The sequence below is a fragment of the Tabrizicola sp. TH137 genome (genome assembly GCF_002855575.1).
In the GTDB taxonomy this organism is placed as follows: Bacteria; Pseudomonadota; Alphaproteobacteria; order Rhodobacterales; family Rhodobacteraceae; genus Paragemmobacter.
This window is the reverse complement of sequence record NZ_PKRQ01000006.1, coordinates 165,729-221,491: the sequence shown is the minus strand read 5'-3', so window position 1 is coordinate 221,491 and position 55,763 is coordinate 165,729. Positions and strand designations below refer to the sequence as shown.

The window sequence follows — 55,763 nt, the reverse complement described above, 5'->3', positions numbered from 1 at the left end:
GCCTGTTGCCGATGGCGGGGGAATATACGGGGCAGGTGATGCTGGACGGGATCACCGCCTTTCTCAAGGAGGCCGCCCCCCAGATGCTGCCTGCGCTGGTGCGCGCGCCCAATGAGGACAAGCCGCAGATCCCTGACCTTTCGAAGACGGTGCCGATCCGGCCGCCGGGGTTCTGCACGGGCTGCCCGGAGCGGCCCATCTTCGCCGCGATGAAGCTGGTGCAGAAGGAAACCGGAAAGCTTCAGATCAGCGCCGATATCGGCTGCCATCTCTTTGCCGCGCTGCCCCCGTTCGAAATCGGCGGTGCGACCATGGGCTATGGTCTTGGCCCTGCCGCCAATGCCGCCTTTGATGGCGGGGGGGAACGGCGGCCTGTCAGCATCATCGGGGATGGCGGGTTCTGGCATAACGGGCTGTCTTCCAGCTTTACAAACATGGCCTTCAACAAGTCCGATGGCGTGGCGGTGATCGTGGACAACTACTATTCCGCGGCCACGGGGGGGCAGGACATCATGTCCTCGCGCGCCGACAACCCCACGAAGGCGACGAAGCATCCCATCACCAAGGCGTTGAAGGGCATCGGCATCGACTGGGTCCGTCAGGTGGACCGCACCTATGACGTGGGCCGCATGCGCGATGTGCTGCGCGAGGCGCTGACCACCGATGCGCCGGGGCCGAAGGTCATCGTCGCCTCGTCTGAATGCATGCTGAACAGGCAGCGGCGGGAAAAGCCCCTGACGCAGAAGGCGATCAAGGACGGGCGGCGCGTGGAAGCCCCCCGCTTTGGCGTGGATGAGGATGTCTGCACCGGCGATCATGCCTGCATCCGCCTGTCGGGCTGCCCGTCGCTGTCCTTGAAGAAGCTGGACGATCCCCTGCGCGACGATCCGGTGGCGAGCATCGACCAGAGCTGCGTCGGCTGCGGCAATTGCGGCGAGGTGGCGGATGCGGCCGTGCTTTGCCCGTCCTTCTACCGCGCCGATGTGGTGCACAATCCCGCACCCGCCGAGGTGAAGCGCGCGCGCCTGCGCGACCGCGTGATCGGCTGGCTGCAATCCCGCCGCGCCGCGCGGCGTCTGACATTCGAGGGGGCCGCATGACGGTGCAGGAAACGCTGGGCAACAGGGCCGGGACACATCCCGTCGATCCCCGGCTGTCGGGGATCATCAAGCTGGCGATCCTTGCGGTGGGCGGGCAGGGCGGCGGCGTGCTGACCGGCTGGATCGAGGATCTGGCCCGCGCCAATGGCTATGCGGCGCAGGCGACATCGGTCGCGGGTGTGGCGCAGCGCACGGGGGCGACGGTCTATTACGTCGAAATGGCCCCGCATCGCGCGGGCGAAGCGGTGCCGGTCTTTTCGCTGATGCCCGCAGCGGGCGATGTGGACATCATGGTGACGGCCGAGATGATGGAGGCGGGTCGCGCCATCCTGCGCGGCTTTGTCACCCCGGACCGGACGGTGCTGATCACCTCTACCCATCGCGCGCTGGCGGTGTCGGAAAAGATGGTGCCGGGCGATGGAATCGCCTCGTCCGAAGAGGTGCTGGCGGCGGCGGAGGTCGCGGCGCGGCGGGTGATCGCGGCGGATTTCGACGCCTTGGCGGTGGCGAAAGGGTCGGTGATTTCGGCCTCGCTCTTCGGCGCGCTGGCCGGCTCGGGGGCGCTGCCCTTTGCGCGCGAGGCTTTCGAGGCGGCGATCAGGGCGGGCGGCAAGGGGGTGGAAGGCTCGCTCCGCGCTTTCGCGGCGGCCTATGAGGTGGCGGCCAATCCTGTGGCAGAAGCGCCCCCGGTCCCGGCGGCGAAGCCTGTGCCGAAGGCGCAGGGTCCGGCACGGCTTGTTGCGGAATGGGACAGGCTGGCGGCGCGTGTCGCCGCCCTGCCCGGCCCCGTCGCCGAAATGGCCCTGCCTGGGCTGCGCAAGGTGGTGGAGTTCCAGGACCTTCGCTATGGGGCGGAATACCTTGACCGTCTGGCGGGCGTGATGGCGCGGGATGTGGCGGCGCGGGGCTGGACCCTGTCGCGCGAGGCGGCGAAGTACATCGCCAATGCCATGGCCTATGATGACATCATCCGCGTGGCCGACCTGAAGACGCGGGCGCAGCGCTTTGACCGCATCCGCAGGGAAATGCGGGTTAAGGACGGCACCCTGATGCATCTGACCGAGTTCTTCCATCCCCGCGCCGAAGAGATCGCCGGGATGCTGCCGGCGCGACTGGGCGCGCGGATCGCGGCCGATCCGGCCTGGATGGCGCGGCTGGATCGCTGGTTCAACAAGGGGCGGCGGCTCAGGACCGACAGGCTGCCCGCCTTCCTGACCCTGCATCTGCTGGGAGGGATGAAGGGCTGGCGGCGGCGCACCCTGCGCCATGCGCAGGAACAGGCGCATCTGGACCGCTGGCTGGAGACGGCGCTGGCCGAAGCGGGGCGGAATTACGATCTGGCGGTGGAGCTGATCCGCTGCCGCCGCCTGATCAAGGGCTATTCCGATACCCATGCGCGGGGCCATTCGAAGTTCGACCGCGTGCTGGCGGCGACATCCCGCATCGCCAGCCGCGACGACGCTGCCGATTGGTGCCGTCGTCTGCGCGAAGCGGCGCTGAAGGATGAGGAGGGCACGGCGCTGGAGGGCGCGATCCGGACGATCGACAGCTTCGCCTGACGGCCCCTTTCTTGGGGCGGAAGCCCCCTCGTCAGGTCAGGGCGCGGTAGCCGCCGTTCCAATAGATCAGCGCGCCCGCATCGGGCGTGGTGCGGATGGCGCGAACCCGGCCGATCAGGATGGAATGGGTGGCGCGGTCGATCATCTCTTCCACCGTGCAGTCAAAGGCGGCGGGCGCGCCCTTGAGAAGCCTCGCGCCGGTGATGGCGGTTTCCCATTCCGCCCCGTCATAGCGGGCCGCCCCCTTCACCCCGCCAAAGCCCGAAAACCGCTCCGCCACCGCCTGATGCGCGGCCCCCAGCGAGGACCAGCCGAAGCGGCCATAGCGAACCAGAAGCGGATGGCTGGAGGCGGTGCGGTTCACGCAGGCCAGCAGCAGCGGCGGATCAGCCGAAAGCGAGATGGCCGAGGTCACGACAAGACCCGAGGCTTCCGCGCCATCCCCCACGGTCAGGATGCTGCAATTGCCCACGAAGGCGCGCATCGCATCGCGGAAGTCTTTTCCCGTCGGTTCCTCGGCCATCATCCCGCCCCTTACCTGATCCCTGCCGCTGCCAGCTTTGGCAGGACGGTATCGCGGAAATAGGGGAATTCCTCGACATAATCGACGAAGGAGAGGGTGGTTCCCGCAAAGCCCGCCGCGTGCAGCTTCAGGATGCCTTCGGCCACCTGATCCGGAGTCCCGATGAGGGGAAACCCGCCATGACCCAGCGCGAAGAGATGCTTGATTTGCGCCAGCAGGTCATGCGGAAAGCTGTGGGCATGGGCGAATTGCAGGCGCACCAGATTGTCCACCGCGTCGGTATCGGCATTCTGGACGGCGGTGTACTCTGCATAGGCCTTCGCCTCCGCCTCCGTCGGGCGACAGATGACATGGGCAAAGGTCAACACGTTCACCTCGCGCCCCTTGGCGCGGGCCTGCGCCTTGAGGTCCGCGATCTCGGCCTTGGACCGGTCAAGGTCGATGGCGGGGGTGAACAGGAAATTCGCGTTGTCGGTGGCGAATTCGCGGCCCTGCGGGCTGCCGGCCGCGTTGATGATCGGGACCGTCCCGCGCAGCGGTTTCGGGTCGCCCTTCACCCGCTTTGCCTTGAAATAGGTGCCGTCCCAGTCGAAATGTTCGTCCGATGTCCAGAGCTTGCGGATCAGGTCGAACCATTCCTGGGCATAGCCGTAGCGGGTTTCGTGATCGTCCGGCAGGGTCAGGCCCAATGCCTCGTATTCCGGCTTGTTCCAGCCCGCCACGATGTTCAGCCCGGCGCGGCCATGGCTGATATGGTCGATGGTGGCCATCTGCTTGGCCACCACCACGGTATGATTGGCGGCGGTGTGGATCGTGGCGAAGACGGCGATGTTCTTCGTGGCCGCCAGAAGGCCCGCCGCCCAGGTCATCGTCTCCAGCACGCCGCCGTGGAAATCCGTCTCGCCGCCGTAACCGATCCAGCGCGCGATGGGCAGCATGAAGTCGATGCCCGCCTCATCCAGCATTTTGGCCAGTTTCAGGTTGTTGTCCCATGAGTTGTTCCACCGTTCGGGCGCTTTCGTCGGGGTCATCCCGGATGAGCAGTTGGTGGAGAAGGTGCCAAGGCGAAAGCGATCGCCCGAGAGCATCGGGTGTTGCGGCATGTCGGATGTCCCTGTTGAAGTTTTGGTGGTATTTTATGTTTGAAAGTCTATCGTAAAATCCAATTGCGTCAACGGTCCGCTGCGGTGATGGTCAAGGCCGGAAGGGGACAAAGGCGATGGCGCGGAAAAATGTTCAAACTCAAAATGATGGCGTGACACGCGGGCTCGACTGGCATTGGCATCTGGCCGAGGGGCCGGTGGAGGTGGACACGACCGAGCTTGAATTCGCCCTGATGCGGACCTTCGAGGGATTCGGTCGCTGGCAGTCGGAATGTCTGGCTTCGGTCTGCGATCTGGCGGCGACGGGGCCGGAGAATGCGCTGTTGCACATCATCCGGATGAACGACCGTCCCAAGACGATCAAGGATCTCGCGCGGCTGACCAACCGCGACGATGTGCCGAACATCCAGTATTCCCTGCGCAAGCTGATCGGTGCGGGGCTGGTGCTGCGCAAGGGGGCCGGGCGGTCGGGTGTGACCTATGAGGTGACGGAGGAAGGCCGCCGCGTGACGGATGATTACGGTGCGGTCCGGCGGCGGCTGCTGATTCAGGCGGTGGTGAATGTGCCGGGGTTCAGCGACCGCTTGGCCGAGGCGACGCGGACGCTGAACCTTCTCTCGGGCATCTATGAAGAGATTTCCCGCGTCGCGGCGACGCATCGGCGGGGATAGCGTCGGGACGGCTGTGCCGCGATCCGTGCCGCAAACTGTGCAGCAAACTGTGGCCACGCAGCGCAGGCTGCCGCGGTCTGGCGCAGCGCGGCAGGCGGCGCGCGGACGGCCCTTTCGGCCTCAGGCCATCGCCGGCTTGCCAAGGGCGGGTTGCGGCTTGTCCAGCCTGCGGTGCAGGGACTTGGCCACGCGGGCATAGTTGCCCGGTTTCACCGGCATCTGCCATTCCATGAACCGCTGCATCGCCCCGATGCCAAGCCCCATGTCCTCCAGCAATTCGTCGATCTGGTGCATGGAGAAGGGGATGATGTTGGTGCCGCGCGCATGTTTGCCTTCGGTGCGCGCCTCCATCCAGCGCAGGCGGCGGTCGGTGACGTCAAGCTGTGCGCTTTCCGAGGGCAGGGTCAGCGCCCCGCCCAGCAGCGCCGCGATCCAGAGCGCGCCCATCTCGGCCGAGAGGGGCGAGAAGAAGGAGGAGTTGTAGCCGTTGAAGGCCAGGTTCCGGACGCCGGTCGGGAGGATGCAGCGATAGAGGCGGAAATTGCCCCGGTCATCCAGAAGACGGGCCTGAAGGGCGGGGTCGAGGAAGGGCACCTCCTGCCGCCAGCCCGTGCCGCAGATCACGATATCGGCGGGGATCTTCTCGCCCGTCTTCAGCAGGGCGAAGCGCCGCCCCCCCTCGACCAGCAATTGCGCGATGGCCGTGTCGCGCTTGATCGCGATGCGCCCCTGATCCACCAGCCCGAAGAAGCCGTCGGTGACGAGGCTGACGGTGGACCGCGCGATGCGCTCGAAAGACCCGCGCGGCAGGGCGTTCAGCTTCTTGAGCTTCAACTGTTTCGTGATGACCGACTGGACGGAGCCCAGCATGGAGTTGCGGACGGGCTTGCCTGCGCCATGCAGGAATTTCTCGAACCCCTTGAGATGGATATAGGGGAAGAGCCCTTCGCCCATGCGGGTGAGGAACAGGTATTTGTAGTTCAGCACGCCTGCCAGCTTTTTCGGCATCTTCCAGATCAGTTCCCGCGCGACCACGGTCATCGACGCCGCCGCATCGACCAGACCTACCGCCACGTCGCAGGAGGATTTGCCATAGCCGATCACCACCACATGCTTGCCGCGCGCGGCGTCGGCATCAAGGAATTCCGAGGAATGGCAGAGCGTGCCGCCTGCGGCCCGGAACTCGGCCGCGCCGGGAAAATCGGGGATGGCGGGGGCCGAGAAGATGCCGTTGCAGATGGTCAGGAAGTCAAAGCCTTCGCTGCTTGCTTCGCCCTCGGGCGGCTGGAAGGTCACGGTCCAGCGCCCGTCAGGCCCCTGTGCGGCATGGGTGACGGGGGTGGACAGGCGGATCAGCGGCTTCAGCCCGAACTGATCGGCATAGGCGTTGAGATAGGCCTGCACCTGTTGGCCCGAGGGCCATTCGGGATAGTGCTTCGGCATCGGAAAATCGGACAGGCAATAGGTGTCCTTGCCGTTCTGGGTAGAGACGCCCGGATAAAGGCGCGTCGTGGACCAGACCCCGCCCACGTCATGGACCTTTTCGAAGACGGTCACGTCATGGCCGAAGTCGCGCAGATGGCGCGCGGTGGTCAGGCCGGCAAAGCCGGCCCCGATGATGGCAATCTTCATGTGCATTCCCCGTTGGAGTGAGGCGGGGGCCTTCTGCGCGCCCCGCGCCGGAAAGATCAGGACATCAGCAGCGGGATGGCCGGTTCGGCCCTTTCGGGCCCCATCGCCGTATAGCCGCCATCGACGCGGATATCGGTTCCGGTGATGAAGGAGGCCTCGTCCGAGCACAGGAAAAGGACGGCCGAGGCCACCTCTTCCGGATTCGCCACGCGGCCCAGCAGGTGGAAGGGCGCGGCGACGGCATCGGTCTTGGCGCGGTTGCCGCCGGTCAGTTGATCCATGATGTTCGACCATGTCCAGCCGGGGCTGACCGCGTTCACGCGGATGCCCTTGGGTGCCAGGTCCATCGCCTGATTGCGGGTCAGTTGCAGGATCGCGGCCTTGGACACCGGATAGAGCCAGCGCCCCGTCTGCGCCACGCGCGACGAGATGGAGCCGAAATTGACGATGGCGCCGCGATTGCGGGCAAGCTCCTCTTCCGCCGCCTGCATGAGCATGACCGAGCCCACGATATTGACGTTCAGGCTTTCCAGCCATTCGGCGCGGGTGGAGGCGGCGCCATTGTCCAGATAGGAACAGGCCACATTCACGAGGAAGTCGATGCGGCCGAACTTTGCCTTGGTGGCCGCGACGAGGGCGGCAATCTGGGCATCGTCGCGCAGGTCGCAGGGGTGAAAGGCCACGGCGTCGCCGAATCCCTCGCCCGGCACGATGTCGGCGACCATGACCTTTGCCCCGGCTGCGACGAAAGCATCGACCACCGCGCGCCCGATCTTCGTGCAGCCGCCCGGAACGATGGCAACCTTGCCGGCAAGTCCGCGCATCCCAACCCCTCCTGTTTTCTTTGAATTTGAAGGAATTGTGACCATCGCCGCGCCGCGTTCTATCCGCCGGGCGCGCCCATTATCCGAAAAACGAAAAAAACGTTCAGGGGCCGGGCCGAATTGCCGCAGCCCGTGCTAGGCTGACCGGGCAACAAGCGAAGGCAAGGCGATGGCGCGGCCCCTGCTGAAGGATCATGCCCTGTTCCGGTCCTGCGACCTTGATGAGGCGCGCGAACGGGTGGCGGCGGTGTTCTGTCCGCACCGGCTTGAAACGCTGGGGGCGCGCAGTCTTTTCGATGCCTGCCATCACCATCTGCCGGGGCAGAAGCTTTCGCTCAACTACATCGAATACGGGGCGAAGACGCTGATTGCGCCGGGGGAACTGGGCGGGTTCTACCTGCTCCAGATCCCGCTGGAAGGCGGGGCCGAGATCACCAATGGGCGCGAGACCTATCTTTCCACCCCCGACCGCGCGGCGATCCTGAACCCGCATCTGCCCACCCGCATGACCTGGGAGGAAGGCACGCGGCAGGTGCTGGTGCAGGTGTCGCGCCGGGCGATGCAGGATCATCTGGCCGGCCTGCTGGGCGGGCCGTCCGACCGACCGCTGACCTTTGACGGCCCACTGGACCTGTCGGCGGGGCCGGGGGCGGCGCTGCGGCGGCTGGTGATGTGGCTTGTGGCCGAGGCGGATGCGGGCAGCCCCCCCATCGGGCCGGGGCTGATGGCGCGGCAGATCGAAAGCACCGTCCTGTCGGGCCTGCTGGAGGCGCGGCATGACCATGCGGCGCAACTGGCCCGGGTCCGCGCTGCGCCGCGGCCGCGCCATCTGCGGTTGGCCGAAGGCTATATCGAGGCGCATCTCGATCAGCCGATCACCATCGAGGAAGTGGCGCAGGCGGCCGGCATCTCGCCGCGCGGGTTGCAGATGGCCTTCCGCGAACACCGGGGCACCTCGCCTCTGGGTTTCTGGCGCGAGGCGCGGCTGGCCCGCGCCCATGCGGACCTTCTCTCCGCCCCGCCCGGAACGCGGGTGACGGATATCGCCCTGCGCTGGGGATTCACCCATTTCGGGCGGTTTTCCGAGCTTTACCGGGCGCGCTATGGGCTTTGCCCGCGCGATGCGCTGCGCCGGTAGGATGGGCAATATTGCCCATCCTACGGGGCAAGCAGTTCCAGTGCCACGCCTTGCCCCACGCCCACGCAGAGCGTGACGAGGGCCGCGCTGCCCCCCGTTTCCGCCAGCCGCCGCGCCGCCGTCCCGGCGATCCGCGCGCCGGACATGCCCAGGGGATGGCCCATGCTGATCCCGCCGCCATGGGCGTTCACCTGCGGGGCGTCCTCCGCGATGCCCCAGGACCTGAGGCAGGCCAGGACCTGCGCGGCGAAGGCTTCATTCACCTCCAACAGGCTGTAATCGCGGGGGTTTCGTCCCGTGCGAAGGGTGAGCCGTTCGGCGGCGGCGACGGGGCCGAGGCCCATCACGCGCGGGGCGACCCCGGCCGAGGCTGCCGCGCCGATCCGGGCGAGGGGGGTGAGGCCGTGCCGCCTGACCCCTGCCGCCGAGGCAAGGATCAGGGCCGCCGCCCCGTCATTGATCCCCGCCGCATTGCCCGCCGTGACGGTTCCGCCGCTGCGGAAGGGGGCGGGGAGGGCGGCGAGTTTTTCAAGGGTCGTGGCGCGGGGGTGTTCGTCGGTGGCGACCACCGTGTCGCCCTTGCGCGATCGGATCGTGACGGGAAGGATGTCGGGCGCGTGCCAGTCTGCGCTGTAGCGCGATTGCGACCGGAAGGCGAAGGCATCCTGATCCTGCCTCGGGATGGCATGGTCTGCCGCCACGTTCTCGGCCGTTTCGGGCATCGAGTCGGTGCCATAGGCGCGGGCGATGCGGTCGTTGATGAAGCGCCAACCTATTGTCGTGTCGTGGATTTCCGCCTGGCGGGAAAAGGCGGCCTCGGCCTTGCCCAGGACGAAGGGGGCGCGGGTCATGCTTTCCACCCCGCCCGCGATCACCACATCGGCCCCGTCGCGAATGGCCCGCGCGCCTGCGATCACGGCGTCGAGGCCCGAGGCGCAGAGGCGGTTCACCGTCAGGGCCGGCACGGTTTCGGGCAGGCGGGAGAGCAGCACGGCCATGCGGGCGACGTTGCGGTTGTCTTCTCCGGCCTGGTTGGCGCAGCCGAAGATGACCTCGTCCACCGCCAGCCCGGGATGCAGGTCGAGCAGGCCGTCGATCACATGGGCGGCCATGTCGTCAGGGCGGATCATGGCCAGGGCGCCGCCATGGCGGCCGATCGGGGTGCGGCGGTGGGCGCAGAGGAAGACGTCGGTCATGGGGCCAGTCCGGGGGCGGGAAGGTAGCGGGATTTCAGATGGGGCGGGGCGTTTTCTTCAAGTCTGGCAAGGGTTTGCAGGACCGTTCCGCGCCCGTGGCGGGCCAGCGCCTCGAACGGGCCGCGCGGGAAGTTCAGGCCCAGCTTCAGCGCGGTGTCGATGCCTTCTGCCGTCGTTCCGCCTTCGGACAAAAGCCAGGCCGCCTCGTTGGCCAGCGTCGCCTCGATGCGCAGGGCGATGGTTGCGGCATCGGCGGGCGGGGGTGGCGGATTGTCTGGAAATACAAAGCCTTTCAGTGACTTACGGCCAATATGCCCGCTTTCCACCTGCCGTTTCAGCGCCGTGAAGACGTGATAGCGCGGGTGATGTCCCATCGCTGCGGCCAGCCCTTCGGTCGCGGCAAGGTTGATGTCGGCCCCGATCAGGTCGATCAGCGCGAAAGGCCCAAGCCGATAGCCCGCCGCCATCATCGCGGCGTCGATCTCGCCCGGATCGCGGCCTTCTTCCAGCATGGCCAGCGCCTCGCCGTAATAGGGGCGGGCGCAGCGGTTGACGATGAAACCGGGGCGGTCGGCGCATTGGATGACGGTCTTTCCGGCGCTTTCCGTCAGGCTGCGGGCGATGGTCACGGCATCGGTTGCGGTTCCGGCATGGGGGATCAGTTCCACCAGACGCATTACCGGGGCGGGGTTGAAGAAGTGTAAACCGACCACCCGATCCGGGCGGTGCAGCCCCTGCGCGATGGCCCCGACCGACAGCGAAGAGGTGTTGGTCGCCAGAACGGCACCCGGTGCAAGATACTGTTCCAGCAGGGAAAAGACCGATTGCTTGACGGCGAGGCGTTCCACCACCGCCTCGATCACCAGATCGGCGGGGGCGATATCCTCGACCCGTTCGGTGACCACAAGCCTTTGCAGGATCGCGGTTTTTTCATCCTCTGTCAGACTGCCTTTCGCAACACGGGCAGAGAGGGTGTCCGACAGGCGGGCCGGGGCGGTGGCGCGGGTTTCCGGGTTGGCATCGGTGGCGCGGACAGGGTGGCCCGCCATGGCAAAGACCTGCGCGATGCCCAGGCCCATGGCGCCCAAGCCGATGATTCCGATGGTCATTTTCCCAGAAACTCCGGTTTCTCGCGGCTGCGGAAGGCGCGGATGCCGATGGATTTATCGGCGCTGTCGAGCAGGTTTTCGAAGGCGGCGCGTTCCTCGGCCAGGGCAAGCGCGCGCTCTTCCCCTGCGATGAGGGCGGATTTTGCGGCCATCAGGGCCAGCGGCGCGCGTGCCGCAATCCGTGCCGCAAGTTGTGCCGCAAACTGTGGGCACGCATCGGGCGCATCCTCAACGATCCGGTAAGAGGCGATGCCCCAGTCATGGGCCGTCGCGGCGTCGATCACCTCGCCGGTGAGGACCATGCGCATCGCCCGCGCCCGGCCCGCCAGCGCCATCAGTCGCTGCCCTCCGCCCGCGCCGGGGATAAGGCCGAGATTGGTTTCCGGCAGGCCGAGACGGGCCGTGGGGCCAAGCACCATCAGATCGGCCATCAGCGCCAGTTCGAAGCCGCCGCCAAGGGCGAATCCCTCGACCGCCGCGATGAGCGGCTTGGGGAAGGCGCGGATCGCGGCCCAATGCGCCTTGCGCGGGTCGGCGGCGCCTTCGGTGGCGGTCTTGTGTTCGATCTCGCCGATATCGGCCCCGGCGGCGAAATTGCCCTCTGCCCCCGCAAGAACCACGGCGCGGATCGCCGGATCGGCGGCAAATTCCGTCAGCGCCCCGGCCACCGCCCCGAGAAGGGCGGTGTTCAGCGCATTCTTCTGCGCCGGGCGGTTGAGGGTGAGCCGCGCCCACCCGTCCATGCGGTCGATCAGCAGTTCCATGACGGCATCTTCGCGGCTTGCCGAAAAATTTCAAGCCCGAAAATTTTGAACTTGAAATGAATGCCTCTTGGTGCCAGCTTCGGATCAGGGCGCATTCCGCGCCGCAACTGGGATTTGGGTCGATGAAGATTCTCTGCCTCGGCGGCGGTCCTGCCGGACTTTACTTTGCCATCTCGATGAAGCTGCGCGATCCGTCGCATCAGGTGACGGTGCTGGAACGCAACCGGGCCAATGATACCTTCGGCTGGGGCGTGGTGCTGTCGGATGATGCGCTGGGGCGGATGCAGAAGAATGACCCTGTTTCCACGCAGGCGATCCGTGACCATTTCGCCTATTGGGACGATATCGCCGTGGTGCATGACGGCGTGCGGACGGTTTCCGGGGGGCATGGTTTCGCGGGCATCGGGCGCAAGCAGATGCTGATCCTGTTGCAGGCGCGGGCGCGGGAACTGGGTGTCGATCTGCAATTCGAGACGGAATTCCGGACGGCGGAGGAATACCGCAAGGACTATGACCTCGTCGTCGCCTCGGATGGCATCAATTCGGCCGTGCGCAAGGAATATGCCGAGGTGTTCCAGCCCGATATCGACATGCGCCTGTGCAAGTTCGTCTGGCTGGGGACGCATCAGAAATTCGACGATGCCTTCACCTTCATCTTCGAGAAGACGGAGCATGGCTGGGTCTGGGCTCATGCCTATCAGTTCGATGACAAGACCGCGACCTTCATCGTCGAGATGGCGCAGGAGACCTGGGACAGATGGGGTTTTGCCGACCTGTCCAAGGAGGAGACGGTGGAGACCTGCCGCCGGATCTTCGAGCGGCATCTGGGCGGTCACGCGCTGATTTCCAACGCGGCGCATCTGCGCGGGTCGGCGGTGTGGATGAACTTCCCCCGCGTGATCTGCGGGACCTGGTATCACGAGAATGTGGTGCTGATGGGCGATGCGGCGGCGACGGGGCATTTCTCCATCGGGTCCGGCACGCGGCTGGCCTTCGACAGCGCCATCGCCCTGGCGGAATTCCTGCATTCCGAAGCGGATATGCAGGCGGCCTTCCAGCGTTATCAGGACGAGCGGCGGGTGGAGGTGCTGCGCCTGCAATCGGCGGCGCGGAACAGCCTGGAATGGTTCGAGCAGGTGGAGCGCTATCTGGACCTGCCGCCGGAACAGTTCGCCTATTCGCTGCTGACGCGCAGTCAGCGGATTTCGCATGAGAACCTGCGCCTGCGCGATCCGGCATGGCTGGGCCGGGCGGAGGACTGGTTCCAGGAACAGGCGGGCGGGCAGAAGGGGCGCAAGCCCATGTTCGCGCCCTTCCGGCTGCGCGACATGGCGTTGCGGAACCGTGTCGTGGTGTCGCCCATGGCGCAGTACAAGGCGGTGGAGGGATGCCCGACCGACTGGCATCTGGTGCATTACGGCGAACGCGCCAAGGGCGGGGCGGGGCTGGTCTATACGGAAATGACCTGCACCAGCGCGCAGGGGCGGATCACGCCGGGCTGTCCGGGGCTTTATGCGCCGGAGCATGAGGCGGCCTGGAAGCGGATCGTGGATTTCGTCCATGCCGAGACGGAGGCGAAGATCTGCTGCCAGATCGGCCATGCGGGGCGGAAGGCCTCTACCCAGGTCGGCTGGGAAGAGGGGGATGCGCCCCTGCCTGCGGGGAATTGGGAAATCATCGCGCCGTCGCCGGTGCCGTGGTCGGCCCGGAACGCGGTCCCGCGCGAGATGACGCGGGCCGATATGGAGGCGGTGACGGCGGAATTCGTCGCGGCCACCGAAATGGCGAAGCGGGCAGGGTTCGACATGATCGAACTGCATGCGGCGCATGGCTATCTGCTGTCCTCCTTCATCAGCCCGAAATCGAACCGGCGGGCGGATGCCTATGGCGGCAGTCTGGAGAACCGGATGCGCTGGCCGCTGGAGGTGTTGCGGGCGATGCGCGCGGCCTGGGGCGAGGAGAAGCCGCTGGCGGTGCGTATCTCTGCAACGGATTGGGTCGGTGACGAAGGCGTGACGCCGGATGAGGCGGTGCAGATCGCGCGGATGTTCGCGGGTGCGGGGGCGGATATCATCGACGTTTCGGCGGGGCAGACCTCGGTGGAGGCGCGGCCTGTCTATGGGCGGATGTTCCAGACGCCCTTCAGCGACCGTATCCGCAACGAGGCGGGGATCGCCACGATGGCGGTGGGCAACATCACCGAACCCGATCATGTGAATTCCATCCTGCTGGCCGGGCGGGCCGATCTTGTCTGCCTTGCGCGGCTGCATCTGGCCAATCCCTATTGGACCCTTCACGCCGCCGTCGCCATGGGCGATGCTGCGACCGACTGGCCGCTGCCCTATCTGGCAGGGCGCGACCAGATGCGGCGTTTGCAGCAGAAGGCGGTCGAGGTGATCCGGGCATGAGCGTAGCGGGGCGGCGGGTTCTGGTCACGGGCGGCGGGTCGGGCGCGGGGGCGGACCTTGCGCTGGGCTTCGCCCGTGCGGGGGCGGCCGAGGTTGTCATCTGCGGGCGGCGGGTCGAGGCGCTGGCCGCGGTCGCGGCGCAGCATGGGGCGATCCGGGCGCTGCCCTGCGACGTGACGGAGGAAGGGTCGGTCCAGGCGCTGTTTGCCGCTGCGGGCAGGGTGGATGTGGTGATTGCCAATGCCGGGGCGGCGGATAGTGCGGTTCTGGCGAAGACGAGCCTCGCGCAGTGGAATGCGATGATCGCGGTGAACCTGACGGGGGTCTTCCTGACCTTCCGCGAAGGGCTGCGGCAGTTCGACGGCTGGGGGCGGTTGATCGCCATCGCCTCGACGGCGGGCGTGAAGGGCTATGCCAAGGTGGCGCCCTATGCGGCGGCGAAGCACGGGGTGATGGGGCTGGTGCGGTCGGTCGCGCTGGAAGTGGCAAGAGGGCCGGTGACGGCAAATGCGATCTGTCCGGGGTTTCTGGATACCGAGATGACGGAGCAGTCGATCCGGGTGATATCGGAGAAGACGGGAAAGACCCCCGAACAGGCGCGGGCGGCGCTGGAGGGGATGTCGCCGCAGGGGCGGCTTTACCGGCCCGACGAGGTGACATCGGCGGCGCTCTGGCTTTGTTCCGACGGGGCGGCGGGGGTGAACGGGCAGGGCATCGTGATTTCCGGGGGTGAGGTGTGAGCGATTCCCTGTCCAAGCGGCGCCTGAAGATGTGGATCCGGCTGCTGGGCGTGACCCGCGCGGCGGAGAGCGAGCTGCGCGAATTCCTGCGGGTGCGGCACGAGACGACCCTGCCGCGTTTCGACGTCATGGCCGCGCTCTATCGGCGCCGGGATTGCGTGACGATGAGCGAGCTTTCCCGGATGCTGCTGGTGTCGAATGGCAATGCGACGACGGTGGTGGACCGGTTGGAGAAAGACGGGCTGGTGCGGCGGATGCCGTCGGAAACCGACCGGCGCACGGTCTTTGTCGCGCTGACGCCCGAGGGGCTGGCGCAGTTCGAAGTGCTGGCGGCAGGGCATGAGGCGGAAGTGGCGCGGATGTTCGGGGGGCTTTCGGAGGCCGATCTGGACGCGCTGACCGATATCCTGAAGCGGATGGGAGAGGCGTGATGGGGGCCATGGCCGGGCTGCAACCGCAGCATTTCCTGTGGGAGGTGACGGACCGCGTGGCGGTGATCCGGCTGAACCGCCCGGAGCGGAAGAACCCGCTGACCTTCGACTCCTATGCCGAATTGCGCGACACCTTCCGTGCGCTGCCCTATGCCAGCGATGTGGATGTGGTGGTGATCGCCTCGAACGGGGGCAATTTCTGTTCGGGCGGGGATGTGCATGACATCATCGGCCCGCTGGTCGGGATGGAGATGAAGGAGCTTCTCGCCTTCACCCGGATGACCGGCGATCTGGTCAAGGCCATGATCGGCTGCGGCAAGCCTGTCATCGCCGCGGTGGATGGCATCTGCGTGGGGGCGGGGGCGATCATGGCGATGGCCGCCGACCTGCGGCTGGCGACACCGGGGGCGAAATGCGCCTTCCTGTTCACCCGCGTCGGGCTGGCGGGTTGCGACATGGGGGCCTGCGCGATGCTGCCGCGGATCATCGGGCAGGGGCGGGCGGCGGAACTGCTCTATACCGGCCGGGTGATGCGGGCCGAGGAGGGGGAACGCTGGGGATTCTGGAACGCGCTGCATGCCCCGGAAGCCTTGGACGCGGCGGCGATGGACCTTGCGCGTGCCTTGGCGGCCGGGCCGACCTTCGCGCATGGGATGACGAAGACCCAGCTCAATCAGGAATGGAACATGGGGCTCGATCAGGCCATCGAGGCCGAGGCGCAGGCGCAGGCGATCTGCATGCAGACCCGCGATTTCGAACGGGCCTATCACGCCTTTGTTGCCAAGGAGACCCCGCTGTTTCGCGGGGATTGAGGCGTTGCAGGGGGCGTTCCGCCCCCTCGTCGCTTCGCTCCTCACCCCCTGAGAGTATTTTTGCCAAGATGAAGACGAGATGAGCGATCAAAGCTTTCTGGACTGGCCCTTTTTCGAGGCGCGGCATCGCGATCTGGCGGCGGCGCTGGAGGCGTGGTGTGCCGCGCATCTGCCGGTGGCGCATGGTGATGTGGATGCCGCCTGCCGTGCGCTGGTGCGGATGCTGGGGCAGGGCGGTTGGCTGACGCATTCCGGCGCGGGCGAGGGGGAGCGGCTGGATGTCCGCACGCTCTGCCTGATCCGCGAGACGCTGGCGCGGCATGACGGGCTGGCGGATTTCGCCTTTGCCATGCAGGGGCTGGGCATGGGGGCGGTCAGCCTGTTCGGGACGGCGGAACAGAAGCGGTGGCTGGAGCGGACGCGGGCGGGGGAGGCCATCGCCGCCTTTGCCCTGACGGAACCGGGATCGGGGTCCGACGTGGCGGCGACGGCCACGACGGCAAGCCGGGTGCAGGGCGGCTGGCTGATCGAGGGCGAGAAGACCTGGATTTCCAATGGCGGGATTGCCGATCTCTATGTCCTTTTCGCCCGCACGGGCGAGGCGCCGGGGGCGAAGGGCCTGTCGGCCTTCCTGATGCCCGCCGATGTGGCGGGGCTGGAGGTGGTGGAGCGGCTGGAGGTGATCGCGCCGCATCCGCTGGCCAGCCTGCGGATGCGGGGCGTTGTGCTGCCGGAAGAGGCGCTGATCGGCCGTCCCGGCGAGGGGTTCAAGCTGGCCATGTCGGTGCTGGACGTGTTCCGGTCCACCGTCGGGGCGGCGGCGCTGGGCTTTGCGCGGCGGGCGCTGGACGAGGCGCTGGCGCGGGTGAAGGCGCGGCGGATACAGGGCGAGCCGCTGGCGGGGTTGCAGATGGTGCAGGGCCATCTGGCCGACATGGCGCTGAAGATCGACGCGGCGGCGCTGTTGGTCTATCGGGCGGCCTGGACCAAGGACAATGGCGCGGCGCGGGTGACGCGCGAGGCGGCGATGGCGAAGCTTTACGCCACCGAGGCCGCGCAGGAGGTGATCGACATGGCGGTGCAGTTGCATGGCGGCGACGGCGTGCGGCACGGGTCGGTGGTGGAAAGCCTCTATCGTGAAATCCGCGCGTTGCGGATCTATGAGGGGGCGTCGGATGTGCAGCGGGTGGTGATCGCCCGCAGCATCCTGGGCTGACGGCACAACAGGGGAGAGGGACATGACCAAGACACTGGACGGCGGCATCACGAAGGACGGCAGCGCCTATCACGGGCGCGAACTCAACATCCTCGGGCAGCGCTATTTCCCGAAGGCAAGCTGCGAGGCGACCTTTGCCTTCGAGACCAACAGCGAGCCGGGGCAATATGTGCCGGTGCATGTGCATCCGACGCAGGATGAATTCATCCTCGTGCAGGAAGGTCAGCTGGAGCTGAAGCTGGACGGGGTCTGGCATACGGCGCGGGCGGGCGATCTGGTGCGGATGCCGCGCGGGGTGCCGCATGGCTATTTCAACAAGTCCGACAAGCCCTGCCGGGCGCTGTTCTGGGTATCGCCGGCGGGCAAGCTCGAGGCGCTGTTCGACCAGTTGCACGACATGACGGATATCCCCGCCATCATCGCCGCCTCGGCCGCGCATGACGTGGATTTCCTGCCGCCCGAAGCCAACGACTGAGCGGCGCAGGAGACAGGGGCCCATGTATCAGCGCGCGATCCGCGTCGAGTTCAACCATTGCGATCCGGCGGGGATCGTCTTCTATCCCCGCTATTTCGAGATGACGAATTCGGTCATGGAGAATTTCTTCCGCGAGATCGTGGGCTATTCCTATGCCGCCATGATGGCGGATGGCATCGGCGTGCCGACGGCGCGGGTGGAGACGGATTTCCACGCGCCGTCGCGGCTGGGCGAGGTGCTGGACTGGGGGCTGGTGGTGGAAAAGCTGGGCGGCAGTTCCGCCGGGTTCCGGCTGGAGGCGCGCTGTGGCGGCGCGCTGCGCCTTGTCGCGCGGCTGGTGCTGGTCTGGCTGTCGCCGGAGGGGCGGCCCGCGCGCTGGCCCGAACGCATTCGCGCGGTGCTGGCCGCGCATGAGGAGAAGACCGCATGACCGACAGCACGCTGCAATTCCTGCACCCGTCGCATTGGAAACCCGCCATCGGCTATTCCAACGGGGTGGCCGCCACCGGGCGGATGGTGTTCACCGGGGGGATCATCGGCTGGAATGCCGATCAGGTCTTCGAGACGGATGATTTCGTGGGGCAGGCGGAGCAGGCGCTGCGGTCCATCGTCGAGGTGCTGGCCTGCGCCGGGGCGGGGCCGGAGCATCTGGTGCGGCTGACCTGGTATGTGACGGACAAGCGGGAATACCTCGCCTCGCTGAAGGACCTGGGGCGGGCCTACAAGGCGGTGATCGGGCGGCATTACCCGGCCATGGCCCTGGTGCAGGTGGTGGCGCTGGTCGAGGACCGCGCCAAGGTGGAGATCGAGGCGACGGCGGTGATCCCAGCCTGATGCCGGGCGGGCCGGGCATCCGGCTTGACGGGTCGGGGAGGCTGTGCCTTTCTTCGCGCCGGTAACGAGTGACGGAGTAGCACAGTGACAAGCAATTTGCCCGCCTATGGACCCTTGCCGACAAGCGGGGGAACGGTCGGCTTCATCGGCATCCGGGCGCAGGGCCGCGAGGGGGCCCGCGAGAACACCGGAAACTTCCTGCACGGTTATGCCGCCCGGCATATTCTGGGGTCCTATTCCGATGCCGTGACAGGGGACCTTGGCGAGGCGGATGTCGAACGCATCCGCGCGAGCTTTACCCATCTTGCAGTCGTGGTAGCGACCACCATCGCGGTCAATCGCGAAGGCGGGTCCAAGCATGATCACCTGGCCTCGATCATCCAGCGGCTTGGCCTGCCCGTCGTTGTCTTCGGCCTGGGAGCGCAGGCCTCGCTGCGCCAGACGGTGAAGGAGGCAGTCGTCGCCCCGTCCACGCTGCATCTGCTGCGGGTTCTGTCGGACCATTCGCCCAGCATCGCGGTGCGCGGCGAATTCACGGCCGACCTCTGCCAGCATCTTGGCATCCGCAATGTCGAGGTGATCGGCTGCCAGTCCTGCTTTCTGAGCTGCCGGCCAGACTTCCGTTTTCCGGCCCTGTCCGGCGTCCCGGAACTGGCGCGCAGCATCGTCAATTTCACCAGGCCATCGCAAGAACTGCCCCTGTTGCAGGCCTCCCTGGCGGCCGGGGCCACGGTCATCGGCCAGTCCTCGCATTTCGAATATGAGCTGAAGCGCCACCCCCCGGTCGAAAGCACGGAGGACCTGCCCGAGGAGACCTGCGCCCTGATATCTGCCGGGATGCAGGGGTTGTTGCGAAAGGGGCATCTGTCGCTGCCCGCCTATCAGGACTGGATCAAGGCGCGCTTTCACCAGTTCTACCGGATGGAGGACTGGTTTGCCTTTCTTTCGCAGGGTTTCGATTTCACCATCGGCACGCGCTTTCATGGCAACATGACATCGGTCCAGGCGGGGATACCGGCGCTTTGGGTCGTGCATGACATGCGCACGCGCGAATTCTGCGATCTGATGGGTCTGCCCAATGTGCGCCTGCCCGAGGTGCAGGCAGGCAAGCCGCTGGCGCAACTGGTGGAGGAAAACTTCGACACCTCCGCCTTCCATCGGCGTTATCCCGAAAACTATGCCCGCTTTCACGCCTATCTGACGCGGCACGGCGTGGCGCATCGGCTGGCGCCCCCGGTCACTGTGGCGGCGGAATGACGGCCGCGCGGCGGCCGCCCCATCCCTGCCGGGGGCGCCGCCGTGCTATTCCGAAACCCATTCGGGATGGCCGATCTCGGCAAGGGTCTTGCGGATAGCGTCCCGGTCCGCTTCGGCGAAGCGCGACAGGATCTCGTTGCTGTGCAGCCGCTGTTTCTGCGGTGGAAGGGCCTGTTCGGCCACGCCCAGAAAAGCCAGGACCCGGCTGAAACCCGTCTCGATGACGTCGCGATAGGTCAGGTCCAGCACCGGGCCACGCGCCCTTGCGCGATACCCGGCGAACAGGGCGCGATGCGCGTCGAAATAGCCGAGAAAGGCCTTGCGGTTGAAATCGACGAGGGTGTTCAGCTTGCCGGGACGCGCCCTTTCGCTGTTGATGTTGTAGATGCCCGTCGCCTTCACCAGCCGACTGGAGGAAAAGCGGGCCAGCACGTTCTCGCGTTCATAGATGATCTTCAACGTGGCTTCGTCCGCCAGCAGCCGGTCGCAGACGGCGTCCTGCTGCGACCGCCACATCTTGAAGCCGGCAGCGGCGACGCCGGGCCGAGTCAGCGCCCAGTCGAGATAGCCGATCGGATCACGGTCGCGCAGGGCCACCGCCTCTTCGACCGAAAGGTCGCCCTCCTGCCGCTTGATATGCGAGGCGGGCGTCGGATGGAACAACTCGCCATGGCAGAGGATTTCGGGATGGACGTTCAGCGTTTCCGACAGAAGCGAGGTGCCGGAGCGCGATCCGCTGAGGATGACAAAGCGCCGGGGGGCTTGGACAAGGGTCACTCGATACTCCACACAGGACAAAAGGTCGGGCCGCACAAGGCCCCTGTCCGGAAGTGCTAGTCCGGCCCGGCGGGGCAGGTCAAGCCCGACCGGGCGGGGCAGACCGGGAACAGCGCAGAACCCCGGCGGGATGCGGGGGTGCCTCGGGTGGTGCGATCAGGGGAGGTGGCAGCCCGTAGGGGAGTCGAACCCCTCTTCCCAGGTTGAAAACCTGGTGTCCTAACCGATAGACGAACGGGCCACGATCAGTGCGGCGGTGTCTAATGGCGGGGCCGGGCGGGTGCAAGAGGGAAAATGAAGCTGCCGCGACGCAAGCCGGGCGGTTCAGGCCCGCGCGGCGTCTTCAAGGCGCAACTGGACCTTCGTGCTGCCATTCCAGGTGTTGAGTTCCAGCCGCCCCGCCAGATGGAACCGCTGATGCCCCGCCTCCATCAGCGCAGGGCCGAGCGGGCCGTCGAAGGCGCCGAAGGCCATCGCCTCGAGCGTCGGCCCCGCGCCATCGCCGAAGCTCAGGCGCAGATGGGTTTCGCCCACACGGCGGGCGCGGACGGACATCGCCGCAAAGGCGAAGCGTGGCGCGGGGGCGGAGGCGCCGAAGGGCCCCGCCTCTTCCAGCCGTTCCACCAGCGCGCGGTCGGCGGCGGACGGCATCAGCAGCCCGTCCAGCTTCAGGTCCGCCGGTCCCGTGGCCCCCGCGCCCTGCCGGGCGAGCAGGTCGGACAGCCGCGCCATCGCCGCCTCCAGCTTGCCTTCCTCGACGGTCAGGCCCGCCGCCATGCGATGCCCGCCGCCTTTGACCAGCAGCCCTTCGGCGGCCAGCCGGTGGACCGAGGCCCCCAGATCGACGCCACTGACAGAGCGCCCCGATCCCTTGCCCATGCCGCCCTCCAGCCCGATCACCACGGCGGGGCGGTTGGTCGCCTCTTTCAACCGGCTGGCGACGATGCCCACCACACCGGGATGCCAGCCTTCGCCCGCCGCCCAGACGAGCGGGCCGTCAAGACCCCGCGCCTCGGCCTGGGCCAGGGCGGCGTCGCGGACGCGCATCTCGATCTCGCGCCGCTCGCTGTTCAATTCGTCCAGCTGGGCGGCCAGCGCCTGCGCCTCGGCCTCGTTCTCGCAGCACAGAAGCCGCGCGCCCAGATCGGCCGCGCCGATCCGCCCGCCCGCATTGACCCGCGGGCCGAGAAGGAAACCCAGGGCATAGCTGTTCGGCGCCTGATCCATCCGCGCCACATCGGCCAGGGCGCGCAGGCCGATCCGTTCGCGCCGCGCCATCACCTTCAGCCCCTGCCGCACCAGCGCGCGGTTCACGCCGATCAGCGGCGCGACATCGGCCACCGTGGCCAGCGCCACCAGATCCAGCATCGCCATCAGGTCCGGCCCTTGCACGCCCTGCCCACGGAGCTGGCGGTTCGCCTCCACCAGCATGAGGAAGACGACGGAGGCCGCGCAAAGATGGCCGAGGGCGCCGTCCTCGTCCTGCCGGTTGGGGTTCACCACGGCCAGCGCAGGCGGCAGCGTCTCGGCCCCCAGATGGTGGTCGAGCACGACGACATCCGCCCCCCTGCTGACGGCGGCGGCGATCGGGTCATGCGACAGCGTCCCGCAATCGACGCAGAGGATCAGGCGGTGGCGGTCGGCAAGGGCCTCCATGGCGGGGACGTTGGGGCCATAGCCTTCGTCGATCCGGTCAGGGATATAGAGCGTGGCCTGATGCCCCATGGCCCGCAGCCAGGTGATGAGAAGCGCGGCAGAACTGCCGCCATCCACGTCATAATCGGCAAAGACGGCGATGGGTTCGTGGGCCGCAACCGCCCGCAGCACCCGGGCGGCGGCGGGGCCCATGTCGCGCAGGGAGAGCGGATCGGGCAGCAGGTCGCGCAGGGCAGGGGCGAGGAAGGCCGCCGCCGCCTCTGGCGCGACGCCGCGGCGCACCAGCGTATGGCAGAGCGCCAGCGGCAGCCGCGTCTGCTGTGCCATCGCCTCGGCCAGACGGTCTTCCTCGGCGGTCGGGCCGACCCAGCGGCGGCCGGTCAGCGAGGCATCGACATTCAGGAAGGCGCGCAGGGTCATGGCTCAGGGAGTGCCGCAAAGCCCGCTTTGGTGCAAGAGCCGATGCCGGGAAGATGCGGAGGGCCGCATCCGCGCCGGCGTGCCCTATTTCAGCGGGCTGCGATAGAGCACGCGGCGCACCGAGCCGGTCTTCGACCGCATCAGGATCGTCTCGGTCGTCACCATCTTCGGCTCGCGCTTGATCCCGGCAAGGAGCGAGCCGTTGGTCACCCCCGTCGCCGCGAAGATCACATCGCCCCGCACCAGATCGTCGCGGGTATAGACGCGGTCGAAATTGGTGATCCCGGCCTTGCGGGCGCGGGCGCGTTCATCCTCGTTGCGGAAGAGCAGCTTGCCGAAGAACTGCCCGCCCATGCATTTCAGCGCGGCGGCGGCCAGCACGCCCTCGGGCGCGCCGCCCGATCCCATATACATGTCGATCCCCGTCACCTCGGGTTCGGCGCAATGCATGACACCCGCCACATCGCCATCGGTGATCAGCCGGATCGCCGCGCCGGTGGAGCGGATCTCCTTGATCATCTCCTCGTGCCGGGGCCGTTCCAGCACGCAGACGGTGATATCCTCCGTCGAGCAGCCCTTGGCGGCGGCCAGCGCCGAGACGCGCTCTGCCGGGCTCATGCTCATGGTCACGGTGCCGGGACGGAAGCCCGGTCCGATGGCGAGCTTGTCCATATAGACATCGGGGGCATGCAGCAGCGTGCCGCGCGGCGCCATGGCGATGACGGTCAGCGCATTGGGCATGTCCTTGGCCGTCAGCGTGGTGCCTTCCAGCGGATCGAGCGCGATGTCCACGGCGGGGCCGTTGCCGGTGCCCACCTCTTCGCCGATATAGAGCATCGGGGCCTCGTCCCGCTCCCCCTCGCCGATCACCACCACACCGGCGATGTCGAGAAGGTTGAGCTGGTCGCGCATGGCATTGACGGCGGCCTGATCGGCGGCCTTTTCGTCGCCCCGCCCGATCAGCGCCGCCGAGGCCAGCGCCGCCGCCTCGGAGACGCGGGCAAGGCCCAGCGAGAGGAGGCGATCCTCGAATTCCTGCTTGTCGGCCATCTGTCCCTCTTCCCTGCCGTTTCCGCCCGCATATCGCCGGGCGGCGGGCGCGGCAAGCGTGATGGCGCTAACGGCCCCTGCGGCGGTTGCGTGGAGGCCGTGGACGAAAATTCTTCGACGAAGAATTTTCGCACCCCCGCCCTCCGGGCGGGGCGCAAATTTTTCGTCGAAAAATTTGCTTCTGCGAAAACTTTTCGGATGAAAAGTTTTCGGCCCCGGTCAGACCTCTTCGATGCGGATGGCCACGGGTGCGCCGACCAGCACCCCGGTTTCCGGGATGCGCGACAGGGCCCAGCCGATATCGGCGGGCGCGGCCTTGTGGGTGACGATCAGGACCGTGGCCTTGTCATCCTGCTCGCCGGGCTGGTTGATCTGGCGCATCTGGTCGATGGAGATGCCCGCCTCGCCGATGCAGGTGGCGACCTTGGCCAGCGCGCCGGGTTTGTCGAGCAGGGTCATCCGGATGTAATAGGGGGCCGGGGTGGCGGATTTCGCCGCAACCGGATCGACCAGGGTGGCGGCCGGACGCCCGAAGGTCGGGAGTCGGAAGCCGCGGGCGAGGTCGATCACATCGGCCATCACCGCGCTTGCCGTCGGGCCTTCGCCCGCGCCGGGGCCGCGCAGCACGATCTGGCCCACGCTGTCGCCTTCCAGCACCACCATATTGGTCCCGCCCTGCAACTGGCCGAGCGGGCTTTCGGCGGGGACGAGGCAGGGGGTCATGCGCTGTTCCAGCCCCCGGCCCGTCATCTGGGCCACGCCGAGAAGCTTGATGTGATAGCCCATGTCGTCGGCCATGCGGATGTCCTCGATGGACACATTGCCGATGCCTTCGAGTTCCACCTTGTCGAAGCTGACCTTCGTGCCGAAGGCGATGGCGGCAAGGAGGGAAAGCTTGTGGCCCGCATCGATGCCGCCCACATCGAGATTGGGGTCGGCCTCCAGATAGCCGAGTTGCCGCGCCTCTTCGAAGACCGTTTCATAGGGCAGGCCGGCGTTCTGCATCCGGGTGAGGATATAGTTGCAGGTGCCGTTCATCACGCCCATCACCCGGCGCATCTGGTTTGCCGCCAGCCCTTCGGTCAGGGCCTTGATGACCGGAATGCCGCCGGCCACGGCGGCCTCGAAGCGGATCGCGCGGCCTGTCGCCTCGGCCGCTTCGGCCAGCGCCTGCCCGTGATGGGCAAGAAGGGCCTTGTTGGCGGTGACCACGTCCTTGCCTGCGGCGAGGGCCGCTTCGGTCGCGGCCTTGGCAGGGCCGTCATGGCCCCCCATCACCTCGACGAAGACATCCACATCGTCGCGGCGGGCCAGCGCGACGGGATCGGTTTCCCAGGCATAGCCCGACAGGTCGGCGTCGCGGGTCTTGGCCCGGTCGCGGGCCGAGACGGCGGTGATCGTCACCGGGCGGCCCGCGCGGGCGGCGATCAGATCGGCATGGCGCTGCACGATCTTCACCACGCCGATGCCGACGGTTCCCAGACCGGCAAGACCGAGGCGAAGGGGCGCGGGCATGGGAGACTCCATCATCAGGGCGACCCCGCCCTGTTATCCCGTCGGCGCGGGCGGTGCAACGCAGGCCTAGCCGCCGCTGCCGCTGCCAGCCACTTCTGCGGCCGGCAGTCCGGCCCGGTCGCGCAGGGCGGCGGCGCGGGCCTCCAGGGCGGCCGTCGCCTCGGCGTCGAGATGCGGGCTGCCTTCGGCAAGGATCTCTTCCACTGGCAGAAGCGGGGGTGCCGGTCCGACCTCTCCGGTCTCGATGAATCCGGGCTGGCTGCATCCCGCGATCAGGATCAGAGCCGACAGGGCAGGCAAGAGGCGGAACATGCGGGCATCCCGGAACGGTGTCGGCGGCATCCTAGCCGCGCCCGGCGCGGAAGGAAACGCCGCTTCGCGCCGCGTCAATGCGCCGGGCGGATGAAGGTGCCGTTCTTCAGCTCGGCCATGGCCTGCCGGATTTCGGCATCGGTGTTCATCACGATGGGCCCGTGCCAGGCCACCGGTTCCTGGATCGGCGCGCCCGAGATGAGGAGGAAGCGGATGCCGTCCGGCCCTGCCGTTACCGTCACCTCGTCGCCCGTGCCGAACTGGATCAGCGTGCGGTCGCCCGACATGTCGCGGATGTTCACCTCCTGCCCGCGCACTTCCTTTTCCAGCAACACACCCTTGGGCGGGGCGGCATCGCGGAAATTCCCCCGGCCCTCGAAGACATAGGCGAAGGCGCGGCGGTAGGTATCGACCTTGAAGGTCTTCTTCCGGTTCGGCGGCACATAGATATCGAGATATTGCGGATCGGCGGCGATGCCGTCCACCGGGCCGGTCTTGCCCCAGAAGCTGCCGACGATGACCTTCACCACCGTCCCGTCATCATCCATGATCTCGGGGATGTCCTTGCCCTTCACGTCCTGATAGCGCGGCGCGGTCATCTTCAGGCTGGAGGGCAGGTTCGCCCAGAGCTGAAAGCCATGCATCTGCCCCCTGGCATTTCCGCGCGGCATTTCCTGATGCAGGATGCCCGACCCGGCGGTCATCCATTGCACATCGCCGCCCTTGAGCAGGCCGTGATTGCCGAGGCTGTCGCCATGTTCCACGGCGCCCGCCAGCACATAGGTGATCGTCTCGATCCCCCGATGCGGGTGCCAGGGAAAGCCGCGCAGGTAATCGCGCGGGTCTTCGTTGCGGAAATCGTCGAACAGGAGGAACGGGTCCATCCGCTTGGGGTCGCCAAAGCCGAAGGCGCGGTGCAGATGCACCCCCGCCCCTTCATAGGTGGGCTGGGCGCGGTTTTCCTGGATCACGGGGCGGATGGACATGGGGCCTGCTCCTGGCTGCGGACAGGCGGAAAGCTAGGACCGCGGGGCCGCCGGGGCAAGGCGGGGCCGTGCAGGGTGATCGTGCCACCCTGCACAGCCCGCGAAGGCGCGTGTCAGCAGATCGTTCCCTGAAGGCAGAGCGTGGGCAGGAAGCGGGGGCGCATCGCCACGATCTCTTCCAGCGAGTCCACCTCCAGCAGGTCCGTCACCGGGGCATAGGGCACAACCGCCTCGAAGATCACCATGTTGGACCCGATGGCCATCATCGGAATGTCCGGCTCTACCAGCGACAGGGTCGCCTCGGTGATGGGCTCCATGACGTTGCCGGGGGAATAGGACCACAGAACGTCGATCCCCTGGGCGCCGGCCGGGCCATCCGACACGCGGCGCACGCTTGTCACGCGGATGCGCGCCTCGGCCTGGATCAGGAATTCCAGCGTATCCTCCAGCCCGTCGATGAAGGCGGGGGTGGCCGGGATCATTTCGCGCGACAGCATGTCGGCCACGGCATAGGTCCCCTTCTGCACCATGTTCTGGGTGCGATAGACATCCCAGAAGGCGAAGAAGCCGAACAGGCCCATGGCCAGCATCGGCAGGACGAAGGCGGCCTCGACGGTGACAGAGCCGGCGCTGCGGTCGCGGAAGCGGCGAAGAAGGCTGCGGATCATTCGGGTCATCGCGTCCCTCCCTCAGCTCGGTTCGTTCACATAGACGGAGGCGACCGAGATCGCGTAGCCGCCATGGGCGTCATAGGTGATCGGCACCGCGAAGGTGGAGCCGGCGAAAAGCGCATCCGTGGTGACGCAGACGCGGATCAGCATCAGGTCGTTCTGCTGGCCCGGCGTGACTTCGACAACCGGCTGGATGATCTCGTTGGCGCGGGTCACGCAGGGCGCATCCGCGTCGGGCATCAGGAAGGTGGCGCGGTTGATTTCGCGGATATCCACCACCGTATTCTCGAAGCAATCCTCGATCATGAAGGTGCGGTCGCAGATTTCCCGGCGCAGCATCAGGGCATCGGGATTTTCGTACTGGCCCAGCCGCAGCGACCGGATCACGATGTCCGAGGCGCGGTCGATGCTTGTCCAGCGCAGCATCATCAACCCGCTTTCGAGTGCAGCGGCGAAGATGGTGAAGCAGAGCGGCATGAGGATGACGAATTCGATCGTCGCGTTGCCGCGTTCGTCACGCCGGAAGCGTTTGAGAAGTCGGGACAACCGCATGTCAGTTCACCAGACGGAGTTGCGTGATGTTGGTGGCGATGGCCTGGAAGGCCGCGTTCAGCGCCGTGTTGTTGGTCGAGTGGAAGAAGTGCCCATCCGACGAGGCGCAGTTGCGCAGGGCCTCCACCCCGCGGGTCGGGGCCGAGAAGGCCACGGCATAGATCAGCACGCCTTCCTGTTTGGTGAGACTGCAGATGTTTGCCAGTTCGACATCCATCTCGGGCGTGGAGGCGCTGTCGCCGCGCTGGGTGCGGAAGTTGTTCCACCACTGGCTGTAAGTGGTCGTCCGGGTCGTCGAGTTGGTGCCGAGGGCACGGGCATAGAAGTGCCAGGCGACATAGGACACCCGCATCTCCTGCCAGACCTGCTGCCAGGTCATCTGCGTGCCCTGCGTCGAGGTCGTGCCCCCCCACGAGGTTGCGCGCCACTGACCCTGAAGCCCGTTGTTGGAGTTGTTGTCGGGGTCGCGATGCGGAACCCAGAATTCGTTGGTCCCCGCCGAAGCCGGACGGCCGGTCTGGTGGCGGATGGAGTAGTTGCCATCCGTGCCCTTGAAGATGGGCGACAGGCCGGTGCGATAGCTGTCGTTGATGCGCACGTCGCCGAAGTTCTCACCATCCGAAAGCAGCAGGATGATCTTCAGCGCGTCGCGCTTGGAATAGTCGAAGGGACGGTCGCGGAATTCCACGGGAACCACGTTCGCGTCCACGAATTCGTTCACCACGGACCGCGCTTCGGGGTCGAGCAGGGCGCCGCCCCATTTCATGCCCGCGTTGATCGAGGTCGCGCCGATGGCCGTGAGGTTGTTGATATAGGTGTGCAGTGCGGTGATGTTGTCATCGGGCATCCGCACGATGTTGGTGGTCGAGGGCGGGCACCAGACGTTGGATGCGTTCGGCGCGCGGCTGGTCGAGGAATAGGTCGTCGGCCAGTCCGACATGCTGTTGCCGTACTCGAAGGCCATGGTGGAGAAGGCATCGGCCCAGCCCGTCGCCTGCATCTGAAGATCGCGGTCGATGCCGGTGTTGTTATAGACGCTGGACGGCATGTCCACGCAGTTGACATTCGCCGTCGCGGTCAGGCCGGGCACGTTGGCGATGTTGTACTTCGCCGCAAGGGCCGGGCCGAGGTTGACCTGCCCGTTATAAGGCACCATCGCGATGGAAATCTTGTTGTTGTTGTTCGCCAGCACGGTGGAGACGAAGTTCCGCGCGGCGGTCTTCAGGCCGGACAGGCGGTTGTTGTTGTTCATCGAACCCGACACGTCGAGGACCATCGCGATCTCGATATTCGTCGCGCGCTGTTCGGCCACCGACCGGCCGTGAATGTCGATCTCATGCACGCCCGAGGCGCCCATGAAGAAGGTATCCAGCTCGTAATCGCCGATGGCCTCCACCGACCGCTGGCCGGTGCCGTTGGTGACGTTCACATCCGTCAGTTGCGGCAGCAGACCGACGCGATCCACGCAATCGCGGACCACCGTTTCGGGATCCAGCGTCTGGCGCAGCGCGGCGGCGTTCAGCGCGCAGCGGTCCAGCGTCTGCGCGAGGGCAGTGCGCTTGTTCTCGGCGCGCATGATGTCAACCGCCATCCCGCCCATGAGGAAGAAGGTGGCGAAGAGAAACAACCCGAACACAAGGAGCGATCCATCCTCGCGCTTGACGAAGCGCCGGAACGGATGGCCGGAAAGCCGGGGGGCGAACTTAGGCATGACGGTCTGTCCCATTCCAAAGAGATCGCAGCCCGGTATCCCGGTCTGCAACAGTGTGACGCCCCCGACCGCAGAAGCTGCACAGGCTTGCGGTCATGGGCAAGGAAATGCGCGAAAGAAGGGTGAATTGGCCTTTGCCCGGGAAACGGTCGGCAAAGTTTCGCCATAATTGTGAAAGGCTGGCAGACAGTGCTTTTGCCACCTTGGCGACGGCGAAAGCGAATGATTCGCGCACCCCTTCCTCGGGGCGCAACCCATCCGTTCGACTGTAGGCTATGGCATTCGTCATCATCTTCACCCGTCTGGCCGTGCGGCCGGTGCCGGAACAGGCTCCGGCTTGGGAAATGTTTAATTGATGGCTGGGGCAGCAATGGGGCGGCTTTGGGCAGGGGAATGCGTCGCGCGCGGTGACAAAAGGGCGGAAATCGGGCCGGTTTCAACAAATGGCAACACTTGCCGTTCTAGTCTTTCACGCATCTCCCGTGCCGCGTGCTAGGCTTTCGCCGGCCCGCCGCAGCGGGCGAACCCGCAGGAGCCATGAAGGGAGGAACCCATGATCCGCGCCGGTGAACCCAGTTTCCGCGACTCTGTCGATCTCATGTTCAACCGCGCCGTGCGGCTGATGGACCTGTCGCCGGGGCTGGAAAACAAGATCCGCGTCTGCAACTCCACCTATACCGTCCGCTTTGGCGTGCGGCTGCGGGGGAAGATCGAAACCTTCACGGGCTATCGGTCCGTCCATTCCGAACATATGGAACCGGTGAAGGGCGGCATCCGCTATGCGCTGTCTGTCAGCCAGGACGAGGTGGAGGCGCTGGCCGCGCTGATGACCTATAAATGCGCGCTGGTCGAAACGCCCTTCGGCGGATCGAAGGGCGGCCTTTGCATCGACCCGCGCCAGTGGGACGAGCATGAGCTGGAACAGATCACCCGCCGCTTCGCCTATGAACTGATCAAGCGCGACCTGATCCATCCGGCGCAGAACGTGCCGGCCCCCGACATGGGGACGGGCGAACGGGAAATGGCCTGGATCGCCGACCAATACGCCCGGATGAACACCACCGACATCAACGCCAAGGCCTGCGTGACCGGCAAGCCGCCCCATGCCGGCGGCATTCAGGGCCGGGTGGAGGCGACGGGGCGCGGGGTGCAATTCGCCCTGCGCGAATTCTTTCGCCACCCCGAGGATGTGGCCGCCGCCGGCCTCTCCGGCGCGCTGGAGGGCAAGCGCGCCGTGGTGCAGGGCCTTGGCAATGTGGGCTATCACGCGGCCAAGTTCCTGTCGGAAGAGGATGGGGTCATCATCACCGCGATCATCGAACGCGACGGCGCGCTGATATCGGATGCGGGGCTGGAGGTGGAGGCGGTGCGCCAGCACCTGACCGCAACCGGCGGGCTGAAGGGATTTGCCGGGGCCGAATATGTTGCCGACGGCGCGAAGGTTCTGGAAAAGGCCTGCGACATCCTCATCCCCGCCGCGATGGAGGGCGTGATCCATCAGGGCAATGCCGCACGGATCAACGCGCCCCTGATCATCGAGGCGGCCAATGGCCCCATCACCTTCGGCGCGGATGAGATCCTGCGCCAGAAGGGCGCGGTCATCATCCCCGACATGTATGCCAATGCGGGCGGCGTGACGGTCAGCTATTTCGAATGGGTCAAGAACCTGTCCCATATCCGCTTTGGCCGGATGCAGCGCCGGGCAGAAGAGGCGCGGTCGCGCCTGATGGTGGAGGAGCTGGAACGGCTGAGCGCCGACAAGGGCCTGGGCTGGACGCTGTCGCCCGATTTCAAGGAGAAATTCCTGACCGGATCGGACGAGTTGGCGCTGGTGCGCTCGGGCCTCGATGACACGATGCGCAGCGCCTATGCCGCGATGCGCGAGGTCTGGCACGGGCGCGGCGATGTCGATGACCTGCGCACGGCGGCCTATATCGTGTCCATCGGACGGGTGGCGCAGACCTATCGGTCCAAGGGGCTGTGACCCCGGTGGTGGGCGAACCCGCGCCGGGAAAGGCGCGGAACCGCCCACCCTACGCGGTGGCGGCGATCCGAAAAGCGACATGTTCCTGTCGCGGGCGGCAATGGCTTTGCGGGGCGGGGGTTGCATCCTCCGCCCCGCGGCGCTTTGCTGGGCGCGCTTCGCGAACGGGACAGGTGGGATGCGCTACTCCGGGCTAAAGGTCATCACCGAAGGGCTTTTCGGCAACAAGGGCTGGAAACCCGCCTGGCGCGACCCGGCGCCCAAGGCGGAATATGACGCCATCATCATCGGGGGCGGCGGGCATGGGCTGTCCACCGCCTATTATCTGGCCAAGAACCACGGGATGACGAACATCGCCGTGCTGGAAAAGGGCTATCTGGGGTCCGGCAATATCGGGCGGAACACGACGATCGTGCGGGCCAACTACTTCCTGCCGGGGAATTCGGAGTTCTATTCCCATTCCATGAAGCTCTGGGAAGGGCTGGAGATCGATCTGAACTACAACGTGATGCATTCGCAGCGCGGCCTCATCAACCTGTTCCATTCCGACGGCCAGCGCGATGCCTTCGTCCGGCGCGGCAATTCGATGATCAATCAGGGCGATGACGCGATCCTTCTGGACCGCGAGGGGGTGCGCGAGATGCTGCCCTATCTCGATTTCGAACAGACGCGCTTCCCCATCTATGGCGGCCTCTACCACCCGCGCGGCGGCACGGCGCGGCACGATGCCGTGGCCTGGGGCTATGCGCGCGGGGCCGATCAGCGCGGCGTGGACCTGATCCAGAATTGCGAAGTGACGGGGATCGACATCGAGAATGGCAAGGTTGTGGGCGTGCAGACGACGCGCGGCGCGATCAAGGCCAGGAAGGTGGGGATCGTGGTCGCCGGCCGGTCATCCCAGGTCGCCGCCATGGCCGGGATGCGCCTGCCCATCGAAAGCCATATCCTTCAGGCCTTCGTGACCGAAGGGCTGAAACCCGTGATCGACCATGTCGTCAGCTTCGGCATGGGGCATTTCTATATCAGCCAGTCCGACAAGGGCGGTCTGGTCTTCGGCGGTGACCTTGATTTCTATGCCTCCTATGCCAGCCGCGGGAACCTGCCGATGGTGGAACATGTGATGGAGGCGGGCATGACGCTCATGCCCATGATCGGGCGGGCCAAGGTGCTGCGGTCCTGGGGCGGGATCATGGACATGTCGCCCGACGGATCGCCCATCATCGACAAGACCCATGTCGACGGGCTGTTCATTGATTGCGGCTGGAATTACGGGGGTTTCAAGGCAGTGCCCGCCTCGGGCTTCTGCATGGCGCATCTGATGGCGACCGGGGAAAGCCATCCCGTCGCCGCGCGTTTCAAGCTCAACCGCTTTGCCACGGGCCATATCCTCGACGAGGAAGGCACGGGCAGCCAGCATAACCTGCATTGACCATGACCGATCCGCAGCCTTTGCGCCCTGCATCCCCCTGCGCCTCCGGCGGGAGTATTTTTGCCAAGATGAAGCCCAGCCCCTTCAGCTTGGCCCAAATCCTCCGGGGTGAGGCCGCAGGCCGAGGGGCAGCGCCCCTATGCGCCGCCCATCCCCCTTACCATCAGGGAAAGACCCGCCCATGCGCCTGACCTGCCCGCTCTGCGGCGAACGCGACCGCCGCGAATTCTATTACTACGGGTCCGAGGATTACCTGAACCGCCCCGCGCCCGAGGCGCCGCCGCAGGCCTGGGACGATTACCTGCACAACCGCGACAACCCCGCCGGGGTGGTGCGCGACCTCTGGTATCACGACATGGGCTGTTCAAGCTGGCTTGTCGTCACCCGCAACACCGTGACGCATGAGATTCTGGCCGTCGAGGCTGTGGCCGACCGGAAAGGCGGTGCCGCATGAGGCTGGCCGGAAAGGGGCTGATCGACCGCAGCCAGCCCGTCACCTTCACCTTCGACGGCACGACCTATCAGGGGTTCCGGGGCGATACGCTGGCCTCGGCCCTTCTGGCCAATGACGTCCGCCTTGTCGGGCGCAGCTTCAAGTATCACCGCCCGCGCGGCATCCTGACTGCCGGGTCGGAAGAGCCGAACGCGATGGTGGAGATCGTCGAGGGCAACCAGCAGACGCCAAATGTCCGCGCGACGGTGCAAGAGGTGTTCGACGGGCTGGCGGCGCGCAGCCAGAACCGCTTCCCCTCGCTGAAGTTCGACCTTCTGGGGATCAACGACCGGCTGTCGCCCTTCCTGTCGGCAGGCTTCTATTACAAGACCTTCATGTGGCCGCGCCCGCTTTGGGAAAAGCTCTATGAGCCGCTCATCCGCCGCGCGGCAGGCTTGGGCAGCCTGTCGGGCCGGCATGACGAGGCGCAATATGAAAAGGCCTGGGCCTTCTGCGATGTGCTGGTGATCGGGTCGGGGCCTGCGGGGCTGTTGGCGGCATGGACCGCCGCGCAGGCCGGGGCCGATGTGATCCTGGCCGAGGAAGAGGCGCGGATGGGCGGGCGGCTGGTGTCTGACAACATCCGCGTCGATGGCCAGCCGGGGGCGGATTGGGTGGAGGGGTTGCTGGCCGATCTGAAGGCCATGCCCAATGTCCGCCTGATGACCCGCACCACCGTCACCGGGGCCTATGATGACGGCACCTTTGGCGCGCTGGAGCGGGTGGGCCTGCACCGCGCCCCCGCGCCGCATCTGCCGCGCGAATGTTTCTGGCGGATCGTGGCCGGGCAGTCCGTGCTGGCGGCAGGGGCCTTGGAACGCCCCATCGCCTTCCCCGACAATGACCGGCCGGGGATCATGCTCGCCTCGGCGCTGCGCACCTATCTGCACCGCTATGGCGTGGTGCCGGGCAAGCGGGTGGCGCTGATCGCCAATAACGACGCCGCCCGCGCCACGGCGCGCGACCTGATGGCGGCGGGGGTGAAGGTGGTGGCGATCCTCGACACCCGGCCTGACGCCAGCGTGGTGGAGGATTGCCCCGTCTATGTGAATGCCCAGATCACCGGCACGGCGGGCCGCCTTGGCCTGACCTCCGTCACCTTCCGCCATGCGGGCGGGACGGCGACGCTGGAGGTGGACACGCTGGCGGTGTCGGGCGGCTGGAACCCGACCGTCCACCTGACCTGCCACATGAACGGCCGCCCCCTGTGGCGCGAGGATATCGCCGCCTTCGTCCCCGCGCCGGATGCCGTGCCGCGCCTGACACCTGCCGGGGCCTGCAACGGCACCTTCTCCACCGCCGGTTCCTTCCGCGAAGGGCAGGAGGCCGCGCAGAAGGCGCTGGCCGCGCTGGGCAAAGTCGCGCCCGACATGCCTCTGCCGCAGGCCGAAGACGCGCCCTATGCCATCACCCCCTTCTGGGAAACGCCGGGGGTGGAGGGGCGGCAATGGCTCGACTTCGCCAATGACGTGACGACGAAGGATGTGAAGCTGTCGGCGCAGGAAAACTTCCGGTCGGTGGAGCATATGAAGCGCTACACGACCCAGGGCATGGCCCCCGATCAGGGCAAGAATTCCAACGTGGCCGCGCTGGCCGTGCTGGCCGATGCCACCGGGCGGGGCATTCCGCAGACCGGAACGACGACCTTCCGCCCGCCTTACGTGCCCACCTCGATTGCCGCGATGGGGGCGGGGGGGCGCGGTGCGGGCTTCGCCCCGCAGCGCTTCCTGACATCGGATCAGGCCAGCCGCGACCGGGGCGCGCCGATGATCGAAGCGGGGCTCTGGTATCGCCCCAGCTATTTCCCCAAACCCGGCGAAACGACCTGGCTGGAAGCCTGCAACCGCGAAACGCGGATGGTGCGCGACAGCGTCGGCGTGGCCGATGTGTCGACGCTGGGCAAGATCGACCTTCAGGGCAAGGATGCCGCGCGTTTCCTCGACCTCGTCTATACCAACACCTTCTCCACCCTGCCGGTGGGGCGCGTGCGCTATGGCCTGATGCTGCGCGAGGACGGGCATGTGCTGGATGACGGCACCTCGGCCCGGCTGGGAGAGCATCACTTCCTGATGACCACCACCACCGCCGCCGCGGGTCTGGTGATGCGGCATCTCGATTTCGTGCATCAGGCCTTCTGCGCGGGCTGGGATGTCCGTTTCACCTCGGTCACCGAGGCCTGGGCGCAATTCGCCGTGGCAGGCCCCAAGGCGCGCGATCTGCTGGCGACGCTGCTGGGCGACATGCCCGATCTGCCCTTCATGGGTGTTGCGGATGTCACCCTGGGCCGCGTGAAGGCGCGGCTCTTCCGCATCTCGTTCAGCGGCGAACAAGGATACGAGATCGCGGTTCCCACCCGCTATGGCGAGGCGCTGTTCCGCGATCTGGTGGCCCGGGCCGAGACGATGGGTGGCGGCCCCTACGGGATGGAGGCGCTCAACGTCCTGCGCATCGAGAAGGGCTTCATCACCCATGCCGAGATTCACGGACGGACCACCGCCTTCGACATCGGCATGGAAAAGATGGTGAGCGCGAAGAAGGACTGCATCGGCAAGGCCGCCGCCGCCCGCCCCGGCATGCTGGGGCCGGAGCGCGATCAGCTTGTGGGTCTGAAGGCCACGGCGGCGATGGGGGCAGGGGCGCATCTCTTCACCCCCGGCGACCGCGTGCATCGCGAGACGGATCAGGGCTATGTCACCTCCGTCTGCTATTCGCCCACCTTCGACGCCCATCTGGCGCTGGCCTTCCTGCGGAACGGCCGCGCCCGGCATGGCGAGAAGATCCGGGTGGTGGATCATCTGCGCAAGATCGACATCGTGGCGGAAGTCACCGATCCCGTCTTCCACGACAAGGAAGGAGTGAAGCTCCGTGCCTGACCTCATCGCCAAATCGCCCCTTGCGGGCATCGCGCCCCTGACCCGTGGGGGCACCACGCTGGCCGAAGGGCAGGCGGGCGCGATCACCTCCATCGCCCCCTATCCGGGGCGGACACCCCAGGTCGGCGCGCTCCTCGCGCCGCTGGGGCTGTCCTTTCCCGAACCGAACCGGGTGGTCAGCCAGGGCGCGGCCCGGATCCTCTGGGCCGGGCGCGAGATGGCCTTCCTGATCGGGGCCGAAGCCCCTGCGGCCCTGGCCGACCATGCGGCGATGACGGATCAGAGCGATGGCTGGGCGCTTCTCACCCTTGCAGGCCCGATGGCCGAGGCGGCGCTGATGCGCCCCGTGCCGCTCGACCTGCGCCTGTCGGCCTTCCCTGTGGGCCGCACCACCCGCGCGCCGCTCAATCACATGCAGGCGATCCTGACGCGGACCGGCGCGCAGGAGTTCGAGGTGATGGTCTTCCGGTCGATGGCGCGCACCGCCTGGGCCGAACTGGCCGAGGCGCTGGAGGTGCTGGAGGCGCGGGCCAAGGCCTCCTGACCGCGCGCCCTGCCGCACCCCCGGGGGCGCCGCCCCCGGACCCCCGGAGTATTTTCCGCCAAGATGAAGACCAGCCCCTTCATCTTGGCCTGAAATACTCTCGGGGGTGAGGCGCGGCACGCGCCGAGGGGGCGGACAGCCCCCTGAACGGGCCCCGCACCCGGCGCAGCCGGGGGTGGGGAGAAAAGGCTTCGGCGCGCAGGCGCCGTCCGCGTGGTGACTGGACAGCCGCCGCCCCGCGCCCGATATAGGACCCATGTCCCTGCCGCCCGGATTCCTTGACGAACTCCGAACCCGTGTGTCCCTCAGCCAGGTGGTGGGGCGCAAGGTCACATGGGACATGCGCAAGTCCAACATGGCCAAGGGCGACTGGTGGGCGCCCTGTCCCTTCCATCAGGAGAAATCCGCCTCCTTCCATGTCGATGACCGGAAGGGGTTCTACTATTGCTTCGGCTGCCATGCGAAGGGCGATGCCGTCACCTTCGTCAAGGAAAACGACAATGTCTCCTTCATGGAGGCGGTCGAGATCCTTGCGCGCGAGGCCGGGATGCAGATGCCCGCGCGTGATCCGAAGGCCGCGGAGAAGGCCGACCGCCGGACGCAGCTTGCGGCGGTGATGGAAGAGGCGGTGAAATGGTTCCGCCTGCAACTCAAGACCTCTGCCGCCGCCGAGGCGCGGGCCTATCTGGAAAAGCGCCGCATGTCGCCTGCCGCGCAGGACCGGTGGGAGATCGGCTTCGCCCCCGATCAGAGGCAGGGCCTCTTCCAGGCCCTGACCCAGAAGGGCATCGCACCCGATCTGATCGTCGATGCGGGCCTCTGCGCCAAACCGGATGAGGATGGCACGTCGCGCGGGGGCGGCGCCCCCTATGACCGTTTTCGCGGGCGCATCATCTTTCCCATCCGCGATGCACGGGGGCGGGCGATTTCCCTGGGTGGCCGCGCGATGGACCCGAATGCGCGGGCGAAATACCTCAACGGCCCCGAGACGGAGCTGTTCGACAAGGGTCGCAACCTTTTCAACCACGGCCCGGCGCGCGAGGCGGCGGGGAAGGGCCTGCCGCTGATCGTGGCCGAAGGCTATATGGATGTGATCGCGCTGTCCGAGGCCGGGTTCCGCGCCACGGTCGCCCCTCTTGGCACCGCTGTCACCGAAGACCAACTCCGCCTTCTCTGGCGCATCAGCGATGAGCCCATCATCGCGCTGGATGGCGACACGGCGGGGTTCCGCGCCGCGTTGCGGGTGATCGACCTTGCGCTTCCGCTTCTGGAGGCGGGAAAGGGCCTGCGCTTCGCCCTCTTGCCGCAGGGGATGGACCCGGACGACCTGATCAAGGCGCAGGGCGCGCCCGCGATGCAGAAGGTGCTGGATGCGGCGCAGCCCATGGTCAACCTGCTCTGGCGGCGGGAAACCGAGGGCAAGGTCTTTGACAGCCCCGAACGCAAGGCCGCGCTGGACAAGACGCTGCGCGCCGCGCTGAAGAAGATCGCCGACCCGTCGATCCGCGCCCATTACGGCGAGGATATCAAGCGGCTGCGGCTGGAGCTTTTCGGCCAGAACGCCCAGCCCTTCCGCCCCTATGCGCCGCGCGGGCAGGGCAGGGGCACAGCGCGCTTTCCCTTCCAGCCGGTCGCGCCTCTGCCCACGACGCGCGCCTCCCTCCTCGGTTCGGCGACGACGCCTGTGGAGGAACGGCTGCGCGAGGCGGTGATCCTCGCCACCCTGGTCGCCCATCCCGGCCTGATCCGCCGTTTCGAATCCGCGCTGGAGCGGCTGGATTGCACGGGCGAGGATCACATGCTGATCCGCGACCTCCTTCTCGCCCATGCCGATGCGCCCGATCCCCGCGCCGAAATCGCGGCGGCCGCCCCCGCGCCGCTTGACGCGCTGCTCTCTCATCCCCATGTCCGGAATGCGCCCGCACTCCTGAACCTGTCCGATTCCGAAAAGGCGGAATTCGCCGTCGCGCAGGATCTGTTCATCCTTCAGGCCGAACGCGGCATGCGGCGCGAGATCGAGGAGGCCACGCAGGATATCGAAGGCGTGGCCGATGAGGGGCTGACATGGCGGATCGCCAAGGCCAACGAAGCCCGGGCCGAAGCGCAGCGCGGCCCGCAGGACAAGACCGGCGAAGCGGTGATCTCTCCCAACGGGGTCGCGCTGGACAAGGAGGAACTCGCCGAGGCGCGCAAGGTGTTCGACAGCATCCGCTTTGAACGGCCCAACCGCCGACATTAACCCAGTAAAGACAAAAGAATCACCGCCCGCACCCTTTCACCCGACGTGATTCGCGTTATTGATTCGAAACAGCGCGAGTCGATTCGCCGCCCATCCGCCCCCTGCGCCCGAGGAGGACACATGGCACTCAAGGACACTGACGACGCGAAGCCCGACGAGCAGGAGGCCGATGTCTCGCTCGACATGAGCCAGGCCGCGGTGAAGAAGATGATCGCCGATGCGCGCGAGCGCGGCTACATCACCTATGACCAGCTCAACGCCGTGCTGCCGCCCGATCAGGCGTCTTCGGAGCAGATCGAGGATGTGATGTCGATGCTCTCCGAAATGGGCATCAACGTCATCGAGGATGAAGAGGCCGAAGAGGGCGAAACGGGGGGCGAACTCGTCGAAACCTCCACCTCGCGCGAAGTGGCGATCGTGGGCGCCACGACCGAGACGCTCGACCGCACCGATGACCCGGTGCGCATGTATCTGCGCGAGATGGGGTCGGTGGAACTGCTGTCGCGCGAGGGCGAGATTGCCATTGCCAAGCGGATCGAGGCCGGCCGCAACACGATGATCGCCGGGCTTTGCGAAAGCCCGCTGACCTTTCAGGCCATCACCATCTGGCGCGACGAACTTCTGAACGAAGACATCCTCCTGCGCGACGTGATCGACCTTGAGGCGACCTTTGGCCGGTCGCTCGACGGCGAGGATGAGATGGACGGTCCGGCGCTGGAAGAGGTGGACATGTCCGCCGCCCCCCGCCGCAGCGCGGGCGGGTCTTCGGAACCAGAGCTGGATGCCGATGGCAACCCCATCCTGCGCGCCGAGGAAGAGGATGAGGATGACGAGGCGTCCAACATGTCGCTGGCCGCGATGGAAGCCGCGCTGAAGCCCAAGGTCCTTGAAACGCTGGAAATCATCGCCCGCGACTATGCGAAACTGGCGCAGATGCAGGACCGCCGCATGTCGGCCACCCTGTCGGAAACCGCCAGCTATTCCGCCGCCGACGAGGCCGCCTATCAGAAGCTGCGGTCGGAGATCGTGACGCTGGTCAATGCGCTCCACCTGCACAACAACCGCATCGAGGCGCTGATTGATCAGCTTTACGGCATCAACAAACGCATCATGTCGATCAATTCCGGCATGGTGAAACTGGCCGATGCCGCCCGCATCAACCGCCGCGAATTCATCGACGAATATCAGGGCTATGAGCTTGATCCCACCTGGCTGGACCGCATGGCCGCCAAATCGGGGCGCGGCTGGCAGGCGCTGATGGAAAAGTCGCGCGACAAGGTGGAAGAACTGCGCGCCGAGATGGCGCAGGTCGGCCAGTATATCGGCGTGGACATCTCCGAATTCCGCCGCATCGTGAACCAGGTCCAGAAGGGCGAGAAAGAGGCCCGTCAGGCCAAGAAGGAAATGGTGGAGGCGAACCTGCGCCTCGTCATCTCCATCGCCAAGAAGTATACCAACCGGGGCCTGCAATTCCTCGACCTGATCCAGGAAGGCAATATCGGCCTGATGAAGGCGGTCGACAAGTTCGAATACCGCCGGGGTTACAAGTTCTCCACCTATGCGACATGGTGGATCCGGCAGGCCATCACCCGCTCCATCGCCGATCAGGCGCGCACGATCCGTATTCCCGTCCATATGATCGAGACGATCAACAAGCTGGTGCGGACGGGGCGGCAGATGCTGCACGAGATCGGGCGCGAACCGACGCCTGAGGAACTGGCCGAAAAGCTCCAGATGCCGCTGGAGAAGGTCCGCAAGGTGATGAAGATCGCCAAGGAGCCGATTTCGCTGGAGACGCCCATCGGGGACGAGGAAGACAGCCAGCTTGGCGATTTCATCGAAGACAAGAACGCCATCCTGCCGCTGGACTCGGCCATTCAGGAGAACCTGAAGGAAACCACGACCCGCGTTCTGGCCTCCCTCACGCCGCGTGAGGAGCGGGTTCTGCGGATGCGCTTCGGCATCGGGATGAACACCGATCACACGCTGGAAGAGGTGGGCCAGCAGTTCAGCGTGACGCGGGAGCGTATCCGCCAGATCGAGGCGAAGGCGCTCAGGAAGTTGAAGCATCCGAGCAGAAGCCGGAAGCTGCGCAGCTTCCTCGACCAGTAGGGCGGGGTTCACCCCGCCACGGAATCGAAAACAAAAGGCGCCCCGTAGGACGCCTTTTGTTCGTTCGGATACTCAAGGTGAAGATCAAATCTCCACCCACCCCACCACACTCTCTGGCACAGGCACAGCCTCGTCCTTTCCCATCCCATCCAGGTGGAACGGGATTGCCTCGGCCAGACGAGCCTTCACCGCTTCGACCGACGCGCCTGCCGCCACGCAACCCGGCAGATCGGGGACGTAACCCGAATAGCCCTTGCCCGCCTTCTCGATCACCACGGCATAACGCATGTCACTGTCCCTTCAGACCTGCCTGCTTCAAAATAGAATTGAATGTCCCCGGAGCCAAGTCGTCGTTGTTCTTGCCCGCCACGGTTACCCGTCCCGGCTTTGTCGGATGCGCGAATTGCCGATGGCTTCCGCGCGTGGCCACGAGTTGCCAGCCATCATCCGACAGCAGACGCAGGACATCGCGGATTTTGACGATGGGCATGATGCGGCAAGTTCAAGGCATTTTCTCCAGCCTCGCCTGACGCGGTTAACAGACCCTTTACGTGATATGTCTTTCCAAAACGTACGCGATCACGTACATTCTACGCCATGAAAACCCTCACCTCCACCGAACTCCGCGCCAATCTCTCCGCTGTCATGGACCGCGTGAACGATGACCATGAACCCGTCATCGTCACCCGCGCAGGCGGAAAGCCCGTGGTCATGGTCAGTCTGGAAGACTGGTCCAGCATGGATGAGACCACCTATCTGACCGCCTCGCCCGCCAACAAGGCGGCGCTCGACCGGGCGATTGCGGACTTCAAGGCGGGCGTTCCGGGCATCGTCAAAACGATGGAAGAGCTTGAGGCCTACGAGAAAGAGTGAAGGTCCTCTTCCTCCCCGACGCGTTTGAGCAATACGTCCACTGGCAGGACCGCGACCGCGCTATGCTGGGAAAGCTGAACCGCCTGATCCGCCAATGCCAGCGCCACCCGTTCGAAGGGACGGGCAAACCCGAACCTCTCCGTGGCGACTATTCCGGCTTCTGGTCCCGCCGCATCGACCGGGAGCATCGCCTCGTCTATCGGGTGGAAGGTGACGCGCTGATCATTGTTCAGTGCCGCTATCATTATTGACCATGCGGCGGGCAGACCCCCGCCCTACGAGCCCGCCCCCACCACCCCCCTGAGTCCCCGCCGCCACACATCGCGCCCCCCGCATATGGGGGCGCGAAATCCCCCCTAGCCGAAACCTCGTCCGCGCCCCTATAGTTTGGGCAAAACCGGGGGGAACACCCCGGCATGAGGCAGGCGTAACCAACAACAAGCAAGGAGGGGGCCATGCGCTGCCCATTCTGCGGCAATATCGACACCCAGGTGAAGGACAGCCGTCCCGCCGAAGACCACGTTTCCATCCGCCGCCGGCGCTTCTGCCCGGCCTGCGGGGGGCGTTTCACCACCTATGAGCGCGTGCAGTTGCGCGACCTCGTGGTCATCAAATCCTCGGGCAAGCGCGAGGATTTCGACCGCTCCAAACTCGAACGCTCCATCCGCATCGCGATGCAGAAGCGGCCCATCGACCCCGAACGCATCGACCAGATGATTTCCGGCATCGTCCGCCGTCTGGAGTCCCTGGGCGAGACGGATATCCAGTCCAAGGTGATCGGCGAGATCGTGATGGAATCCCTCGCCCGGATCGACACCGTGGCCTATGTGCGCTTTGCCAGCGTTTACAAGAACTTCCAGGCCGCCGACGATTTCGACAAATTCGTCAGCGAACTGCGCCCCGGCGCCTCGCCCGACGAGTGACGGGCCGCATGTGACCGAGGACGAGGTCCATATGTCCCACGCCCTCGCGCTGGCGGCGCGGGGGCTCGGGCGGACATGGCCCAATCCGGCAGTGGGCTGCGTGATCGTGAAAGAGGGGCGCATCCTGGGGCGCGGCTGGACGCAGCCGGGCGGGCGGCCCCATGCGGAACGCATGGCGCTGGATCAGGCGGGGCAGGGCGCGCGGGGGGCCACGGCCTATGTCACGCTGGAACCCTGCGCCCATCACGGCCGCACCCCCCCTTGCGCCGAGGCACTGGTCGCGGCCGGTCTGGCCCGCGTCGCCACGGCCCTGACCGACCCCGATCCCCGCGTCTCGGGCCGGGGGCACGCCATCCTGCGTGACGGGGGCGTGACCGTCACCGAAAGGGTCTGCGAGGCCCGCGCGCGGCAGCTTCAGGCGGGGTTCCTGAAGCGGATCACGCAAGGCCTGCCCTTCGTCACCCTGAAACTCGCCGCCACGCTGGACGGGCGCATCGCCACAGCCACGGGCGAAAGCCGCTGGATCACCGGCCCGCAGGCCCGCCGCCGGGTGCATCTGATGCGGATGACGCATGACGCGGTGCTGACATCCTCCGCCACCGCGCTGGCCGATGACCCCGACCTGACGGCGCGCGATCTTGGCGCAGCGCACCAACCGCTGCGCCTTCTGGCCGACAGCCGCCTGCAAACCCCGCCCGACAGCCGCCTCGGCCGCAGCGCCAAGGATCACCCTGTCTGGGTCATCCACGGCCCCGCCGCGCCCGACACGGCCCGCGCTGCCTGGGCCGCGACTGGCGCAAGGCTGATCGAAGCCCCCACTGAAGGGCCCCACCTGAACCTGACCGAAACCTTCCGCCTCCTCGCCGCCGAAGGCCTGACCCGCCTCCTGATCGAAGCCGGCGGCCAATTCGCCGCCGCCCTGATCCGTGCGCGCCTCATCGATGAAATCGCCCTCTTCCAGGCCGGCTGCCTGATCGGCGGGGACGGCACCCCCGTCCTCGGCCCCCTCGGCCTTGCTGCCCTTGGCGATGCCCCAAGGCCAAGGCTGGTGGAAACCGCCACCCTCGGCCCCGATACCTTCACCCGCTGGTCCTTCTGACCTGCCCTTTCACCTTGGCCCAAAGGGGGCGCCAAGGGGGGACATCCGTCCCCCCCCCCGCCACCCCTCACCAATGGCCGGTGCTGGCCATGCTCTTCCAGGGTTCCACCGGCTCCTTCGCGCCGCCCTTCTGCAACAGCTCGATCGAGATATTGTCGGGGCTCCGCACAAAGGCCATCCGCCCATCCCGCGGCGGGCGGTTGATCACCACGCCATGGGCCTGAAGATGCGCGCAGGTGGCATGGATGTCGTCCACCTCATAGGCCAGATGCCCGAAATGGCGGCTGTCACTCGGCAGCCCGTCATCCCCATCCCAGTTATAGGTCAGCTCCACCGGGCATTCCGGCTGGCCCGGAGGCGCCAGGAAGACCAGCGTGAAACGGCCCCCCTCATTGTCATAGCGCCGCGTCTCTTCCAGCCCCAGAAGCTTGTAGAAGGCGATCGACTTCTCCAGATCCAGAACCCTGACCATCGTATGCAGATACCTGATGCCCATCGCATCCCTCCTTTTCTTTGCGCCACAGTACACAGCCCGTCGCCCCGGACGCCACCGCAAGATATAGTGTTCCGCGACTCATGAACCACGATCAGGCCCATGCAGCAATATCACGACGCGCTTCGCACCGTCCTTGCCCACGGCATCCCCTCCTCCGACCGCACGGGGACGGGCACGATCAGCCATTTCGGCCTGCAATGCCGCTATCCGCTGGCCGAGGGCTTCCCCCTCGTCACCACCAAGAAACTCCACATCAAGTCGATCATCCATGAACTGCTGTGGTTCCTGAAGGGCGACACCAACATCCGCTATCTCAACGACAACGGGGTGACGATCTGGGATGAATGGGCGGATGAGAGCGGCGATCTCGGCCCCGTCTATGGCCGCCAATGGCGCGATTTCGGCGGGGTGGACCAGATCGAGACGCTGCTCGACATGATCCGCCGCAGCCCGGACTCGCGCCGCCTGATCGTCTCGGCCTGGAACCCGCCGGACGTGCCGCAGATGGCGCTGCCGCCCTGCCATACGATGTGGCAGGTCCGCATCCTGGGCGGCAAGCTGCATCTGCAACTCTACCAGCGCAGCGCCGACATGTTCCTCGGCGTGCCCTTCAACATCGCCTCCTATGCCCTCCTCCTCGTGATGCTCGCCCATGTCACGGGCTATGAGCCGGGGGATTTCATCCATTCCATCGGCGACGCGCATATCTATTCCAACCATATGGAACAGGTCGCAACCCAGCTTTCCCGCGACCCCCGCCCCCTGCCCAGCCTGCGGATCACGCGGCAGGTGACCTCGCTCTTCGATTTCCGGTATGAGGATTTCGAGATCACGGGCTACGACCCCCATCCCGCCATCAAGGCCCCGGTGGCGGTATGAGCGCGCGATGCTGACCCTCGTCGTCGCCCGCGCCCGCAACGGGGCCATCGGCAAGGGGAACACCATCCCCTGGCACGCGCCCGAAGACCTCGCCGCCTTTCAGCGCGAAACGACCGGGGGCGCGGTCATCATGGGGCGGCGGACCTGGGAAAGCCTGCCCTTCAAGCCCTTGAAGAACCGTCTGAACATCGTGGTGACGCGCGATAGGTCGGTCTGGGAGACGACCGCCCCCACGCCCGAGGCGGCGGTGCAGATGGCACAGGCCGCAGGCCATGCCCGCCTCTACGGGATCGGGGGCAGTTCGATCTACGCCGCCCTCCTGCCGCTGGCGCATCGCCTGCTGGTGACCGAGGTGGATCTGGAGGTGGAGGGTGCGGATGCCTTCTTTCCGGCGTTCGACGAGGGGGCGTGGCGGGTGATCTGGGAGCATCGGCTGCGGGAGAGCGGGCCGGGCTGTGTGATGCGGGAGTGGGTGAGGTAGGGCGGGGGTCTCCCCGCCTTCCGCCCGGAATGGCGGGGAGACCCCCGCCCTACGGACCGTCGCCCCGTGCAACATCCCGCAGATAGGATGAATAGGGCCAGTCCTGCGGGGCATCGACCAGACCGTGCTTGACCGGGTTCATCCAGCAATAGTGCCGATGCGCCTGCCAATCGGCCGTGTTGCGGATGTGATGCTCCCAGAACCGCTTCTGCCAGATGCCGACCTGCCCCTTCCGTAGGGCGGGGTTCACCCCGCCATGCGGCAAGGTTTCCGGCAAGGCTGAGGTGAACCCCGCCCTCCGCAAGGCCATCGAAAAGCGTGCCTTGATCGCGCCCATGCGGATCGAATAGTCGCTGTCCCCCTCGGGCAATTGCCAGATGCAATGCATATGGTCGGGAAGGACGACCCAGGCATCGACAGCGAAAGGTCTTTCCCGGCGTGTCACGCGGACGGCGTCACGCAAGGCATCGACATGACGGATCAGCAGGTCACCCCCACGCTGTTGCAGCGCGACGGTGAAGAAGATCGTGGCACCGGGTCTTCGGGGGCGAATGTAGTGCGGCATTCCCTTGTTTCGCGCGGAAGCGTTCACAAAGGATGAATGCCGTAGGGCGGGGTTCACCCCGCCATGACGTCCCCGCTTGCCGCCTCGCGCGTGGCGGGGTGAACCCCGCCCTACAGTGCGGATCGCGGTCCGGGCCGCGCCGCCGCGCGGTCACAAAGGCCCTACCTCCCCCACCCCCCGCCGCGCCGCCACCGCCAATTCCCACCGCATCTGCAAGCCCATCCAGAACTCCGCCGAGGTCCCGAAGGCCGCCGCCAGCCGCAGCGCCGTGTCGCCCGTGATGGCCCGGCGCCCCGCCACGATCTCGGACACCCGGTTCGCCGGCACGCCGATATGCCGCGCGAGTGCTGCCGCGCTCAGGCCCTTGGGGGCAAGGAATTCCTCCGCCAGCACCTCCCCCGGATGGACCGGGTCCAGCGCCTCAGTGATAGTCGGTGAGTTCAACGTCTGAAGCATTCCCATCCCTCCAGCGGAAACAGATCCGCCACTGATCGTTCACCCGGATCGACCACTGTCCTGCCCGGTCGCCCTTCAACGCCTCCAGCCGGTTTCCGGGCGGGGCGCGCAGGTCTTCGACCCGGATCGCCGCATCCAGCATTGCCAGTTTCCTCAGCGCGACCCGCTCCATACCGTGGAACCGCGCCACCCGGTCCAGCCGGAAAAGGCGCTCCGTGTCCCGATCCGCAAAACCCAGAATCATACGCTATACGTATCCCATACTGATTTCAACCTGTCCACCCACTCTGACACCCGTTGGTTAACGCCCCCTTTCCCCCGCCACCCCCCGTGCTACCTGTCGCGCGTCACAGGAGCGCCCCATGCAGATCGCCGTTCTCTACCTCTCCACCGCCGCCGTCTTCCTGATCCTTGACGCGATCATGCTGACCTTCGTGATGAAGCCGCTCTTCGACCGGCATATCGGCGCGCTGATGCTGGAGAATATCCGCCTCGTTCCGGCGGCGGCCTTCTACCTCGCCTATGTGGCTGGTCTCCTTTACCTCGTTTCGCTTCCGGGGCTGCGGACGGGGGCGCCGGTGCTGGTGCCGGCCATGATCATCGGGGCCATGGCCTATGGCACCTATGAATTCACCTCCTTCGCCATCATGAAGGATTGGCACTGGCAGATGGTGGCGACCGATACGATCTGGGGCACGGTGCTGACGGGGCTTTCGGCCTGGGCCGGGGTGGCGATCACGCGGGCGGTGACGGGTTAACCACTGGCGAAGGGGCCGTTCGTTGCGTATGCACAGTTTGCGGCACAGAAAGCGGCACAGTTTGCGGCACAGCCGATGACGGAGGATGACAAGGATGATGCTCTACGGCATTCCGACCTGCGATACCTGCAAGAAGGCGCTGAAGGCGCTGCAAGGCGCCGGTCATGAGGTGGCTTTCCGCGACGTACGGGCCGCGCCGCTGACCGAGTCGGAAATCGCTGAAATCGTTCATGAATTCGGCGACAGGGTGATCAACAAATCCTCCACCACCTACCGCGCCTTCAACGATTTCCTCAAGGCGTCGGAGCCCGAGGCCCAGATCGCCGCCCAACCCACGGTGATGAAGCGCCCCATCATCCGCAACGGCGCGGACTGGCATCTCGGCTGGGACGAGGCGGTGCAGGCGAAACTCCTCTGACGAAAAGGCCCGCCAGGGGCGGGCCTTTCGTTTCAACGGGTTGCGCGGATCACAGCAGCTTCAGATCGCTCGCCGAAGACCGGCCATCCCGGCCCGATTGCAGTTCATAGGCGATCTTCTGGTTGTCGTTCAGCCCCTTGAGCCCCGCCCGCTCCACCGCCGAGATATGGACAAAGATATCCTTGCCCCCATCATCGGGCGCAATGAACCCGTAGCCCTTTGTCGTATTGAACCATTTCACGGTGCCGGTCGGCATGCCGCTTCTCCTTCAACTACCCCCCCTGCGGCGAGATTGCCGTCAGGCCGTGCAAGCCAGGTCTTCCTTTGTCCACTTGCCTGTGCGTCGCAGGGAAGGCGGTAGAAGTCTGTCGTCACTGCTGAAAATCATGCCAAAGCCCATATGAAAATCAAGCCCGATTAAGGGGCGGGGAATCAGGCTGCAACCCAATGAAACAAGGGGAAAATCGGCGTTCCGTCTGTTTTTTGGGCGATCTGCGAATCGTTGGCAAAAAGGAAAAAAGGGGGGGCAGCCCCCCCATTTCCCCCTGTCTCAGCGCAGGTCGGGCGGCAGGGCCGCCGCCGCAAGTTCCGCCACGATGGCATCCAGCGTCATGGTTTCGGTGCGGTTTTCGCCCAGTCGGCGGACAGAGACGGTGCGCTCTTCCACCTCTTTCATGCCCAGGGCGAGGATGACCGGCACCTTGCCGACCGAATGTTCGCGGACCTTGTAGTTGATCTTTTCATTCCGCATGTCCGCCTCGGCCCGCACCCCGGCCAGGGTCAGCGCCGTCACCACCTCTTCCACGAAAGGATCGGCATCCGACACGATGGAGGCCACCACCACCTGACGCGGGGCCAGCCAGAAGGGCAGCTTGCCCGCATGGTTCTCGATCAGGATGCCGATGAACCGTTCGAACGACCCGAGGCAGGCGCGGTGCAGCATGAAGGGGCGGTGTTTGGCCCCGTCCTCGCCGATATAGCTGGCATCCAGCCGTTCCGGCAGGTTGGGGTCGAGTTGCAACGTGCCGCATTGCCAGTCGCGCCCGATGGCATCGGTCAGCACGAATTCCAGCTTCGGCGCATAGAAGGCCCCTTCGCCGGGGAAGAGCTCATAGGGATATCCGGCGGCCATGCAGGCATTGGCCAGCGCCGCCTCCATCTTGTCCCAGATCTCGTCCGAACCCACGCGCTTTTCGGGGCGGGTGGAGAGTTTCACCCGCCATTTGTCAAAGCCGAGGTCGGAATAGATCTTCGCCAGAAACTCGATGAATTTCTTGGACTCGGATTCCACCTGATCCAGCGTGCAGAAGATATGCGCGTCGTCCTGCGTGAAGCCGCGCACCCGCATGATCCCATGCAGCGCGCCCGAGGGTTCATAGCGCGCGCAGGAGCCGAATTCCGCCATGCGGATCGGCAGGTCGCGATAGGATTTCAGGCCCACGTTGAAGATCTGCACATGGCAAGGGCAGTTCATGGGTTTCAGGGCGTTGACGACCTTCTCGCGCGCCCCTTCCTCATCCACCTCCACGATGAACATGTTCTCGCGGTAGTTTTCCCAGTGACCCGAGGCTTCCCACAGCTTGCGGTTCACGACCTGCGGCGTGTTCACCTCGACATAGCCGTCGCGGCGCTGCTGGCGGCGCATGTAATCTTGCAGCGTGGTGTATATGGTCCAGCCATTGGGGTGCCAGAAGATCTGCCCCGGCGCCTCTTCCTGCATGTGGAAGAGGTTCATCTCGCGGCCCAGCTTGCGGTGATCGCGCTTCGCCGCCTCTTCCAGCATGGTCATATGGGCCTTCAGATCGTCGCGGTTCCTGAAGGCCACGCCATAGATGCGTTGCAGCATCGGGCGGCTGGCATCGCCCAGCCAATAGGCCCCCGCCACATGCGTCAGCTTGAACGCATCCGCCGGAACCTGCCCCGTATGCTGGAAATGCGGGCCACGGCAGAGGTCCTGCCAATCGCCATGCCAATACATCCGCAGGTCCTGATCCTCGGGGATCTTGTGGACCAGTTCCACCTTGTAGGGTTCGCCCCGGCTTTCGTAATAGGCCAGCGCATCGGCGCGCGACCAGATTTCGGTGCGCACCGGGTCGCGGGCGTTGATGATCTGTTTCATCTTGGCCTCGATCTGGCCAAGGTCATCGGGCGTGAAGGGCTCTGCCCGGTCGAAATCGTAGAACCAGCCGTGATCGCGGACGGGGCCGATGGTGACCTTCACATCGGGCCAGATTTCCTGCACCGCGCGGGCCATGATATGGGCCAGATCGTGCCGGATCAGTTCCAGCGCCGGCCCGTCATCCTTCATCGTGTTGATGGAAATGCGGGCATCCGTCTGGATCGGCCATTGCAGATCCCAGTGCTGGCCATCGACCATGGCCGAGATTGCCGCCTTGGCCAGCGAGGGCGCGATGGCCTGTGCCACCTGCGCGGGTGTCACGCCCGCCTCGAAGTGACGGATATTGCCATCGGGGAATGTCAGGGAAATCTGGCTCATGGCCATGCTCCTCGTCGGTTTGGCGCCCACGGAACGCCCGGTTGCGGGTTATGTGCCGCCTTCCTGCGCGGGGGCGTCGCGATTGTCAACGGTGGGTGAGGGGGCGGTGTTGCCCTGTGGCATCCCGGCCCGCGCTTCGCTATGTCCTGTCGGATGAAGGAGGCACCGATGACCGAATACCTGACCACCCCGCAGGGCCGCCGCCTCGCCCATCACCGGACGGCCGGGCAGGGGCCGGGGGTGGTGTTCCTTGGCGGCTTCATGTCCGACATGACCGGGACCAAGGCGATGTTCCTTCAGGACTGGGCCAAAGCCGAGGGGCGCGCCTTCCTGCGCTTCGACTATTCCGGTCACGGCCAATCCTCCGGCGCCTTCGAAGAGGGCTGCATCGGCGACTGGGTGGAGGATGCGGTGGCTGCGCTGGAGGCGCTGACCGAAGGCCCGCAGATCCTCGTCGGGTCGTCCATGGGCGGCTGGATCGCGCTGCATCTTGCCCGCGCGATGCCGTCCCGCGTGGCGGGACTCGTCGGCATCGCCCCCGCGCCGGACTTCACCGAAGACAGCATGTGGGCGGGCTTTTCCGACGCGCAGCGGGCGCAACTGATGGAGACGGGTCGCATCACCATCGCATCGGATTATTCCGCCGCAGGCTATCCGATCACCCGGCGGCTGATCGAGGACGGGCGGCAGCGGCTGGTCCTGCGGTCCCCCCTGCCATTGCCCTTCCCGGTGCGCATCCTGCAAGGCACGGCAGATACCGATGTGCCGGTCTCGGTGGCGCTGCGGCTCATGGATCATGCGCAATGCGATGATCTGCGCCTGACGCTGGTGAAAGGGGCCGATCACCGCTTTTCAACGCCCGGCTGCCTTGCGATGATCGCCGCGGCGGTGGTCGATGTGAGTAACCGGTGATGCGTTCCCTTGGCAAAGCCCTCGGTCGGCTGCTGCTGATCCTTGTCCTTGTCCTCGGCGGCCTGTGGCTGCTGGCGCCGCGCAGCGGGGTGGACCGCGTCATCGCCTTTTCCGAAACGGACATTCCTGCCGATATCGAGACGTGGATCAACCAGCGCGAGCAGATGTTTTCCGACATTCGCGCGGGGGATGAAAAGCGCATCCTCTGGGCCGGGGCGAGGGGGGCGAAGACGCCCCTTGCCATCGTCTATATCCACGGCTTTTCCGCAGGCCCCGCCGAAATCCGCCCCGTGCCCGAAGAAGTGGCCCGCGCCCTGGGCGCGAACCTCTTCTTCACCCGCCTCGCGGGCCATGGCCGCGACGGGGCGGCGATGGCAGGGGCCAGCGCCGAGGACTGGCTTTTCGACATGGCCGAGGCGATGGCCGTGGGCCGCCGTCTGGGCGAGCGGGTCATCGTCATCGGCACCTCCACCGGCGGAACGCTGGCGGCCCTGGCGGCGACCGATCCGCAGCTGAACGAGGGGCTGGCGGGGACGGTGCTCATCTCGCCCAATTTCGGGATTCACCCGCCCGCGCAATGGCTGCTGGATGCGCCCTTCATCGAAAGCTGGGGAAGGCTGGTCGCCGGGGAAACCCGTGCCTTCACGCCGCTCAATCCCGAACAGGGGCGGCACTGGACGACGGAATACCCGACAGAGGCGCTCTATCCCATGGCCCGGCTCATCCGCGCGGCGCGCGAGGCTGACTATGCGCAGGCCGTGACACCCGCCCTCTTCCTCTATGCGCCTGCCGATCAGGTGATCGACCCTGCCCGCATCCCGCCTGTCATCGCGGCCTGGGGCGGGCCCACGCAGGTGGAACGGCGCGAGATGCAGGGGGATGACGATCCCTTCTCCCATGTGATCGCGGGCGACATCCTGTCGCCGGGCCAGACGGAACCCGTCATCCGGATCATCACCGACTGGGCGCGCGGGCTGTGACCGAACCGATCCTCCTGATCCCTGGCCTTCTTTGCGACGCGCGCATCTTCCTGCCGCAGATCGTGCATCTGGGGGCAAAGCACCCCCTGCACATCGCCCTGCCCGCGAAGGGAGAGACGGTTGAACAGATGTCCGAAACGATCCTCGCCACAGCCCCGGCGAGGTTCATCCTGATCGGCCATGGGCTGGGTGGCGATGTGGCGCTGGATATCCTGCGCCGGGACAATGGCCGCGTCAGCCGCGCCGTACTGATCTCCACCGATCCGCTGGCGGAACCGCCCGCCACGGCGGCGGCGCGCGAGGCCCGGATCGTGGCCGCCAAGGCGGGCCGCCTGAAAGAGGTGGTGGCGCAGGAATATCCCGAAACGGCCTTCGCCTCCTTTGAATGGCGTGGGGAAATCCTTGCCCTGATGCGCGACATGGCGCTGACTTTGGGCGAGGGCGTTTTCCTGCGCCAGTCCCGCGCCCTGCAACGCCGCCCCGATCAGCAAAAGACGCTGCGCCGCGCCAATCTGCCCCTGCTGATGATCGCCGGGGCAGAAGACCCGATCGTCCCCGTCCGCCGTCAGGATTTCGCGGCGCAACTTGCCCCTTATGGCAAGCTCATGGTGATCGAGGGTGCGGGCCACCTGCCAACATTGGAACAGCCCGAGGCGGTGAATGCCGCCATCGAGACCTTTCTGAATGGCCCGATGATGCTGCGCGTTACTGCGAAGCCGCGAGGCTGATCTTCGCCTTCTTCGGCCGGGGCTCGCCCGAATTGGTGTCGATGAAGTTCAACACCAGCGGCCGGATGTTCAGACGCCACGACTTGCCCGCGAAGATGCCGTAATGGCCCGCGCCGGGTTCCAGATGGCTGGCCTTCTTCTCTTCCGGCAGGCCGGTCAGAAGTTTCAGCGCGGCCACGCATTGCCCGGGGGCCGAGATATCGTCATTCGCGCCTTCCACCGTCTTCACGGCGACCTGCGTGATCGCGCCGATATCCACCCGCTTGCCCGCGACGGTGAATTCGTTCTTCGCAATCTCGCGGTTCTTGAAGATGCGTTCCACCGTGGAAAGGTAGAATTCCGCCGTCATGTCCATCACGGCCAGATATTCGTCATAGAACCGGTTATGGGCATCGTGATCCGATGCCTCGCCCCGCGCCACGCGCATGATCTGTTCGGCGAAGGCCTTGGAATGGCGCTCGGCATTCATCGACATGAAGCTTTGCAACTGCATCAGCCCCGGATAGACCAGCCGCCCCGCACCCTTGTACTTGAACCCCACGCGCTGGATCACCGTCTGTTCAAGCTGCCCCATCGTCACGCGGCGGCCGAAATCCGTCACGTCGGTCGCGGCGGCATCCGGGTCGATCGGCCCGCCGATCAGCGTCAGGGATCGCGGCTGCGCCTCCGGGTCCTCGCCCGCCAGATAGGCGGTGGCGGCCAAGGTCAGCGGGGCAGGCTGGCAGACGGCGATGATATGGGTATCCGGCCCCAGCGCCCGCATGAAATCCACCAGATAGAGGGTGTAATCCTCCACATCGAACTTGCCCGCCGACACGGGGATATCCCGCGCATTGTGCCAGTCGGTGACATAGACATCCGCATCCGGCAGAAGCGAGGCGACGGTGGACCGAAGAAGCGTGGCGTAATGCCCCGACATCGGCGCCACCAGCATGATCTTGCGGGCCATCGGCGCGCGGCGGCGGACGAAGAACTGCACCAGATTGCCGAAGGGCCGTTCCACCACCGTCTTCACATCGACCAGATGATCCGTGCCATCCGGGCCCACGATGGAGCGGATGCCCCAGTCAGGCTTGGCCACCATGCGGCCGAAGGTGCGCTCCGTCACCTCGCCCCAGGCGGCCATCAGGGGCAGCACGGGGTTCATCGACATCGCGAAGGCGGGATATGACGCCATGGCCCGCGCGGTGGCGCCAAGCCACTCGTTCGTGTTGCGAGCCGTCTCCATCATGTCGTAAGTGAACATGTACCGCACACTGCGTCTCCTTGTCCGGGTGGGCCAACACCGGCATTCACAGCTTTCCCCTCCGGACCGGTGGCGATATGCTGCACAGCGGCGAGGATAGGGGGGAAATATTCGCATGACAACGGAAGACAACGACGCAGGCGAAAGACTCGTTAGATTGAACGAGAATCTCGCCAAGGTCGAAGCGTTGTCGCAACGTCTGGTCGCGGCGCTGTCCCGGCGCAAGGCGGTGGACAATGCCCTGCATGGCCCCGCCCCCGATGTGTATATGAAGGCCGCCGCCGCCTATCTGGCCGAGATGATGCACAACCCGGCCAAGATCCTGGAACATCAGATCAACTACTGGGGCAAAAGCCTGAAGCATTACGTCGAGGCACAGCAGACGCTGGCCAAGGGCGAATTGAAGGCCCCGCCGGACCCGACGCCGCGGGACCGCCGCTTCGCCAATCCGCTGTGGGAAACCCATCCCTTCTTCAACTACCTGAAGCAGCAATATCTGATGAATGCCGAGGCGCTCTCCTCGGCGGTGCAGGACATGTCCACGCTCGATCCCGCAGACAAGCGGCGCGTGGAATACTTCACCCGCCAGATCGTGGACATGTTCTCGCCCACCAACTTTCTCGGCACCAACCCCGATGCGCTGGAACGCGCGATCGAGACGGATGGCGAAAGCCTGGTGAAGGGGCTTGAGAACCTCGTTGCCGATATCGAGGCGAATTCCGGCGACCTGATGGTCACATTGGCCGATCGCGAGGCCTTTCATGTGGGCCAGAACCTCGCCACCACGCCGGGCGCCGTGGTCTATCGCAACAAGATGTTCGAACTGATCCAATACGCCCCCACGACCGAGAAGGTGCATCAGACGCCGCTGCTGATCTTCCCGCCCTGGATCAACAAGTTCTACATCCTCGACATGAAACCGGCGAACAGCCTGATAAAATGGGTTGTGGATCAAGGCTTTACCGTCTTCGTCGTCTCCTGGGTCAACCCCGATGCCAGCTATCGCGACACCGGGCTGGATGACTACATCCGCGACGGATATCTGCGCGCCATGGCCGAGGTGCGCCGCATCACCGGGGAAAAGCAGATCAACTGCGTCGGCTATTGCATCGCGGGGACCACCCTGTCGCTCACCCTCGCGCATCTGGAAAAGGCGGGCGACAGGTCCGTGAAATCCGCCACGCTGTTCACCACGCTGACCGATTTCTCAGATCCGGGCGAGGTGGGGGTCTTCCTGAACGACGATTTCGTCGATGGCATCGAACGCCAGTCGGAACAGGACGGCATCCTGTCCAAATTCTTCATGTCCCGCACCTTCAGCTTCCTGCGGTCCAAT

General features: G+C 66.1%; 57 protein-coding genes and 1 tRNA gene (2 of these 58 cut by a window edge). 32 read left to right on the top strand and 26 right to left on the bottom strand.

Features of this window, described 5'->3' with window-relative positions:
* Together C0V75_RS17875 and C0V75_RS17870 are read left to right on the top strand one after the other, a co-directional pair.
* Positions 1-1,100, top strand: the 3' portion of a protein-coding gene (locus C0V75_RS17875) for an indolepyruvate ferredoxin oxidoreductase subunit alpha (RefSeq protein ID WP_101922326.1). 1,048 nt of this gene lie to the left of the window's left edge; only the last 1,100 of its 2,148 coding nucleotides appear in the window; its start codon lies off the left edge, out of view; it ends in the stop codon at positions 1,098-1,100.
* Positions 1,097-2,659, top strand: coding sequence for an indolepyruvate oxidoreductase subunit beta family protein (locus C0V75_RS17870; protein ID WP_101922325.1), 1,563 nt, complete (start codon positions 1,097-1,099; stop codon positions 2,657-2,659). Before C0V75_RS17875 ends, C0V75_RS17870 begins: the two co-directional genes overlap by 4 nt.
* A gap of 31 nt (positions 2,660-2,690) precedes the next feature.
* Here C0V75_RS17870 and C0V75_RS17865 read toward each other — a convergent pair whose 3' ends face one another.
* Positions 2,691-3,182 (bottom strand): flavin reductase family protein, encoded by a 492-nt coding sequence (locus C0V75_RS17865; RefSeq protein WP_101922474.1) that lies wholly within the window; start codon positions 3,180-3,182, stop codon positions 2,691-2,693.
* Between the two features lie 11 nt (positions 3,183-3,193).
* Positions 3,194-4,270 carry an LLM class flavin-dependent oxidoreductase gene (locus tag C0V75_RS17860; RefSeq protein ID WP_254216517.1) on the bottom strand — a complete coding sequence of 359 codons (1,077 nt, stop codon included), beginning with the start codon at positions 4,268-4,270 and terminating at the stop codon, positions 3,194-3,196.
* Between the two features lie 167 nt (positions 4,271-4,437).
* On the opposite strand from C0V75_RS17860, the gene C0V75_RS17855 reads away from it, so the two are divergent.
* Positions 4,438-4,956, top strand: coding sequence for a winged helix DNA-binding protein (locus C0V75_RS17855; protein ID WP_254216516.1), 519 nt, complete (start codon positions 4,438-4,440; stop codon positions 4,954-4,956).
* A 120-nt stretch (positions 4,957-5,076) separates the two neighbouring features.
* Here the strand turns inward: C0V75_RS17855 and C0V75_RS17850 are convergent, their stop codons facing one another.
* Both C0V75_RS17850 and C0V75_RS17845 read right to left on the bottom strand, forming a co-directional pair.
* Positions 5,077-6,588, bottom strand: a complete 1,512-nt coding sequence (locus C0V75_RS17850) for an NAD(P)/FAD-dependent oxidoreductase (protein WP_101922322.1) — start codon at positions 6,586-6,588, stop codon at positions 5,077-5,079.
* Positions 6,589-6,644: 56 nt separating this feature from the next.
* Entirely contained in the window at positions 6,645-7,412 is a 768-nt protein-coding gene (locus C0V75_RS17845) for an SDR family oxidoreductase (protein ID WP_101922321.1), read from the bottom strand.
* A 169-nt stretch (positions 7,413-7,581) separates the two neighbouring features.
* Between C0V75_RS17845 and C0V75_RS17840 the strand changes: the two genes are divergently transcribed.
* On the top strand, positions 7,582-8,550 hold the full coding sequence (locus tag C0V75_RS17840) for an AraC family transcriptional regulator (protein ID WP_101922320.1): 969 nt from the start codon (positions 7,582-7,584) through the stop codon (positions 8,548-8,550).
* Between the two features lie 20 nt (positions 8,551-8,570).
* Here the strand turns inward: C0V75_RS17840 and C0V75_RS17835 are convergent, their stop codons facing one another.
* The 3 genes from C0V75_RS17835 to C0V75_RS17825 are packed head-to-tail and all read right to left on the bottom strand — an operon-like array spanning position 8,571 to position 11,619.
* Entirely contained in the window at positions 8,571-9,746 is a 1,176-nt protein-coding gene (locus tag C0V75_RS17835) for an acetyl-CoA C-acyltransferase (protein WP_101922319.1), read from the bottom strand.
* Positions 9,743-10,855, bottom strand: coding sequence for a 3-hydroxyacyl-CoA dehydrogenase family protein (locus tag C0V75_RS17830; protein WP_101922318.1), 1,113 nt, complete (start codon positions 10,853-10,855; stop codon positions 9,743-9,745). Before C0V75_RS17830 ends, C0V75_RS17835 begins: the two co-directional genes overlap by 4 nt.
* Entirely contained in the window at positions 10,852-11,619 is a 768-nt protein-coding gene (locus C0V75_RS17825) for an enoyl-CoA hydratase-related protein (RefSeq protein ID WP_101922317.1), read from the bottom strand. Before C0V75_RS17825 ends, C0V75_RS17830 begins: the two co-directional genes overlap by 4 nt.
* A 122-nt stretch (positions 11,620-11,741) precedes the next feature.
* Here C0V75_RS17825 and C0V75_RS17820 point away from each other — a divergent pair, with 122 nt between their 5' ends.
* The 9 genes from C0V75_RS17820 (at position 11,742) to C0V75_RS17780 (ending at position 19,792) form a co-directional block, all read left to right on the top strand.
* Positions 11,742-14,027, top strand: coding sequence for a bifunctional salicylyl-CoA 5-hydroxylase/oxidoreductase (locus C0V75_RS17820; RefSeq protein WP_101922473.1), 2,286 nt, complete (start codon positions 11,742-11,744; stop codon positions 14,025-14,027).
* Entirely contained in the window at positions 14,024-14,767 is a 744-nt protein-coding gene (locus C0V75_RS17815; protein WP_101922316.1) for an SDR family NAD(P)-dependent oxidoreductase, read from the top strand. The genes C0V75_RS17820 and C0V75_RS17815 overlap by 4 nt, the downstream gene beginning before the upstream one ends.
* Complete coding sequence (locus C0V75_RS17810) at positions 14,764-15,198, top strand: MarR family winged helix-turn-helix transcriptional regulator (RefSeq protein ID WP_101922315.1); 435 nt, start codon at positions 14,764-14,766, stop codon at positions 15,196-15,198. The genes C0V75_RS17815 and C0V75_RS17810 overlap by 4 nt, the downstream gene beginning before the upstream one ends.
* Complete coding sequence (locus C0V75_RS17805; protein WP_101922314.1) at positions 15,198-16,010, top strand: enoyl-CoA hydratase family protein; 813 nt, start codon at positions 15,198-15,200, stop codon at positions 16,008-16,010. The genes C0V75_RS17810 and C0V75_RS17805 overlap by 1 nt, the downstream gene beginning before the upstream one ends.
* Positions 16,011-16,089: 79 nt before the next feature.
* On the top strand, positions 16,090-17,226 hold the full coding sequence (locus C0V75_RS17800) for an acyl-CoA dehydrogenase family protein (protein ID WP_101922313.1): 1,137 nt from the start codon (positions 16,090-16,092) through the stop codon (positions 17,224-17,226).
* A 22-nt stretch (positions 17,227-17,248) separates the two neighbouring features.
* A complete protein-coding gene (locus C0V75_RS17795) occupies positions 17,249-17,701 on the top strand; it encodes a cupin domain-containing protein (RefSeq protein WP_101922312.1) in 453 nt (150 codons plus the stop codon).
* A 22-nt stretch (positions 17,702-17,723) separates the two neighbouring features.
* Complete coding sequence (locus C0V75_RS17790) at positions 17,724-18,131, top strand: thioesterase family protein (protein WP_101922311.1); 408 nt, start codon at positions 17,724-17,726, stop codon at positions 18,129-18,131.
* Complete coding sequence (locus tag C0V75_RS17785) at positions 18,128-18,535, top strand: RidA family protein (protein ID WP_101922310.1); 408 nt, start codon at positions 18,128-18,130, stop codon at positions 18,533-18,535. The genes C0V75_RS17790 and C0V75_RS17785 overlap by 4 nt, the downstream gene beginning before the upstream one ends.
* A gap of 84 nt (positions 18,536-18,619) precedes the next feature.
* Positions 18,620-19,792: a polysaccharide pyruvyl transferase family protein gene (locus C0V75_RS17780; protein ID WP_101922309.1), complete on the top strand. Its 1,173-nt coding sequence runs from the start codon at positions 18,620-18,622 to the stop codon at positions 19,790-19,792.
* Between the two features lie 45 nt (positions 19,793-19,837).
* On the opposite strand, the gene C0V75_RS17775 is transcribed toward C0V75_RS17780, so the two are convergent.
* The 10 genes from C0V75_RS17775 to C0V75_RS17730 form a co-directional block, all read right to left on the bottom strand.
* Entirely contained in the window at positions 19,838-20,569 is a 732-nt protein-coding gene (locus tag C0V75_RS17775) for a hypothetical protein (RefSeq protein WP_101922308.1), read from the bottom strand.
* Between the two features lie 166 nt (positions 20,570-20,735).
* Positions 20,736-20,810 (bottom strand) — tRNA-Glu (locus C0V75_RS17770).
* 83 nt (positions 20,811-20,893) lie between these two features.
* On the bottom strand, positions 20,894-22,645 hold the full coding sequence (gene recJ, locus C0V75_RS17765; RefSeq protein WP_101922307.1) for a single-stranded-DNA-specific exonuclease RecJ: 1,752 nt from the start codon (positions 22,643-22,645) through the stop codon (positions 20,894-20,896).
* Positions 22,646-22,729: 84 nt separating this feature from the next.
* Positions 22,730-23,695 (bottom strand): class II fructose-bisphosphatase, encoded by a 966-nt coding sequence (gene glpX, locus C0V75_RS17760; protein ID WP_101922306.1) that lies wholly within the window; start codon positions 23,693-23,695, stop codon positions 22,730-22,732.
* Between the two features lie 219 nt (positions 23,696-23,914).
* The gene (locus C0V75_RS17755) at positions 23,915-25,210 is read right to left on the bottom strand and encodes a homoserine dehydrogenase (RefSeq protein WP_101922305.1); all 1,296 of its coding nucleotides are present in this window, start codon (positions 25,208-25,210) and stop codon (positions 23,915-23,917) included.
* Between the two features lie 66 nt (positions 25,211-25,276).
* A complete protein-coding gene (locus C0V75_RS17750; protein WP_101922304.1) occupies positions 25,277-25,522 on the bottom strand; it encodes a hypothetical protein in 246 nt (81 codons plus the stop codon).
* Between the two features lie 74 nt (positions 25,523-25,596).
* Positions 25,597-26,508 (bottom strand): pirin family protein, encoded by a 912-nt coding sequence (locus C0V75_RS17745; RefSeq protein ID WP_101922303.1) that lies wholly within the window; start codon positions 26,506-26,508, stop codon positions 25,597-25,599.
* A gap of 113 nt (positions 26,509-26,621) precedes the next feature.
* Positions 26,622-27,185, bottom strand: a complete 564-nt coding sequence (locus C0V75_RS17740; RefSeq protein WP_101922302.1) for a TadE/TadG family type IV pilus assembly protein — start codon at positions 27,183-27,185, stop codon at positions 26,622-26,624.
* A gap of 12 nt (positions 27,186-27,197) precedes the next feature.
* Positions 27,198-27,731 (bottom strand): TadE/TadG family type IV pilus assembly protein, encoded by a 534-nt coding sequence (locus C0V75_RS17735; RefSeq protein WP_101922301.1) that lies wholly within the window; start codon positions 27,729-27,731, stop codon positions 27,198-27,200.
* Position 27,732: 1 nt separating this feature from the next.
* A complete protein-coding gene (locus tag C0V75_RS17730) occupies positions 27,733-29,442 on the bottom strand; it encodes a Tad domain-containing protein (protein WP_101922300.1) in 1,710 nt (569 codons plus the stop codon).
* Positions 29,443-29,998: 556 nt separating this feature from the next.
* On the opposite strand from C0V75_RS17730, the gene C0V75_RS17725 reads away from it, so the two are divergent.
* From C0V75_RS17725 to rpoD, 7 genes are all read left to right on the top strand, one after another.
* Complete coding sequence (locus tag C0V75_RS17725) at positions 29,999-31,426, top strand: Glu/Leu/Phe/Val dehydrogenase (RefSeq protein ID WP_101922472.1); 1,428 nt, start codon at positions 29,999-30,001, stop codon at positions 31,424-31,426.
* A 178-nt stretch (positions 31,427-31,604) separates the two neighbouring features.
* A complete protein-coding gene (locus C0V75_RS17720) occupies positions 31,605-32,855 on the top strand; it encodes a sarcosine oxidase subunit beta family protein (protein ID WP_101922471.1) in 1,251 nt (416 codons plus the stop codon).
* A 181-nt stretch (positions 32,856-33,036) separates the two neighbouring features.
* The gene (locus C0V75_RS17715) at positions 33,037-33,309 is read left to right on the top strand and encodes a sarcosine oxidase subunit delta (protein ID WP_101922299.1); all 273 of its coding nucleotides are present in this window, start codon (positions 33,037-33,039) and stop codon (positions 33,307-33,309) included.
* Positions 33,306-36,221, top strand: coding sequence for a sarcosine oxidase subunit alpha family protein (locus C0V75_RS17710; RefSeq protein WP_101922298.1), 2,916 nt, complete (start codon positions 33,306-33,308; stop codon positions 36,219-36,221). Before C0V75_RS17715 ends, C0V75_RS17710 begins: the two co-directional genes overlap by 4 nt.
* On the top strand, positions 36,214-36,765 hold the full coding sequence (locus tag C0V75_RS17705) for a sarcosine oxidase subunit gamma (protein WP_101922297.1): 552 nt from the start codon (positions 36,214-36,216) through the stop codon (positions 36,763-36,765). The genes C0V75_RS17710 and C0V75_RS17705 overlap by 8 nt, the downstream gene beginning before the upstream one ends.
* A 256-nt stretch (positions 36,766-37,021) precedes the next feature.
* A complete protein-coding gene (gene dnaG, locus C0V75_RS17700) occupies positions 37,022-39,004 on the top strand; it encodes a DNA primase (protein WP_101922296.1) in 1,983 nt (660 codons plus the stop codon).
* A gap of 120 nt (positions 39,005-39,124) precedes the next feature.
* The gene (rpoD, locus tag C0V75_RS17695; RefSeq protein WP_101922295.1) at positions 39,125-41,116 is read left to right on the top strand and encodes an RNA polymerase sigma factor RpoD; all 1,992 of its coding nucleotides are present in this window, start codon (positions 39,125-39,127) and stop codon (positions 41,114-41,116) included.
* Between the two features lie 84 nt (positions 41,117-41,200).
* On the opposite strand, the gene C0V75_RS17690 is transcribed toward rpoD, so the two are convergent.
* Both C0V75_RS17690 and C0V75_RS17685 read right to left on the bottom strand, forming a co-directional pair.
* Entirely contained in the window at positions 41,201-41,404 is a 204-nt protein-coding gene (locus tag C0V75_RS17690; RefSeq protein WP_101922294.1) for a type II toxin-antitoxin system HicB family antitoxin, read from the bottom strand.
* A 1-nt stretch (position 41,405) separates the two neighbouring features.
* A complete protein-coding gene (locus C0V75_RS17685; protein ID WP_101922293.1) occupies positions 41,406-41,606 on the bottom strand; it encodes a type II toxin-antitoxin system HicA family toxin in 201 nt (66 codons plus the stop codon).
* A gap of 107 nt (positions 41,607-41,713) precedes the next feature.
* On the opposite strand from C0V75_RS17685, the gene C0V75_RS17680 reads away from it, so the two are divergent.
* From C0V75_RS17680 to ribD, 4 genes are all read left to right on the top strand, one after another.
* Complete coding sequence (locus C0V75_RS17680; RefSeq protein ID WP_101922292.1) at positions 41,714-41,989, top strand: type II toxin-antitoxin system Phd/YefM family antitoxin; 276 nt, start codon at positions 41,714-41,716, stop codon at positions 41,987-41,989.
* Positions 41,986-42,240, top strand: a complete 255-nt coding sequence (locus tag C0V75_RS17675; protein ID WP_101922291.1) for a Txe/YoeB family addiction module toxin — start codon at positions 41,986-41,988, stop codon at positions 42,238-42,240. Before C0V75_RS17680 ends, C0V75_RS17675 begins: the two co-directional genes overlap by 4 nt.
* 204 nt (positions 42,241-42,444) lie before the next feature.
* The gene (gene nrdR, locus C0V75_RS17670) at positions 42,445-42,912 is read left to right on the top strand and encodes a transcriptional regulator NrdR (RefSeq protein WP_101922290.1); all 468 of its coding nucleotides are present in this window, start codon (positions 42,445-42,447) and stop codon (positions 42,910-42,912) included.
* Positions 42,913-42,922: 10 nt separating this feature from the next.
* Positions 42,923-44,011, top strand: a complete 1,089-nt coding sequence (ribD, locus tag C0V75_RS17665) for a bifunctional diaminohydroxyphosphoribosylaminopyrimidine deaminase/5-amino-6-(5-phosphoribosylamino)uracil reductase RibD (RefSeq protein WP_256377171.1) — start codon at positions 42,923-42,925, stop codon at positions 44,009-44,011.
* 67 nt (positions 44,012-44,078) lie between these two features.
* Here ribD and C0V75_RS17660 read toward each other — a convergent pair whose 3' ends face one another.
* Positions 44,079-44,507 (bottom strand): VOC family protein, encoded by a 429-nt coding sequence (locus C0V75_RS17660; protein ID WP_101922289.1) that lies wholly within the window; start codon positions 44,505-44,507, stop codon positions 44,079-44,081.
* Between the two features lie 99 nt (positions 44,508-44,606).
* Between C0V75_RS17660 and C0V75_RS17655 the strand changes: the two genes are divergently transcribed.
* Both C0V75_RS17655 and C0V75_RS17650 read left to right on the top strand, forming a co-directional pair.
* Entirely contained in the window at positions 44,607-45,386 is a 780-nt protein-coding gene (locus C0V75_RS17655; protein WP_101922288.1) for a thymidylate synthase, read from the top strand.
* A gap of 7 nt (positions 45,387-45,393) precedes the next feature.
* Positions 45,394-45,867, top strand: a complete 474-nt coding sequence (locus C0V75_RS17650) for a dihydrofolate reductase (protein WP_101922287.1) — start codon at positions 45,394-45,396, stop codon at positions 45,865-45,867.
* Between the two features lie 49 nt (positions 45,868-45,916).
* On the opposite strand, the gene C0V75_RS17645 is transcribed toward C0V75_RS17650, so the two are convergent.
* The 3 genes from C0V75_RS17645 to C0V75_RS17635 form a co-directional block, all read right to left on the bottom strand.
* A complete protein-coding gene (locus C0V75_RS17645) occupies positions 45,917-46,432 on the bottom strand; it encodes a transposase (RefSeq protein ID WP_101922286.1) in 516 nt (171 codons plus the stop codon).
* 150 nt (positions 46,433-46,582) lie between these two features.
* The gene (locus C0V75_RS17640) at positions 46,583-46,876 is read right to left on the bottom strand and encodes a HigA family addiction module antitoxin (RefSeq protein WP_254216515.1); all 294 of its coding nucleotides are present in this window, start codon (positions 46,874-46,876) and stop codon (positions 46,583-46,585) included.
* The gene (locus tag C0V75_RS17635) at positions 46,854-47,132 is read right to left on the bottom strand and encodes a type II toxin-antitoxin system RelE/ParE family toxin (RefSeq protein ID WP_101922284.1); all 279 of its coding nucleotides are present in this window, start codon (positions 47,130-47,132) and stop codon (positions 46,854-46,856) included. Before C0V75_RS17635 ends, C0V75_RS17640 begins: the two co-directional genes overlap by 23 nt.
* 118 nt (positions 47,133-47,250) lie before the next feature.
* On the opposite strand from C0V75_RS17635, the gene C0V75_RS17630 reads away from it, so the two are divergent.
* Positions 47,251-47,646, top strand: a complete 396-nt coding sequence (locus C0V75_RS17630) for a DUF2177 family protein (RefSeq protein ID WP_101922283.1) — start codon at positions 47,251-47,253, stop codon at positions 47,644-47,646.
* A 94-nt stretch (positions 47,647-47,740) separates the two neighbouring features.
* Positions 47,741-48,064, top strand: coding sequence for an arsenate reductase family protein (locus tag C0V75_RS17625; protein ID WP_101922282.1), 324 nt, complete (start codon positions 47,741-47,743; stop codon positions 48,062-48,064).
* A gap of 49 nt (positions 48,065-48,113) precedes the next feature.
* Here the strand turns inward: C0V75_RS17625 and C0V75_RS17620 are convergent, their stop codons facing one another.
* Both C0V75_RS17620 and thrS read right to left on the bottom strand, forming a co-directional pair.
* Positions 48,114-48,320: a cold-shock protein gene (locus C0V75_RS17620; protein ID WP_101922281.1), complete on the bottom strand. Its 207-nt coding sequence runs from the start codon at positions 48,318-48,320 to the stop codon at positions 48,114-48,116.
* A 294-nt stretch (positions 48,321-48,614) separates the two neighbouring features.
* A complete protein-coding gene (thrS, locus tag C0V75_RS17615) occupies positions 48,615-50,561 on the bottom strand; it encodes a threonine--tRNA ligase (protein WP_101922280.1) in 1,947 nt (648 codons plus the stop codon).
* 168 nt (positions 50,562-50,729) lie between these two features.
* Between thrS and C0V75_RS17610 the strand changes: the two genes are divergently transcribed.
* The 3 genes from C0V75_RS17610 to C0V75_RS17600 are packed head-to-tail and all read left to right on the top strand — an operon-like array spanning position 50,730 to position 53,181.
* Positions 50,730-51,473: a carboxylesterase gene (locus C0V75_RS17610; protein WP_101922279.1), complete on the top strand. Its 744-nt coding sequence runs from the start codon at positions 50,730-50,732 to the stop codon at positions 51,471-51,473.
* Positions 51,473-52,453 (top strand): carboxylesterase, encoded by a 981-nt coding sequence (locus tag C0V75_RS17605; RefSeq protein ID WP_254216529.1) that lies wholly within the window; start codon positions 51,473-51,475, stop codon positions 52,451-52,453. The genes C0V75_RS17610 and C0V75_RS17605 overlap by 1 nt, the downstream gene beginning before the upstream one ends.
* Complete coding sequence (locus tag C0V75_RS17600; RefSeq protein WP_101922277.1) at positions 52,450-53,181, top strand: alpha/beta fold hydrolase; 732 nt, start codon at positions 52,450-52,452, stop codon at positions 53,179-53,181. The genes C0V75_RS17605 and C0V75_RS17600 overlap by 4 nt, the downstream gene beginning before the upstream one ends.
* Here C0V75_RS17600 and phaZ read toward each other — a convergent pair.
* A complete protein-coding gene (gene phaZ / locus C0V75_RS17595) occupies positions 53,159-54,436 on the bottom strand; it encodes a polyhydroxyalkanoate depolymerase (RefSeq protein WP_101922276.1) in 1,278 nt (425 codons plus the stop codon). The two genes, C0V75_RS17600 and phaZ, sit on opposite strands and share 23 nt — an antisense overlap.
* Before the next feature lie 106 nt (positions 54,437-54,542).
* On the opposite strand from phaZ, the gene phaC reads away from it, so the two are divergent.
* On the top strand, positions 54,543-55,763 hold the 5' portion of the coding sequence (gene phaC, locus C0V75_RS17590) for a class I poly(R)-hydroxyalkanoic acid synthase (RefSeq protein ID WP_101922275.1). It continues 576 nt past the right edge of the window; 1,221 of the gene's 1,797 nt are visible here — the first part of the coding sequence; its start codon is at positions 54,543-54,545; its stop codon lies off the right edge, out of view.

Coding starts and splice junctions, on each gene's coding strand:
- C0V75_RS17825 (WP_101922317.1), bottom strand. CDS start 11,619: ATGGAACTGCTGATCGACCGCATGGACGGGTGGGCGCGGCTCACCCTC.
- C0V75_RS17715 (WP_101922299.1), top strand. CDS start 33,037: ATGCGCCTGACCTGCCCGCTCTGCGGCGAACGCGACCGCCGCGAATTC.
- C0V75_RS17845 (WP_101922321.1), bottom strand. CDS start 7,412: ATGCGCGGACTTGCCGGCAAGGTTGCCATCGTTCCGGGCGGCTGCACG.
- C0V75_RS17850 (WP_101922322.1), bottom strand. CDS start 6,588: ATGAAGATTGCCATCATCGGGGCCGGCTTTGCCGGCCTGACCACCGCG.
- recJ (WP_101922307.1), bottom strand. CDS start 22,645: ATGACCCTGCGCGCCTTCCTGAATGTCGATGCCTCGCTGACCGGCCGC.
- C0V75_RS17870 (WP_101922325.1), top strand. CDS start 1,097: ATGACGGTGCAGGAAACGCTGGGCAACAGGGCCGGGACACATCCCGTC.
- C0V75_RS17800 (WP_101922313.1), top strand. CDS start 16,090: ATGAGCGATCAAAGCTTTCTGGACTGGCCCTTTTTCGAGGCGCGGCAT.
- C0V75_RS17790 (WP_101922311.1), top strand. CDS start 17,724: ATGTATCAGCGCGCGATCCGCGTCGAGTTCAACCATTGCGATCCGGCG.
- C0V75_RS17820 (WP_101922473.1), top strand. CDS start 11,742: ATGAAGATTCTCTGCCTCGGCGGCGGTCCTGCCGGACTTTACTTTGCC.
- C0V75_RS17680 (WP_101922292.1), top strand. CDS start 41,714: ATGAAAACCCTCACCTCCACCGAACTCCGCGCCAATCTCTCCGCTGTC.
- glpX (WP_101922306.1), bottom strand. CDS start 23,695: ATGGCCGACAAGCAGGAATTCGAGGATCGCCTCCTCTCGCTGGGCCTT.
- C0V75_RS17830 (WP_101922318.1), bottom strand. CDS start 10,855: ATGACCATCGGAATCATCGGCTTGGGCGCCATGGGCCTGGGCATCGCG.
- C0V75_RS17710 (WP_101922298.1), top strand. CDS start 33,306: ATGAGGCTGGCCGGAAAGGGGCTGATCGACCGCAGCCAGCCCGTCACC.
- C0V75_RS17750 (WP_101922304.1), bottom strand. CDS start 25,522: ATGTTCCGCCTCTTGCCTGCCCTGTCGGCTCTGATCCTGATCGCGGGA.
- C0V75_RS17865 (WP_101922474.1), bottom strand. CDS start 3,182: ATGGCCGAGGAACCGACGGGAAAAGACTTCCGCGATGCGATGCGCGCC.
- C0V75_RS17815 (WP_101922316.1), top strand. CDS start 14,024: ATGAGCGTAGCGGGGCGGCGGGTTCTGGTCACGGGCGGCGGGTCGGGC.
- C0V75_RS17740 (WP_101922302.1), bottom strand. CDS start 27,185: ATGACCCGAATGATCCGCAGCCTTCTTCGCCGCTTCCGCGACCGCAGC.
- C0V75_RS17730 (WP_101922300.1), bottom strand. CDS start 29,442: ATGCCTAAGTTCGCCCCCCGGCTTTCCGGCCATCCGTTCCGGCGCTTC.
- C0V75_RS17630 (WP_101922283.1), top strand. CDS start 47,251: ATGCAGATCGCCGTTCTCTACCTCTCCACCGCCGCCGTCTTCCTGATC.
- C0V75_RS17650 (WP_101922287.1), top strand. CDS start 45,394: ATGCTGACCCTCGTCGTCGCCCGCGCCCGCAACGGGGCCATCGGCAAG.
- C0V75_RS17645 (WP_101922286.1), bottom strand. CDS start 46,432: ATGCCGCACTACATTCGCCCCCGAAGACCCGGTGCCACGATCTTCTTC.
- C0V75_RS17620 (WP_101922281.1), bottom strand. CDS start 48,320: ATGCCGACCGGCACCGTGAAATGGTTCAATACGACAAAGGGCTACGGG.
- C0V75_RS17660 (WP_101922289.1), bottom strand. CDS start 44,507: ATGGGCATCAGGTATCTGCATACGATGGTCAGGGTTCTGGATCTGGAG.
- C0V75_RS17685 (WP_101922293.1), bottom strand. CDS start 41,606: ATGCCCATCGTCAAAATCCGCGATGTCCTGCGTCTGCTGTCGGATGAT.
- C0V75_RS17835 (WP_101922319.1), bottom strand. CDS start 9,746: ATGACCGACGTCTTCCTCTGCGCCCACCGCCGCACCCCGATCGGCCGC.
- C0V75_RS17785 (WP_101922310.1), top strand. CDS start 18,128: ATGACCGACAGCACGCTGCAATTCCTGCACCCGTCGCATTGGAAACCC.
- C0V75_RS17860 (WP_254216517.1), bottom strand. CDS start 4,270: ATGCTCTCGGGCGATCGCTTTCGCCTTGGCACCTTCTCCACCAACTGC.
- C0V75_RS17735 (WP_101922301.1), bottom strand. CDS start 27,731: ATGCGGTTGTCCCGACTTCTCAAACGCTTCCGGCGTGACGAACGCGGC.
- thrS (WP_101922280.1), bottom strand. CDS start 50,561: ATGAGCCAGATTTCCCTGACATTCCCCGATGGCAATATCCGTCACTTC.
- C0V75_RS17655 (WP_101922288.1), top strand. CDS start 44,607: ATGCAGCAATATCACGACGCGCTTCGCACCGTCCTTGCCCACGGCATC.
- C0V75_RS17625 (WP_101922282.1), top strand. CDS start 47,741: ATGATGCTCTACGGCATTCCGACCTGCGATACCTGCAAGAAGGCGCTG.
- C0V75_RS17690 (WP_101922294.1), bottom strand. CDS start 41,404: ATGCGTTATGCCGTGGTGATCGAGAAGGCGGGCAAGGGCTATTCGGGT.
- C0V75_RS17610 (WP_101922279.1), top strand. CDS start 50,730: ATGACCGAATACCTGACCACCCCGCAGGGCCGCCGCCTCGCCCATCAC.
- C0V75_RS17795 (WP_101922312.1), top strand. CDS start 17,249: ATGACCAAGACACTGGACGGCGGCATCACGAAGGACGGCAGCGCCTAT.
- dnaG (WP_101922296.1), top strand. CDS start 37,022: ATGTCCCTGCCGCCCGGATTCCTTGACGAACTCCGAACCCGTGTGTCC.
- C0V75_RS17745 (WP_101922303.1), bottom strand. CDS start 26,508: ATGTCCATCCGCCCCGTGATCCAGGAAAACCGCGCCCAGCCCACCTAT.
- C0V75_RS17720 (WP_101922471.1), top strand. CDS start 31,605: ATGCGCTACTCCGGGCTAAAGGTCATCACCGAAGGGCTTTTCGGCAAC.
- C0V75_RS17605 (WP_254216529.1), top strand. CDS start 51,473: ATGCGTTCCCTTGGCAAAGCCCTCGGTCGGCTGCTGCTGATCCTTGTC.
- C0V75_RS17635 (WP_101922284.1), bottom strand. CDS start 47,132: ATGATTCTGGGTTTTGCGGATCGGGACACGGAGCGCCTTTTCCGGCTG.
- rpoD (WP_101922295.1), top strand. CDS start 39,125: ATGGCACTCAAGGACACTGACGACGCGAAGCCCGACGAGCAGGAGGCC.
- nrdR (WP_101922290.1), top strand. CDS start 42,445: ATGCGCTGCCCATTCTGCGGCAATATCGACACCCAGGTGAAGGACAGC.
- C0V75_RS17840 (WP_101922320.1), top strand. CDS start 7,582: ATGGCGCGGCCCCTGCTGAAGGATCATGCCCTGTTCCGGTCCTGCGAC.
- C0V75_RS17755 (WP_101922305.1), bottom strand. CDS start 25,210: ATGCCCGCGCCCCTTCGCCTCGGTCTTGCCGGTCTGGGAACCGTCGGC.
- C0V75_RS17805 (WP_101922314.1), top strand. CDS start 15,198: ATGGGGGCCATGGCCGGGCTGCAACCGCAGCATTTCCTGTGGGAGGTG.